The organism is Vibrio albus, from assembly GCF_003144035.1.
In the GTDB taxonomy this organism is placed as follows: Bacteria; Pseudomonadota; Gammaproteobacteria; order Enterobacterales; family Vibrionaceae; genus Vibrio; species Vibrio albus.
The window spans coordinates 1-57,671 of the sequence record NZ_QFWT01000015.1 but is presented as its reverse complement, the minus strand read 5'-3'; the positions used below and the strand labels follow the sequence as shown (position 1 = coordinate 57,671).

The following is a 57,671-nucleotide window of genomic DNA, read 5'->3' as shown; positions in this document are numbered from 1 at the left end:
AGAAAACAAGATAATAAATATTACTCGCAGGCATCCAGATACTCGAGAACCATCTTCCCGGCCTTATCCGGTGCAGTGTCTGCCGGAATAGGCAACTGCCGATGCAGTTTTCCTGTTCCTAACAGACCAGACAGCAAACCTGTCATACCCTGCTTCTGCCGGTCTATTTCAAACCAGATATCCAGCCGCTCTCCATGCCGGAATGTAATGATCTCCAGCTCACGCCAACGACCATGAAATGGCCCGGTAGTCGGAACAAATTCGAACGCCTGTACAAACGGCATCGGAAAGCCATCACACGCCTCACACTCCACCCGGCGGATACGTAATCCTTCTTCTTCCAGAGCACTCAAAACACCATCTGCCAGCGGGTCCGGACGCACCGTCAGAATATCTTTATCGGTCGGGTCCACCGCCATAGAAATATCCAGACCGGTTTCCAGCCACACTTTGGCATCACTGATGGTCACCGGTGTATTCCAGGGAACCTCAATTTCAGCCTGAAAATTCCGCTGCTCTCCGGGCTGAATGGTAAATGCATTCGGCAATGTCCAGCGAGCCAGGGTAAAGGTCCGCTTTACCTTCCTCTTCCTGCCATGGCGGTCACCCTCTTTGTTCTCGAATTCTTCATCGATGTACTGACAGCAAAGCTTCAACTCTATGGTATCAATATCCTGCGCCGTTGCTCCACCATAGACTTCAATCGCCACCGGAACCGTTTCTCCCGGCACCAAAAATTCCTGCTGCAAAATGGAATCAACCCGTGCGGATCCCACTCCGAAACTTGCCAACGTTTTTTTGATAAAAGACATGGTTATCTATCCCCCTGAACACCCTTTAAACCGACATCACCATATTACCAACCAAAAAAAATAAAACTCAAGCTCAGCCTGTAAAACCAGAACGATTGACACTCAGATATACCGGATAAAAAATGCTGTTTTTTTACTCAAACAACTCGATAAAAGGTAACGAGGGTGTTACTATTTAGTCAGATATGTCACACATATCTTATTCCTAATTATTTCTATAGGACTGGCAGTGGCCAAAAGAGAAAGTCTTCCATGCATATGGTGAGCTTTCATAAATAATTAGGCCATTAACTTGGCAATGGATGGTCTGACGAAAGGGTTGAAGATGCACACTTCCCATGTCAGGTTCTCGCGCACCGTAACCAGCGCGTCCCGCCGCCGTTGCAGCGTTGTATCTGCTCCGGTTGCTAGAAAACAGACGCCAGCAATGGCTCTGGTACAGAGAAAAGCTATCGAGAAACAGACTCATCACGAAACAATACAAGCGGCATAACGCAAAGCGCAGTTTTATCACTGCGCTTTTTTTATTTAGAGCTATTGATAACACGACCAATTCAAGATAATACCAGTAATTAAATTATCTAATCATTCCTGCTGGAATTGGTATAAACCCACCCTAATAACTTCAGCTTCCTCCCGGAAAAAAGTACTATAGAAAAATAAGGCTTAAGACAGAAGTTGTTCTTTGATTGAGCCATAACAATACAATGATATATTGGAGAAAGTCATGAAATGTCACCGCGTTAATGAATTAATCGAGCTTCTGCACCCTGAATGGCAGAAAGACCCCGATCTGAATCTCATCGAATTCATCCGTAAACTGGCTGACGAAGCCGGTTATGAAGGCCCTCTGGAAAATCTGACCGACGATGTGCTGATCTATCATCTGAAAATGCGTAACAGCGGTAAAGATGACATGATTCCAGGTCTGGCCAAAGATCAGGAAGACGATTTTAAAACCGCCATTCTTAAAGCTCGCGGTATCATCAAATAACCTTATTCTAATACTCAGGACTGGAAGCATTCAGTCCTGCTGCAGCTCAGGCAACTATGAAAAATATTCCTTCAGAAAACGCCTTTAACTTCGATGCATTAACTCCAGATTTTATGTGGTATGCAATGGAGAGCATTGGTGTCCGTGCTGAGTCAGGCCTGCTGGCCTTAAACAGCTATGAAAACCGGGTTTACCAGTTTACTGACGAAGAAAAACAGCGATATGTGGTCAAATTTTACCGTCCGCAACGCTGGTCCAGAGAACAGATCCAGGAAGAGCACGATTTCACTCTGGAGCTGGTAGAGCAGGATATTCCTGTCGCTCCGCCGCTCAGGATAAACGGACAGACTCTGCATGAATATAAAGGCTATCTGTTTGCCCTGTTTGCCAGCATGGGCGGTCGCCAGTTTGAGGTAGATAACTTTGAACAGTTAGAGTGGACAGGACGCTTTCTCGGCCGTATCCATAAGGTTGGCAGTAAGCACCCGTTTAGTCACCGCCCGGCGATATCTCTGCAGGAATATTTGTACCAGCCGCGTGAAATACTCACCCATTCTGATTTTATCCCGCCTCATATGGAAAATGCTTTTTTCAATGATCTGGATTTTCTGATTCAATCGATAGAACAACAGTGGTCAGAGACTTTCACATCTATCCGGCTCCATGGTGATTGCCATCCTGGAAACATCCTCTGGCGTGACGGCCCGATGTTTGTCGATCTGGATGATGCCCGTTCGGGACCGGCAGTACAGGACCTCTGGATGCTACTGAATGGAGAAAGAGCCGATAAGCTGGCTCAGTTGGATACGATTCTTGAGGGATATGAAGAATTTTGCGATTTTAACCCTGCAGAACTGAAACTTATTGAGCCTTTACGTGGTCTACGTATGGTGCATTATATGGCATGGCTGGCAAAGCGCTGGCAGGATCCGGCGTTTCCACTGGCATTTCCATGGTTCGGAGATCCAAAATACTGGGAAAACCAGGTATTGGGTTTTAAAGAGCAAATGGCTGCTCTGCAGGAACCGGCATTGAGCCTTGCCCCTCAGTGGTAATCCTGGCACACAGTGGTAATATCGAAATACAAGAAAAGCAAAACTGCAATGGCGGCTCAACACCAAAGCAGATAATGGAGTACACATACTATGAAAAAACTATTTGCCCTGATCGCAGCAATGATTGTCAGCGTGTCTGTTCAGGCAACTGAATTTAAACAGGATCAGCACTATCAGGTTCTGGATACTCAGGCGTCTTCTTCCCCTAAAGTCACGGAATTTTTCTCGTTCTACTGCCCGCACTGTTTTAAGTTTGAGCCTCTGATGAACGCTCTGAAAAAAGATCTGCCGGAAGGCGCTACTTTCCAGAAAAGCCATGTGACGTTCATGGGCGGAGACATGGGTGTACCAATGGCAAAAGCTTATGCCACCATGCTGGTTCTGAAACAGGAAGACACACTGGCTCCGGCGATGTTTAAGCAAATTCACGAACTGCGTACTCCACCAAAAGATGAGGCAGAGCTGCGTCAGTGGTTTATTGACCAGGGTGTGGATGGGAAAAAGTTTGATGCTACCTACAACAGTTTTGCCACCGACTCCATGCAAAAACGCTTTGTAAAAGGCTTTGAAGATGCAGAACTGCGTGGTGTACCGGGTGTTGTGGTAAACGATAAGTATGTTGTGAAGGCAGAAGGGCTGAAAACTTATGATGAGTATCTGGAACTTATCGATTACCTGCTAAAAAAATAATAGATAGGGCGTGTTTCGCTTTCATCTCCTAACCTTAAGCCCCTCATTCAGGGGCTTATTTCTTTTCAGTACCGGTTACGACTTGTATATTTCGTCCAGCAGCTTATCTTTTTCTTCCCATACATTCCCCAGCCATTGCTGGAAACGGCGCTTATACGGCTTATCGTTAAAGTAATCTCCGCTTACCTGTTCATCCACCGGCAACACACGGATACGCACCACAATACGCGTCATTCTCCCCATCAGCATCTGCTTAAATGGGTTGTCCATATTATCCGGATAAGCCAGGGTCACATCGATAATATTTTCAAACTGCTCCCCCATCGCTGCTAGTGTATAAGCAATACCACCCGATTTCGGCTGTAGCAGATGCTTAAAGCCGGCTTTACTCTTTGTGCCCTTTTCCGCCGTAAAACGGGTACCTTCCACATAGTTCACTACAGTCGTTGGAGTATGTCTGAATTTTTCACAGGAACGTCGGGTCGTCGCCAGATCCTGCCCCCGTTTTTCAGGATGGCGAATCAGGTATGCACGTGAGTAACGGCGCATAAACGGCATATCCAGAGCCCAACATGCCATACCGACAAAGGGGACATACAATAGCTGCTGTTTCAGGAAAAATTTCGGCATCGGAATCCGGTCTTTAAACACGCAGCATAAAACCACGATATCCGTCCAGCTCAGGTGGTTTGAAATCAACAGGTACCAACCGTCTTTTTTCAGCTGTTCTCCACCTTCAATATCCCACTCAACCCGGTTAGACAACGCTAAAATTCCGGCATTGATTGTTGCCCAACACCACATAAACTTGTTGGCTGCAAAAGTAGCCGCCCGCTTACCCGCCGAAAACGGCATCAATATTTTCATCAGTGCCATCAGACAAATCAGTACTGAGCAGACAGCAGTATTAAGGATGACCAGAAATACGTTGATCACCAGAAGCAGATAGCCAAACATTACAATCAAATCTTATGTCGAAAAAAACAGCGTGTAATTATACAAATCAGACGATCGATTGGAATATCTGAATGGTCTGAGTTGTGGGGCTGTCTGCAGAATGATTACACTATCTGGGCAGTCAGTTGCTTAAGTAGCCGGTCCATAGACCGATAACCCAAAGCCTCTGCGATATGCGAACGCCTGATCTCCGGTACCCCCTCCAGATCGGCAATAGTGCGGGCCACTTTGATAATCCGGTGATAGGCGCGAATGGATAACCCGAGCTGATGCAGTGCCCCTTCCAGAAACTGAGCATCCTGCTTTTCCAGCCGACAAAACCGTTCAATCTCCCGACTGCCGAGCAACGCATTCACTTTTTTGCTCCTGCACAGCATTCTTTCCCTGGCAACCAATACCCTGTCCCGGACAACTGCGGTCGTTTCACCCCGATCACCACCCTCGGATAAGGTGCCTTTAGGCAGAGCCGGGATTTCCAGGCTCATATCGAACCGATCCAACAGTGGCCCGGATAAGCGCCCCAGATAACGCAGTGCTGCCTGAGGGTTAGCACGCGAACGCTGGTCATCATAATGACCGGTTGGGCTTGGGTTCAGAGCACCCACCAGTTGAAAACGAGCCGGAAAACGGGTTTTGCCTGCCGCACGGGAGATGATAATTTCACCCGATTCGAGAGGTTCTCTCAGGGAATCCAACACTTTTCTTTCAAATTCAGGCATTTCATCCAAAAAGAGAAGACCATTATGGGCCAGAGATATCTCGCCGGGACGGGGAATCGATCCCCCTCCCACCAGCGCGGCCATCGAGCTGGAATGGTGAGGGGCGCGAAAAGGACGTCGCTTCCAGTTAAACTGATTCACCTCCTGCTGAGTCAGTGACGCAACGGAGGCCGTCTCTAACGCCTCAGTATCACTCATTTCCGGCAGCAAATCGCACAGGCGCGAAGCCAGCATGGTTTTACCGGTTCCTGGGGGGCCAATAAACAAGAGATTATGATTACCTGCAGCGGCTATCTCCAGCGCTCTTTTACCCTGCTGCTGACCAATAATATCCTGTAAATCCCGTTGTTCTGAAGTCACAGACGGCTGCTCCTGAGTCTGAAACAGCTTTAGAGACTGCTGACCACACAGATAAAGGCAAACTTCCTCCAGACTGGAAGTCGACTTATGGATCTCTTTGCCGACTAACGCGGCCTGATCGCCATTATCGTCCGGTACGATCAGGCAACGCTGCTGACTGTTGGCTGCCAGAGCTGCCGGTAATACTCCCTTCACCGATCGAACCAGCCCCGACAATGCCAGCTCTCCGACAAACTCATATTTATTCAGTTTATCGGCCGGAATCTGTTTCGATGCCGCCAGTATTCCCAGCGCAATCGGCAGATCAAACCTCCCGCCTTCTTTGGGCAGATCCGCCGGGGCGAGGTTAACCGTGATCTTCTGCGGAGGAAACTCAAAACCAGAATTAATGATGGCACTGCGCACCCTGTCGCGAGACTCCTTAACGGTCGTCTCCGGAAGCCCAACCAGAGTGAACCCCGGCATCCCGCGGCTGATATGTACTTCAACATTGACTTCCGGAGCCTCTACTCCGACGCTCGCTCTGCTGTGAATCACTGCCAGTCCCATATTTCTCCCCTGAATGAATTATCTTGTTACAACTCTGTATATCAGCGTTGTTTTTATAACCATTGTGTATAACCCAATAATAAAAAGAATAAATATGAAAAAAGACTGAGTTTTTACTTGTCAGACAACAGAGTTCTGTGATACCACTACGGGTGTGAACAAAGTAACAACATATTAATGACGAAAAATGAACCTAACCGCTCGTATTAACGCACTCATTATTCTTCTTGTCGTGGTCATTATTGGAACCGCGCGGGGGCGAGTGAGCGGACAAAAATAATCGGCAAATTCAAAAAAACCCCCGCACTGAAAAGTCCGGGGGTTTTTTTACAATGAAAATACAATAAATTGGTAATACCTGTAGCCTAACAAACAGAGTCGAGCCGTCTAAGACTCAGTGATAAATTTAATCAGGTATTGTGGGAAATGACAGACACGGGAAGTACAGGAGCACCAATGTGCAAACACAACATCCAGCGCACAAAAGCAGCGCGAACGACAATGGCCGGAGGCACTAAATGAATGGTTCTGATTTAGTGGTTGCCGCCCTGAAGCAACAAGGTATAGACACCGTGTTCGGTTATCCCGGAGGTGCCATTATGCCAATTTACGACGCCATTTATGATGGTGGCATAAACCATGTCCTCTGCCGGAATGAACAGGGAGCGGCAATGGCAGCGATTGGTCTGGCCCGTTCAACCCAACAAGTTGGAGTCTGTCTCGCAACATCCGGCCCGGGTGCCACCAACCTGGTGACTGGTCTGGCTGATGCAATGCAGGACTCGGTTCCTCTGGTCGCGATTACCGGTCAGGTTGCCAGTAACCTTATTGGTACTGATGCTTTCCAGGAAATGGACGTCATCGGTATGTCTCTCTCCTGTACCAAGCACAGTTATCTGGTCAGTCATATTGAAGATTTAGCCCCAACACTTGCAGAAGCCTTTGAAGTTGCTAAGTCCGGTCGTCCAGGCCCAGTCATCGTTGATATAGCTAAAGATGTGCAGATAGCAGAAGCTCCGGTACATACACTGCCTTATTTTGAACCACCAGCCATTCCTGTTGCCGATCCAGAAGCTATTACAACCGCACAGAAGCTGCTGAGTGACAGTGAGAAGCCTGTTCTGTATGTGGGAGGGGGTGTTCAGCTGGCCAAGGCAACCGAAGCCGTACGTCACTTCCTGGAAGCCAACCCGATGCCTTCTGTCAGCACCCTGAAAGGGCTGGGTACCATTGATAAAGATGATCCGAACTATCTGGGTATGGTCGGTATGCACGGTACCAAGGCCGCTAACCTGTCTGTTCAGGGCTCTGATCTGTTGATCGTGGTCGGCGCACGCTTTGATGACCGGGTGACCGGTAAGCTGGATACCTTCGCTCCGGAAGCTAAGGTTATTCATATTGATATTGATGCCGCTGAATTTAATAAACTGCGTACCGCGGATGCTGCACTGCGTGGTGATATCAATGTCATTCTTCCACATCTGGAAGTAACACATGACCTGTCAGCATGGCTGCAGCATACGCATGAACTGAGTCATAAATTCAGATGGCGCTATGACCACCCGGGAGAGCTGATCTTTGCACCTAAACTGCTGAAACAACTGTCCGACATGATGCCAGACAGCAGCATCATCTCCACCGATGTCGGCCAGCATCAGATGTGGTCTGCCCAACATATTCAGCCGCGCCGTCCGGAAAACTTTATCACCTCTGCTGGTCTGGGTACCATGGGCTTCGGTCTTCCGGCCGCTATCGGTGCCAAACTGGCCCGCCCGAATGATCAGTCGATTCTGATCACCGGTGATGGTTCTTTCATGATGAATGTGCAGGAACTGGGTACCATTAAACGCAAACAAGTGCCGGTAAAAATAGTACTGCTTAACAACCAGCGCCTGGGCATGGTGCGTCAGTGGCAGTCACTGTTCTTTGACGGCCGCTACAGTGAAACCATTCTGGACGATAACCCGGATTTTGTTGCTCTGGCTGCTGCTTTCGGTATTCCGGGTAAAACCATTACCACCAAAGAAGAAGTTGAGCCAGCTCTGCAGGAGATGCTGGAAAGCGAAACCGCTTATCTGCTACACGTTGCGATTTCTGAAGAAGAAAATGTATGGCCACTGGTACCACCGGGTGCCGCTAACCACGACATGCTGGAGAACTCCTGATGGACAGATACCTATTAACCATTAAAGCCGATGATAAACCGGTACTGCTTGAACGTGTTCTTCGTGTGGTGCGCCACCGTGGTTTCATTATCAAACAGGTTCTGGCAACCCAGAACCAGGAAAGTAAAGTTGCTAAAGTTGAGATAGTCGTCGACAGTGATCGCCCTATCTCACTACTGACGAATCAGGTTGAAAAACTATGGGACGTAAAAGCGGTAAACACCTCTCGCCTCGCGAAAGATGAGCTTTTAAGTGCTTACAAAATTTAAGGACGAACAACAACATGGCAAAATTTAAATACCGTAGTGCCACAACGACACACGGACGTAATATGGCGGGAGCTCGTGCTCTGTGGCGTGCAACTGGTGTAAAAGAAGAAGATTTCGGCAAACCTATCATTGCTGTCGTCAACTCTTTCACCCAGTTTGTACCAGGTCACGTACACCTGAAAGACATGGGGCAACTGGTCGCGAAAGAAATTGAAGCGGCTGGTGGTATTGCAAAAGAATTCAACACTATCGCGGTTGATGATGGTATCGCCATGGGCCACGGAGGCATGCTGTATTCTCTGCCTTCCCGTGAGCTTATCGCTGACTCGGTTGAATATATGGTGAATGCACACTGTGCTGATGCCATGGTGTGTATTTCCAACTGTGACAAAATCACTCCGGGGATGATGATGGCTGCACTGCGCATCAACATACCGGTGATCTTTGTATCCGGTGGCCCGATGGAAGCCGGTAAAACCAAGCTTTCTGATCAACTGATCAAACTGGATCTGGTGGATGCCATGATGCAGGGTGCCGATCCAACCGTATCTGATGATCAAAGTGAACAGATTGAACGCAGCGCCTGCCCAACCTGTGGTTCCTGCTCTGGTATGTTTACTGCCAACTCAATGAACTGTCTGACTGAAGCGCTTGGCCTGAGCCAGCCAGGTAACGGCTCAATGCTGGCCACCCACGCAGACCGTAAAGAACTGTTCCTGAGCGCAGGTCGCCGCATCGTAGAGCTGACCAAACGCTACTACGAACAAGGTGACGAATCGGCTCTGCCGCGCAGCATTGCCACCAAGTCCGCATTTGAAAATGCGATGGCGCTGGATATTGCGATGGGCGGTTCTACTAATACCGTTCTTCACCTGCTGGCATCCGCTCAGGAAGGGGACGTGGACTTCGATATGAACGATATCGACCGTATGTCCCGCAAAGTTCCGCACCTGTGTAAAGTTGCCCCTTCAACTCAGCAATACCATATGGAAGACGTACACCGCGCGGGTGGTGTTATGGGAATCCTTTCTGAGCTAAACCGTGCCGGCCTTATCAACACGGATACCAAAACTGTGCTGGGTCTGACTATGCAGGAGCAGCTGGCTAAGTTCGATATCATGACTAACCCGTCCGAAGAGCTGGCCAGTTTCTTCAAAGCGGGCCCTGCCGGTATCCGTACCACCGAAGCTTTCTCTCAGGACTGCCGCTGGGACAGCCTGGACAATGACCGTGAAAATGGCTGTATCCGTAATAAAGAGCACGCCTTCAGTCAGGACGGTGGTCTTGCAGTACTAAAAGGCAATATCGCGCTGGACGGCTGTATCGTAAAAACAGCGGGTGTTGACGAAAGTATCTTGAAATTTACCGGCCCTGCCGTCGTATTTGAAAGCCAGGAAGATGCGGTAGAAGGCATTCTGGGCGGTAAAGTGAAAGCGGGTGATGTTGTGATTATCCGTTACGAAGGCCCTAAAGGTGGTCCGGGCATGCAGGAAATGCTGTATCCAACGACTTATCTGAAATCCATGGGTCTGGGTAAAGAATGTGCTCTGCTGACTGACGGCCGCTTCTCCGGTGGTACTTCAGGTCTGTCTATCGGTCACGCCTCTCCTGAAGCCGCTAACGGCGGTATCATTGGTCTGGTAAAACAAGGCGATACTATCGCTATCGACATCCCGGGCCGTACTATCTCTCTGGAAGTAAGCGAAGAGGAGCTGACCTCTCGTCGTGCAGAACAAGACAAGCTGGGCTGGAAACCAGCCGCGCGTCAACGTGAAGTCTCTTTTGCCCTGAAAGCCTATGCAAGCATGGCAACCAGTGCAGATAAAGGCGCGGTACGCGACAAATCCAAGCTAGAGGGTTAATCCCATGGGTGATGATCTCTCAAAGCATAAACTACCTAAAACTGGCGCAGAGTATCTGCGCCATATCCTGCGGGCTCCGGTCTATGAAGTCGCCAGCATCACCGAGTTACAGGATATGCCAAGGCTATCCGAGCGTATCGGCAACCAGGTACAGCTGAAACGTGAAGACCGCCAGCCGGTACACTCCTTCAAGCTACGCGGCGCTTACAACATGGTGGCCAGCCTGACCGAAGAACAAAAAAGAGCTGGTGTCATTGCGGCTTCTGCAGGTAACCATGCCCAGGGTATTGCACTGTCAGGCAAGCATCTTGGTATCAAGGCCATTATTGTGATGCCAAAAACCACCCCGGATATCAAAGTCGATGCGGTACGCAGCTTTGGCGGCGAAGTAGTTTTGCACGGCAGTAACTTTGACGAAGCGAAAGCGGAAGCGGAACGACTGTCTAAAGAGCACGGTTATACCTTTGTGCCTCCGTTTGATCACCCTCTGGTGATTGCCGGACAAGGCACCATCGGCATGGAAATGCTGCAGCAGAACGGCCATCTGGATTACATTTTCGTTCAGGTTGGTGGTGGCGGTCTGGCCGCCGGAGTCGCCGTACTGGTGAAACAACTGATGCCGGATATCAAGGTTATCGCTGTTGAACCTGAAGATTCCTGCTGCCTGAAAGCCGCACTGGATGCGGGCGAACCAGTGGTGCTGGATCAGGTTAGTATGTTTGCTGACGGTGTCGCCGTAAAACGTATCGGTGATGAGACTTTCCGCCTGTGTAACGAGTATCTGGACGGACATATCACAGTGTCCAGTGATGAGATCTGTGCCGCGGTTAAAGATATCTTTGAAGACACCCGTGCGATCGCGGAGCCATCAGGTGCGCTGGCACTGGCCGGTCTTAAGAAGTACGCCGAACAACATGATCTGAAAAACCAGAAACTGGGGACCATTCTTTCCGGTGCTAACACGAACTTCCACGGCCTGCGTTACGTGTCTGAACGTTGTGAGCTGGGTGAAAAACGCGAAGGTTTGTTAGCGGTCACTATCCCGGAAGAGCCAGGTGCATTTTTTAAGTTCTGTCAGGTCATCGGCGGACGGGCAGTCACTGAGTTTAACTACCGGTATAACGATGACAGCCTGGCCAATATCTTTGTCGGTGTCCGTCTTCAGGGTGGACAGGAAGAACTGGACAGTATTATCAGTGATCTGCGCAGCGCCGGTTATCCGGTAATTGATCTGTCTGACGATGAAATGGCTAAGCAACACATCCGCTATATGATTGGTGGTAAGCCATCCAAGCCGCTCAAAGAGCGCCTGTACAGTTTTGAATTTCCGGAATACCCGGGTGCCCTGCTGAAATTCCTCAGTACGCTGGGTACCCACTGGAATATCAGCCTGTTCAACTACCGCAACCACGGTATGGATTATGGCCGGGTACTGTGTGGCTTTGAACTGGATGAATCGGATCTGACCCGCTTCTCCGAACATCTGTTTGAGCTGGACTATCCGTATAAGGACGAAACCGATAACCCGGCGTATAAGTTCTTTTTGTCCTGATGTGCCGACTCATACTGGTAGGGAGTATTGATTGTGAGGGTGTTTGCAGCATGGATGCTGCAGTCAAGCTTACAGGGATGTATTGACAGCGTCCCTCAGAATAAATGCTTCCCTTCCCGTTTTCGGTTGCAAAATAAAGCCGCTCAATGAGCGGCTTTATTATTTCATGCTGACTAGTCTTATTTTTTCTTCTCTGGACGACTCCAGTTAGGAATTCTACGCTCTCTGGCGCGAGTGATGACTAACTCACCTTCGTTAATATTCTTCGTTACCGTTGCTCCTGCGCCAATAGTCGCTCTGTCACCGACAGACACTGGTGCCACCAGCTGAGTATCGGAACCGACAAACACATCATCACCAATGATGGTTTTATGTTTATTCGCACCATCATAGTTACAGGTAATGGTACCCGCACCGATATTAGAGCGCTTACCAATCACAGTATCACCGATATAAGTCAGGTGGTTGGCTTTCGAGCCCTCACCAATGATCCCGTTCTTCACTTCCACAAAGTTACCCACGTGAGCGTCATTCTTCAGCTCAGTGCCCGGACGAAGACGGGTAAATGGTCCTACGGTACACTCTTCACCCACAGTGGCATCTTCAATCACACTGTATGGACGGATAAGGGTATTATCGTCGATTTCACAGTCTTTCAGCACGCAGCCAGCGCCGATCACAACGTTATCACCGATACTGACGCTGCCTTCAATAACAACATTCACATCGATCTCAACATCCGTACCACACTGCAGCTCGCCACGCAGATCGAAACGGCTTGGGTCACGCAGCATCACGCCCTGCTCCAGCAGTTTTTCTGCCTGCATAGACTGATAAGCACGTTCCAGACGTGCCAGCTGAACGCGGTTATTCACCCCTTCCACTTCGATAGGATTTACCGGGTGTACCGCCTCAATGGCCCGGCCTTCATTATGAGCGGCTTCAATAACATCCGTCAGGTAGTACTCTCCCTGAGCGTTTTCATTGTTCAGTCCGGACAGCCAGCGCTTCAGATCACCACCGGTTGCTACCATCACACCCGTGTTGATTTCTTTAATCAGTTTCTGCTCTTCCGTGGCATCTTTCTGCTCAACAATTGCCACCACAGGACCGTTCTTACGTACGATACGGCCATACCCGGTCGGGTTATCCAGCACAACGGTCAGCAAGGCAATACCGCCGGTAGGCTGCGCATCCAGCAGGCTTTCAATCGTTTCAGCGGAAATAAGCGGCACATCGCCGTACAACACCAGCACTTTTTCATTATCAGCAAACTGTGCTGAAGCTTGATCCACCGCATGTCCGGTACCCAATTGGTCGGCCTGCAGTACCCAGCTCACCGGCTCATCACTCAGAACCTGCTGCATTTGCTCGCCACCATGACCATACACCAGATGAATATTCTGAGCCCCCAGCCCGGTGCAAGTATCAATAACGTGTTTTGCCATCGGCTTTCCGGCCAAAGTGTGCAGTACTTTCGGCATATTGGAATACATACGGGTTCCTTTACCCGCAGCGAGGATAACCGCACTGAAATTCATGGAATCAATCCTTGTTGTAATAGTTGGTAGAGAGGAAATTCTAACCCTTTCATATTCAGAAGAGAAATAGCATGGGTTATTTTTATCTTAATTTTTACACCGCAATAATGAGTGACCGAAAAACAGACTCTCTGAAAAAACAAAAGGCGACCAACAGGCCGCCTTTTTATCATCACACTAAATAAGATTAGCGTCGTCTTTGCTTAGTCAGCTCGATAACCCGAAGCTGAGCAATAGCTTTAGCCAGTTCACTGGCCGCTTGTGCAAAGTCCATATCGCCATGCTGATTCTGGATATGCTCCTCAGCTTTGCGTTTGGCTTCTTCTGCCTTAGCTGCGTCCAGATCTTCACCACGGATTGCCGTATCAGCCAGTACCGTAGAGGTACCCGGCTGAATTTCAACAATACCACCAGAAACATAGATAATTTCTTCGTGGCCGTGCTGTTTCACTATACGCACCATACCTGGCTTAATAGCGGTCAGAAGTGGCGCGTGACCATGGTAAATACCAAGCTCACCATCGCTACCGGTCACCTGAAACGTTTCAACACGACCAGAGAAGATCTGCTTCTCGGCGCTTACTACATCAAGGTGAAAGGTAATCTCTGCCATATCGCCTCCTATTTAGCCTTACAGCTTCTTAGCCTTCTCAATAGCATCTTCGATAGTACCGCAGTACATGAAAGCTTGCTCTGGAATGTCATCATACTCACCAGACAGCAGACCTTTGAAGCTACGCAGTGTATCTTTCAGAGGTACATAAATGCCTGGTGCACCGGTGAAGACTTCCGCTACGTGATAAGGCTGAGTCAGGAAACGTTCAATCTTACGAGCACGGGATACAATCAGCTTATCGTCTTCTGACAGCTCATCCATACCCAGGATCGCAATGATGTCTTTCAGCTCTTTATAGCGCTGAAGTGTTTGCTGAACGCCACGCGCAACATCGTAGTGCTCTTGACCAACAACCAGTGGATCAAGCATACGCGATGTTGAATCCAGTGGGTCGATCGCAGGGTACAGACCCATAGCAGCGATGTTACGGCTAAGTACAACGGTTGCATCCAAGTGCGCGAACGTTGTTGCCGGAGACGGGTCAGTCAAGTCATCCGCTGGTACGTATACCGCCTGTACAGATGTGATAGAACCCGTCTTCGTTGACGTGATACGTTCCTGAAGTACACCCATCTCTTCAGCAAGAGTTGGCTGATAACCTACCGCAGAAGGCATACGACCAAGCAGTGCCGATACCTCTGTACCCGCAAGGGTATAACGGTAAATGTTATCGATGAACAGCAGTACGTCACGGCCTTCATCACGGAAACGTTCCGCCATAGTAAGACCAGTCAGTGCTACACGCAGACGGTTGCCCGGTGGCTCGTTCATCTGACCATATACCATTGCTACTTTGGATTCTTCAGGCTTCTCGATGTTTACAACACCCGCTTCCTGCATTTCAAAGTAGAAATCGTTACCTTCACGAGTACGTTCACCGACACCCGCGAATACTGACAGACCAGAGTGTTGCAGTGCGATGTTGTTGATAAGTTCCATCATGTTAACGGTCTTACCTACACCTGCACCACCAAACAGACCGATTTTACCACCCTTAGCGAATGGGCAAACCAAGTCGATTACTTTTACACCGGTTTCCAGAAGTTCAGTCACGTTGGACTGTTCTTCATAACTAGGAGCTTCACGGTGAATCGCATAGTGCTCTTCTGCACCGACTTCACCGCGCTCATCAATCGCATCACCAAGCACGTTCATGATACGACCTAAGGTTTGTGTACCTACCGGTACAGTGATTGGAGCGCCAGTATTTTCTACCGCTAAACCACGACGTAAACCATCAGAGCTACCCATTACGATACAGCGAACTACGCCGCCGCCCAGTTGTTGCTGAACTTCAAGAACCAGACGTTCTTTAGAATCAGTAACATTCAGAGCATCGTATACACCTGGTACTTCGCTCTGTGGGAACTCTACGTCGACTACCGCACCGATGATCTGTACGATCTTACCTGTAGCCATCGTTAATCCTCTAAACTATTTGTTTTACCTATGCTTAAACCGCTGCTGCGCCACCGACGATTTCCGACAGTTCCTGTGTAATCGCCGCCTGACGGGCTTTGTTATACACAAGTTCCAGATCTTCAATCAGGTTCGTCGCATTATCAGTTGCAGCTTTCATCGCAACCATACGAGCCGCTTGCTCACATGCAAGATTCTCAACCACACCCTGATACACCTGAGACTCTACATAACGCAACAGAAGTGCATCCAGCAGAGGTTTTGGTTCAGGCTCATAGATGTAGTCCCATGTATGTTCGCGCTGCATCTCTTTGCTATCCGATTTAGGCAAAGGCAGTAATTGATCAATCGTTGGTTCCTGCACCATGGTATTCACAAACTTATTGAATACCACATATAAACGGTCCAGTTCACCTTCATCATATTTCTTCAGCATCACACCGACAGAACCGATCAGAGCTTCCAGGCTAGGGCTATCCCCCAGACCAGAGACCTGAGCCGCTACTTTTGCGCCGCTGTTATTGAAAAAGCCTGTTGCTTTAGAACCGATCACAGCCAGTTCCACATCAACACCTTTTTCCTGCCATTCCTGCATGTCCGTTATCGCTTTTTTGAACAGGTTAATGTTCAAGCCACCACACAAACCGCGGTCGGTAGAAATAATGATATAACCAACACGTGAAGCATCACGCTCTTCCAGATACGGATGACGATATTCCAGATTCGCATGAGCCACATGACCGATCACTTTACGCATTGTTTCCGCGTATGGACGGGAAGCACACATTGCGTCCTGTGAACGACGCATTTTAGATGCTGCTACCATTTCCATCGCTTTCGTAATCTTCTGAGTGCTTTTCACACTCCCGATCTTATTACGTATCTCTTTTGCGCTGGCCATCGTTACTCTCCATTAGTGGTAATTGCCATTAACCGGTGACTTAACGCCACCAATCAATTACCAAGTCTGGGTTGCTTTGAAATCGTCCATCAGCTTAGTCAGCTGAGCTTCGATATCGTCGTTGTAAGCACCCGTTGCATTTACCTCAGTTGCAAGGTCAGCAAAATGACTGTGAGCATACGATAGTAGAGCCGCTTCGAAGTCCAGAACCTTATTCAGTTCTATATCTTCCAGATAGCCGCGCTCTGCCGCAAAGATAGATAGAGCCTGATCGAACACTGACATAGGAGCATATTGTTTCTGCTTCATCAGTTCAGTTACTTTCTGACCATGGTCTAGCTGTTTCTTCGTTGCTTCATCAAGGTCGGAAGAGAACTGCGCAAATGCAGCCAGCTCACGGTAAGCAGCCAGAGCAGTACGGATACCACCTGATAGCTTCTTGATGATTTTAGTCTGTGCTGAACCACCTACACGAGATACTGAGATACCTGGGTCAACCGCTGGACGTACGCCCGAGTTGAACAGCTCAGTTTGCAGGAAGATCTGACCATCGGTAATCGAGATTACGTTAGTCGGTACGAATGCTGATACGTCACCCGCCTGAGTTTCAATGATAGGCAGAGCAGTCAGAGAACCAGTCTGGCCTTTCACTTCACCATTAGTGACGCGTTCTACATACTCAGCGTTTACACGAGCAGCACGCTCCAGCAGACGGGAGTGAAGGTAGAATACGTCACCAGGGAATGCCTCACGGCCCGGTGGACGTTTCAATAGTAGAGATATTTGACGATACGCTACCGCTTGCTTAGACAGGTCATCATAGATGATCAGTGCGTCTTCGCCGCGATCACGGAAGTATTCACCCATCGCACAACCTGAGTACGGTGCAAGATATTGCAGCGCCGCAGATTCAGAAGCTGATGCAACAACAACGATGGTGTTTTCCAGCGCGCCGTGCTCTTCCAGTTTGCGTACTACGTTAGCAATAGTCGATGCTTTCTGACCGATAGCGACGTAGATAGAGTAAATGCCAGAGTTTTTCTGGTTGATGATAGCATCAATCGCCATCGCGGTTTTACCAGTCTGACGGTCACCGATGATAAGCTCACGCTGACCACGACCAATTGGAATCATCGAGTCGACAGACTTATAACCAGTTTGTACAGGCTGATCAACCGATTGACGGTCGATAACGCCCGGTGCGATAACTTCTACAGGAGAGGTTTTTTTCGCGCCGATTGGACCTTTACCATCAATAGGCTCACCCAGTGTGTTTACCACACGGCCAAGCAGTTCAGGACCAACTGGTACTTCAAGAATACGACCGGTTCCGGTCACTTTCATGCCTTCCTTAAGGTCGGCATATGGGCCCATTACCACCGCACCCACTGAGTCACGCTCAAGGTTCAGTGCCAGTGCATAACGGCCACCCGGTACTTCAATCATTTCACCTTGCATCACATCGGCCAGGCCGTGGATGCGAATAATACCATCGCTTACTGATACGATAGTACCTTCATTACGCGCTTCACTAACAACTTCGAAAGATTCGATACGCTGTTTGATCAGATCGCTAATTTCCGTGGAATTAAGTTGCATGCTCCAATCCCCATTAAGACCTTAATGCATCGCTCAGGCGGTTCAGTTGACCGCGGGCTGAGTTATCGATGATTAGGTCTCCGGCTCGAATAACAACCCCACCTAGTAGGGCCTCATCTACACTGCAGTTCAGCTTCACTTTGCGTTCCAGACGCTGCTCAAGCTTACTTCCTATCTCTGCTAACTGTTCTTCAGTGAGTTCGGTGGCGGAAGTAATTTCCACATCCACTTCTTTCTCATGTTCTTTTCGTAACACGAAGAACTGTTCACAGACATCAGGAAGTGTCGTCAGACGACCATTTTCAGCCATAAGCTTCAACAGGTTCTGACCATGAACATCAACTTGTTCACCGCAAACTGCAACAAAAATTTCCACCAGTTTTTCAGCAGAAACAGAGCTGGTTAACAACTCACTAATTTGTTCGTTTTTAGCCACTTCAGCTGCGAAAGTCAGCATCTGTCCCCATTGGTCCAGTTGCTTATTTTCCACCGCAAAGTCGAATGCTGCTTTAGCATAGGGGCGTGCAATTGTAGTCAAATCAGACATTCAGCGCCCCCACGTTTAAAGTTTTGCAGTAATGTTATCGAGAATATCTTTGTGCGCCTCTTTATCGATAGAACGCTCAAGAATTTTCTCTGCACCAGCAACAGCCAGAATAGCAACCTGTTTACGTAGCTCATCACGAGCACGGTTACGTTCCGCTTCCAGTTCTGCTTCAGCCTGAACAAGGATTTTTTTGCGCTCTTCTTGCGCTTCCTCACGGGCTTCATCCAGAATTAAAGCTTTACGCTTATTCGCTTGCTCAATAACTTCTGCTGCTGTGCGTTTTGCTTCTTTCATTTGATCCGAAGCATTAGCTTTTGCCAAAGCCAGGTCTTTTTCCGCTCTTTCTGCAGCTTGTAAGCCGTCAGCAATTTCTTTCTGGCGGGTTTCAATTGCCTGCATAATTGGTGGCCATACATATTTCATGCAGAACCAGACAAAAATAGCAAAGGCGATAGCCTGACCTAGCAGAGTTGCGTTTATATTCACCGCAGACTCCTCTATGTTTGCTCAACAAAAATAATAAAGAATTCAGTTCAAATAGAACTTACTACCCGGCAACAGCAAACATGACATACAGACCCAGACCTACCGCGATCATGGGGATCGCATCCACCAGACCCATAACGATGAAGAACTGGGTACGGATCAGAGGAATCAGGTCAGGTTGACGAGCCGCACCTTCAAGATATTTACCACCCAGCATGCCGATACCGATAGCAGCACCAATCGCAGCCAGACCCATCATAATAGCAGCTGCAATGTACAGCAGATCCATATTCAAGTGTTCCATTAAAGACTCCAAGTTACTATTAAAGTAAGTATTAGTTTTCGTTTAGTTAATGATCTTCAGACGCTTGTGACAGATAAACTATCGTCAGCACCATAAAGATAAATGCTTGCAAAGTGATTATAAGTATATGGAATATCGCCCAAGGTACCGAAAGTACCCATTGAGACCACCACGGCAACAAGCCTGCAATAAGAATAAAAATCAATTCCCCTGCATACATGTTACCGAACAGACGAAGTCCCAGCGAAACCGGTTTGGATATAAGTGTCACGCCCTCAAGAATCAGGTTGATCGGAATGAACGCCCAATGATTGAATGGCTGTAGAGTAAGCTCTTTTGCAAAGCCTACAGGGCCTTTAATCTTGAAGCTGTAAAACAGAATCAAGCCAAAAACACCTAACGCCATTGAGAGTGTGATGTTTACATCCGCAGTTGGTACAACGCGTAGATAGTGAATCCCCATCAAACCAGCAGCATGCGGAAGGAAGTCAACCGGGATCAAGTCCATTAAGTTCATCAGAAACACCCATACAAAAATGGTCAGTGCTAATGGTGCAATTAATACACTTCTTCCGTGGAAAACATCCTTAACCGTATCCTCTACAAACTCGACGAGGATCTCGACGAAGCATTGCAGTTTTCCCGGAACACCGCTGGTCGCATTTTTAGCCAACCTAGAGAATAACCAGAGAAATCCAGCCCCAAGAAGCACAGAGATAACCATCGAGTCAATGTTAATTGACCAGAAGCCTTCCCCTGAACTCAAAAAGGTAAGGTGATGCCCGATATATTCTTGAGGAGTTATTACGTCTGAACCAGACATTGAACATCCTATTTTTCACGGTTAATAAACACAAATGACGTTACGTATTGCACCACTGCTCCCAGACAAAACATTCCGACGATCATCGCTGGTGGGTAACTGGTTTCCTTAAACAGGTACACCAGAATCCCCGCCGCCATCATCAGCCGGTAGATTGACCCTGCATACGCCCTTGCCACCGCACTGTTCATGTGTGTGGATAAGTTGATATACAGATTGGCAAGCAGGACAGGAAAACAATACGCAAGTCCCCCAAGAAGAGCCGCCAAAGCGCTCTTCCCATCATATGCAAAGCTAACTACGGCCGCTATAGCAGCAAAAAAAACGCATTGCCAGAAAAAAGACAACAAATACCATTTTTTAAACATAGATAACCATTCATTAACTGAGCATAATGATATTTTCAGCTCTGCGGTCTATCTACAGAGCTAAACCCTGAATTTATCGAGAAACAGAATAACCGCTTCTTTCAAAAGAATACATAAACATTATAAAATTTAGTTGAATTTATTAAACATTAGTTTAATCAAATACTCTAAAAACTTCTCAATTTGTGCTGTTTGCCAACATTTCCAGAATATTTTCCAGTGTATTTTCATCATCAACATTGATGGTGATACGAGCTTTCCCACTATTGGCAATATCCAGATTAACCTTAGCTTGTATCCGGTTTTCCAACGCCATAGACAAGTCCATCGCTTGCTGAGTTGGTGATTTTTTATGCACAACTTTATCTTCTGCAGGTTCAAGCAGTTTCTTCACATACTGCTCGGTCTGGCGCACGGTCATTTTTTTATCAGCAACGACCTGAGCTGCCGCAGACTGAGCTTCCTGTTCCAGAACCAACAGAGCACGAGCATGGCCCATTTCCAGTTTCTTCTGCTCAACCAGCTTTTTCACCGGCAAATCAAGCAAATTAAGACGTAACAGGTTAGTCACTGTGGTACGTGACTTGCCTACCGCATCAGCCACCTGCTGATGGGTCAGCTCAAACTCATCTTGTAAACGCTCCAGCGCCTGCGCTTCTTCAATCACATTAAGATCTTCGCGCTGAATATTCTCAATGAGCGCCATCGCGATGGCTGCACGATCCGGAACATTCTTCACCAGACAGGGAACTCGCTTCAGCCCCGCCTGTTTAGCGGCTCTCCAGCGGCGTTCACCGGCAATAATTTCGTATATACCGTCTTCAGACTGACGAACAACAATGGGTTGGATGATCCCCTGAGACTGAATGGAAGCAGATAATTCTTCCAGCGCTTCCGGAGACATCGCTTTACGAGGCTGGTACATACCAGGTTTGAGATCCATGATCCCGATATCAGTCAGCTGACCATCATTGGAAATGGCCTGACTCTGATGAGCGGTATGTTGTTTTTCCCTAGCCAGAGAGCTTGTAGCCAGTAAGGCGTCTAAGCCTTTTCCTAAACCACGTTTAGACATCTAACGTAATTCCTTATTTTTATAAACTATGCCGGTATCTGGACTTCTTCACGGCGGAGCATTTCTCCAGCCAGAGCCAGATATGCCTTAGCACCAGCAGAATGCTTATCATAGTACATCGCTGGGCGGCCATGACTTGGCGCTTCAGCCAAACGTACATTACGAGGAATTACTGTTCGGTAAACTTTGCCACCAAAATGCTTTTTCAGTTGATCCGACACCTCGTTGGACAAACGATTTCGGGGATCAAACATGGTTCGCAGCAAACCTTCAATCTTCAGATTTTCATTGACGACTGCAGCCAATTTGCTGATGGTATCCATCAGCGCCGTTAACCCTTCCAGGGCAAAATACTCACACTGCATAGGAACCAACACGGAATCTGCCGCAGCCATGGCATTGATTGTAAGAAGATTCAGAGCCGGTGGACAATCAATAAAGATGAAATCATAGTTATCACGAACAGTGGACAGCGCATTTTTCAGCCGGATTTCACGGGCAAACACTTCCATTAACTTAATTTCTGCTGCGGTCACATCACCGTTCGCCGCAATCAAGTCATAGCCGCCAGTGGTTGTCCGACACACCACTTCCTCGAACGGCGTATCTTCAACGAGTAACTCGTAGGAAGTCGCATCAATCTGGTATTTATCGACCCCGCTTGCCATCGTGGCATTTCCCTGCGGATCAAGGTCAATAACCAACACTTTTCGTTTCGTTGCAGCCATAGATGCGGCAAGATTAATACAAGTTGTTGTCTTGCCTACGCCACCTTTTTGGTTAGCTATTGCAATAATTCTTCCCACGTCGTTCTCCCTGATTATTTTTTCCCCGACAAGATTACAAGATGTCTCTCGCCATCAAGCTCAGGAACCTGTAAAGGTTTGATGCTGATCACATTACACCAGTCAGGCAGTCGCTCGATTTCATCTTCTGGTAACTGTCCCTTTAATGCTAAGAAACGACCACTGTTCTCTTTTGGTAAGTGATGACACCATTCCAGCATATCCTGAATAGACGCAAATGCCCGACTGAGCACCCCATCAAATCCCTCTTCCGGCACAAAAGCCTCGACACGGCTTTGTACGGTAGTGACATTGGTTATCTTCAGTTCATGCAATACCTGTTTGATAAACCGGATCCGCTTACCCAGGCTATCCAGCAGGAAAAACTGTTTATCCGGATTCATAATCGCCAGAGGAATGCCTGGTAAGCCCGGGCCGGTACCAACATCAATAAATCGCTGACCTTCCAAGTGCGGACTCACCACTATGCTATCAAGGATATGTTTCACTAACATATCCTCCGGATCACGTACGGAGGTGAGATTATACGCTTTATTCCACTTATTGAGCAGTTCAACATATCCAACCAACTGCTTACGTTGATTTTCGTCAACAATCAGGTCGGTCTGTGCGACAAGCGCATCCAGTTTTGTGCGTAATACGCTCATCACTCGTCACCCTTCTTCAGTAATCCCTGTTTTTTCAGGTAAACCAGAATAATCGAAATTGCCGCCGGGGTAATCCCTGAAATCCGTGAGGCTATCCCGATAGACCCCGGTTTGGCGTCTTTCAGTTTCGCCACGACTTCATTGGACAGGCCTTTCACCATATCGTAATCAAAGTCACTTGGGATCTGGGTATTTTCATGCCGCAGTGATTTTTCTATCTCATCCTTCTGACGCTGGATATAGCCTTCGTATTTCACCTGAATTTCAACCTGCTCGGCCGCCTGACGATCTTCCATTGCGGGAGCAAAGTCGGGTAGCGACGTCAGCGACTCGTAACTGACTTCTGGACGACGCAGAAGATCTTCCCCACTGGCTTCGCGCATCATCGGTGTTTTCAACAGCGTATTCAGTTGATCAATATTGTTCGATTTAGGATTCATCCAGATATCCCGAAGACGCTGACGCTCCAGTTCAATATGTTCAACTTTTTCGTTGAATCTTGCCCAGCGGATGTCATCGACCAGCCCCAGTTCACGACCTTTTTCTGTCAGACGCAAGTCCGCGTTGTCCTCACGCAGTAACAGACGGTATTCAGCCCGGGAGGTAAACATGCGATAAGGTTCTCGAGTGCCCATGGTTGATAGATCGTCGATCAGTACCCCCATATAAGCCTCATCACGACGTGGACTCCATCCTTCTTTCCCTTGGGTATAAAGACTGGCATTTAACCCTGCCATCAGCCCCTGGGCCGCCGCTTCTTCATAACCGGTCGTACCGTTGATCTGACCGGCAAAGAACAGACCTGAGATCGATTTCGTTTCGTAGGTTTTCTTCAGATCTCTTGGATCAAAGAAATCATATTCGATGGCATAACCGGGACGTACAATATGGGCGTTTTCAAATCCCTGCATGGAACGGACTATCTGAACCTGGACATCAAACGGCAGACTGGTAGAAATCCCGTTCGGGTAGAGTTCCGTCGTATTCAGCCCTTCCGGTTCAATAAAGATCTGGTGACTGTTTTTGTCCGCAAAACGCATAACCTTATCTTCGATAGAAGGGCAATAGCGTGGTCCAATACCTTCGATAACCCCAGCGTACATAGGGCTTCGATCCAGATTGGCACGGATTACCTCGTGAGTACGCTCATTGGTGTGAGTGATGTAGCAAGGTACCTGACGAGGATGCTGCCCACGTTCACCAAGAAACGAGAAAACAGGCGTTGGATTGTCGCCATGCTGTACCTGTAGCTGGGAAAAATCGACGCTGTTGGCATCGATACGTGGCGGGGTACCTGTTTTTAAACGATCAACCCGAAGCGGAAGTTCTCTAAGTCGATCCGCAAGAGGGATCGATGCAGGATCGCCTGTACGGCCTCCAGAGAAGTTTTCCATCCCTATGTGGATCTTTCCTCCAAGAAAGGTTCCAACGGTCAATACAACGGCTTTGGCGTGGAATTTCAGTCCCATCTGAGTAATAACACCAGTCACTTGATCGTTTTCAACAATCAAGTCCTCCGCTGCTTGCTGAAACAATGACAGGTTAGGGGTGTTTTCCAGTACTCCTCTGACCACAGTTTTATACAAAGCACGATCAGCCTGAGCACGGGTCGCTCTTACTGCTGGCCCCTTAGATGCATTAAGTGTTCTGAACTGAATACCTGCTTTATCGATAGCCTGAGCCATTAACCCGCCTAAGGCATCAACTTCTTTAACCAGATGACCTTTACCAATACCACCAATAGCCGGGTTACACGACATTTGACCCAAAGTGTCAATATTATGAGTAAGTAGTAAGGTTTTCTGACCTGTACGGGCAGAAGCAAGTGCCGCTTCTGTACCTGCATGACCGCCACCGACGACAATGACGTCAAATTTTTCGTGATAAAACATGGATCGACCTTAGGGTTACCAAACAGGAATAAGACAAAAGAGCGACATTTTACCTTGTTTGTATGGGGGGAGAAAATGCTTTCTGCCTTTTTTCGATCTTATCCTGAGCGTTATTATATATATAAGATCTATATATAGATCTTTTATTAGATCTATTATTAAGGAATCCATTATCTGTGGATAAGTGAAAAATGATCTTAAAGATCATGTTGTTTGAGATGATCAATTCTTGTGATCTGACACTGATCTTACCGTGTATGATCTGGGATCAAAATTGATGGTTATTCACAAAGATCTTTTTTAGGTGATCTTATTATTGGGATAACTATAGGTTAATAACGAGAAAGATCTATATTTATCCACAATCACATTTTATATTAGAAACTTTTCTTTAATAAGTTGTTAGTAAGTCTGTTTTTCTTTGTTTTTATTAATTAAAACAAGTAGATATGTAGTTGGTGAACAGGCGAGTAGGTGTTTTCGCCTGTGAGGAGTTATAGCTTGGAGATGTTTTCCAGTAGCCAGGCTTCAGCAGGCTCTTCCGGGATCTGGTTTTCCTGAACATCAATCATCATACAGTCAGAAATTGCTGTTGCGCCGATATCTCTGAGCAATTCAAAGGCGTGTTTACCGGCAGCACAGAAGGTGTCATAGCTTGAATCACCGATAGCGATGACGGCGTATTTCAGCTTATCGGTTCTTGGCGGAGTGTCCTGAAGAGCGTTAATAAATGGTTGTATATTTTCCGGGTAGTCTCCAGCTCCATGGGTTGAAGTGATGATCAGCCAGGTATCTTCTGCCGGAATGTCATTGAAATCTGGTTGGTTATGTACCTGTGTTTCTATTCCTTTTTCCTGCAGCAGATCATTTAAGTGATCGCCGACATACTCGGCACCACCCAGGGTGCTGCCAGTGATGATATGAATCATACTTCTCTCCTAAAAAATAAGGCGGAATATCCGCCTTGTTTGGTTTACTTGCCGATACAGAATGAAGAAAATATTCTGCCCAGAAGGTCATCGGAACTGAACTCCCCGGTAATTTCGTTCAGGTGCTGCTGGGCAAGGCGCAGCTCTTCAGCCAGGATTTCTCCGGCCATAAAGCCTTCCAGCTGTTGCTGACCGGTGTTCACATGTTCTGCGGCACGTTCCAGTGCATCCAGGTGGCGTCTGCGGGCCATAAAGCCACCTTCGCTACCGCCGGAAAAGCCCATACACTCTTTCAGGTGCTGACGCAGTGATTCTACTCCTGAGCCTGTTTTTGCGGACAATCGGATCAGTGTCGGTGAGCTGACGTGGCAGATCCCGCTTTCTTCACCGGTTTGATCGGCTTTATTGCGGATCACGGTTATTCCCATGTTGTCTGGCAGACGATCGACAAAATCGGGCCATATCTCTTTCGGGTCCGTTGCCTTGGTAGTGGTGCTGTCGACCATAAACAGCACCCGGTCAGCCTGTTCTATCTCTTCCCATGCCCGGTCGATACCAATACGTTCGACTTCGTCTGATGCATCACGCAGACCTGCCGTGTCGATAATATGCAGCGGCATACCATCGATATGGATATGCTCTCTGAGGACATCACGGGTGGTTCCGGCAATATCGGTCACGATGGCAGAGTCTTTACCTGACAGGGCATTGAGCAGGCTGGATTTTCCGGCATTCGGGCGTCCAGCTATGACCACTTTCATGCCTTCTCGCATGATAGCTCCCTGATTAGCCTCTTTACGCACGGCATCCAGGTTATCGATGATGGCCTGCAAATCGGCTGCCACTTTACCGTCGGCAAGAAAATCGATTTCTTCTTCCGGAAAGTCGATCGCTGCCTCAACATATATCCGCAAATGGATCAGTGATTCTACCAGCGTATTTACCCGGTTAGAGAATTGCCCTTGCAGAGATTTCAGCGCAGATTTCGCGGCTTCTTCTGAGCTGGCATCTATCAAATCGGCAATCGCCTCAGCCTGTGTCAGATCCAGCTTATCATTCAGGAATGCGCGTTCCGAAAATTCACCGGGACGGGCAGGGCGGAGGCCGTCAATTCGCAGGATACGGTTGATCAGCATATCCATTACGACAGGTCCACCGTGTCCCTGAAGTTCCAGTACGTCTTCCCCGGTAAACGAATTTGGGTTAGGGAAATACAGGGCAATCCCCTGATCCAGCTCAGTACCATCTTCTGTTTTGAATGGCAGATATTCAGCGTAACGGGGACGGAGGGTCTTACCTGTGACCTCCTGAGCCACGAAAGCGGCTTTGGGGCCGGAAACGCGGATAATACCCACACCACCCCTACCAGGTGCAGTGGCTTGAGCTACGATAGTGTCTGTTGTCATGTCTGTTACCAATATAGAGAGGAGGGGCTTGCCTCCTGTCTGAATCATTACTTAGCTAAATTGTAATCAGCCTAAAACAAAAAGGCGACCTTACGGCCGCCTTTCTTCTGCTTTTATATGGCAGTTACTTCTTAGAGTGTAAGCCTTTCTTTTCCAGATTCTTATAAATAAGCGTCTGTTGGATAAGGGTTACCACGTTCGATACCAGCCAGTACAGAACCAGGCCTGACGGGAAGAACAGGAAGAAGAAAGTGAACATAACCGGCATAAAGGTCATTATCTTCTGCTGCATAGGATCCGTTACTGTGGTCGGGCTCATACGTTGGATCATAAACATGCTGACACCCATCAGGATTGGCAGGATGTAGTATGGGTCCTGAGCGGACAGGTCAGTAATCCAGCCGAAGAATGGTGAGTGGCGTAGCTCAACCGATTCCATCAGGGACCAGTACAGTGCGATAAAGATAGGCATCTGCAGGAAGATAGGCAGGCAGCCACCCAGTGGGTTTACCTTCTCTTTCTTATACAGTTCCATCATTTCCTGGCTCATGCGCTGACGGTCATCACCGATACGCTCACGCATCGCTTGCAGCTTAGGCTGCAGCATACGCATTTTTGCCATTGAGGTGTACTGAGCTTTAGTCAGCGGGTACATAGCACCACGGACAATAAAGGTCAGGATCATGATGGCCACACCCCAGTTTACGACAATGCCTTGGATAATTGACAGTAACCAGTGAAGAGGCTTAGCAATGAACCATAGCCAGCCGTAGTCCACTACCAGATCCAGGTTTGGCGCGACTTTTGCCATTTGTGTCTGAAGTTTTGGGCCTGCCCACAGTGTGGCGGTAAATGTACCGGTTTCACCGTTAGCAATGGTTTTATTTGGTATACGGACACCGATATCACCGACATTGCCGATAATACGGGTATACAGGCTTGAGCCTGATGCATTACGCGGAACCCATGCTGTCGCGAAATAGTGCTCCAGCATACCAACCCAACCTTCGCCATCTGGCAGGTTCAAAGCCAGGTTACGTTCCTGCATATCGTCAAAGCTGTACTTTTTATAGCGGGTTTCATGGGTTGAGTAGGCACCGCCGCGGTAAGTCGGCATGGCCAGGCTACCACCAGCATCAACGACATTCTGACGCAGGTGAGCATACATACCCAGAGTGGCACTGCTACCGGACTGGTTATTAACGGAGTAGACAACGTCAATATCGTATTCACCGCGCTTCAGTACGAATGTTTTGGTGTACTGAATGCCATTAGCTGTGTAAGTGAAAGGGATGCGTAGTTCGCTCTGATCATCAGCAAGGGTATAGCTGTCAGCCGCTGCTTGATAAACCGGGCGGCTGTTGCTGCTTAAATCAATCCCCTGAGGACCAACCAGACCACTCTGAGCAATATACATATGTTCTGAACTGTTTTTCAGAAGAGTAAATGGCGTGTCTGAGTTTTCTTCTTTAGCGTACTGGTTAAGTTGCGCCATCACCACATCACCACCGAAAGTGTCAATCGACAGAGTGAGCACATCGGTTTTTACTGTGACAATTTTAGCCGAAGTGTTGTGTTGTGGCGCTGGGTCTAGTTCATCCGTCGCAGACGCTGCCGGCAAAGTACTGCTGGTTTGTGCTTGTTGTTGCTCTGTATTCTGATACTCAGGATTGGTCTCAACCTGCCACTGTTGATACAGCAGGAAAGAAACCAGAGCAAGAGCCAGAAGCAGGATATTACGTTGAGAATCCATCGTTATTTATCTCTGTCCGTTTTTTCTATTGGTGGAACGGGGTCAAATCCCCCTTCATTCAAAGGATGGCATTTTAATAGACGTTTGGCAGATAACCAACACCCTTTTACAAAACCGTGAGCTTTTAACGCTTCTATTGCATATTGAGAACAGGTTGGAGTAAAGCGGCAGCGCGGGCCGATAAGAGGACTTATCACCCATCGGTAAATATTGATGAGCCCGATAGCTAGCCACGTGAAGGGCGAGAGAGGCGACGCCATAATTTATCAAATAGCTTGAATATTTCTTCATTGCTCAAATTCTGCGCGCTTTTCTTGGCAATAACAACAAAATCTTTGTGAGGGAGCTGATGCTGTTTATTGCGGAAGCTTTCTCTGGCAAGTCGTTTAAACCGGTTACGGCCAACAGCGGTTTTTATCTGTTTTTTCGGAACGGCTAAACCTAAACGGGGATGCGAAAGAGAATTGTTTCTGGCAATGATAGTAAAATGAGGGGAGCCAGCACTGTGAGCTTGCTGGAAGACAGTTTGGTAATGCTCGGGAGTTAGCAGACGTAACTCCCGATTGAACGCGTACTTAGTCAAAATAATCGCGAATTATTTTGACAGGCGCTTACGGCCTTTCGCACGACGTGCATTAATTACTTTACGACCGTTCTTTGTCGCCATACGTGCACGGAAACCGTGAGTACGTTTACGCTTTAGAACTGAAGGTTGAAAAGTGCGTTTCATGGTTAATACCTTTACTGATCAGTAGTTTTTAGGTTTTTGTTAAACCCGGCGTGGGCATCCTTCTCTTTAGTCTCTCTATATAAACAGAGGGAGAGAAAAACCGACGCCTCTCAACAAAGAGGCGGAATTGTAATCACAGACTAACGAATAGTCAATAATGGGTCTAACGATAATTCCGGCCGACGGATTATACGGGGTGTGATGTAAATCTCAAGGATCTTTTGTCATCAGGCTAGGATCTAAATTTACCTTGAAAATTATTTAGCCATGATCTTGGCTTTTATGTGTGTTTCTGTGTATATCTTGTGACTTTTTTCTGTCTGTTTTTTGAATTACGTAACACTTTTTTTGCGATATAAACTAAGTGTTTTCTGGAAATACTAGTAAAATTATCAGTAAACGAGTTGACGGGTACCGGACTAGAACTGGATAAACAGCAAGCGGTGCGCCTGATCATATAACGCTTCTCAGTGTGGCTATCTTAAATAAATCAATATGTTATTTAACTTATTCCGGAGGATGAAGGAGGAAAGGCTCATTCTGAATACCGGAGTCCACCAGGAGCTTAGAGTATGAAAATCGACAATATGATGAAACTGGTTTTCATTGTGATCGGCGGCGGTATCATTATTAGTATCGCAACTGTTCTTCAACTGAACGGATTACTGCAGCATGTCGATGAGACAGCTCAGATCCGTTATCAGTCTTATCAGACCGCAGACGAACTCAGGCAGAGTTCTGACGATCTTACCCGCCTTGGCCGTACCTATGTGCTGACCGGCAATAGTGACTACGAAAAAATGTACATGGATATCCTGGCGATCCGTAACGGTGAGCTGGCCCGTCCGGAAAATTACCACAGCATCTACTGGGATCTGGTGCTGAACTATGGGCAGAAGCCCAAACCGGACGGCAAAAGAGTGGCGCTGCATGACATGATGAAAGAGCTGGGCTTTACTCAGGATGAATTCCGCTTGCTGAAGCAGGCACAGCAGAACTCCGATGCCCTGGTGAATATGGAAGTCAAAGCCATGAACGCAGTGAAAGGCCTGTATCCTGACAGCAACGGTAACTACACCGTGCGTGGCGAGCCTGACCGGGAGATGGCGGCTCAGCTGTTGCACAGTAAGGCTTATCACCAAGAAAAAGCCAAGATCATGGCTCCCATCGACAAGTTCTTTAACCATCTGGAGCAGCGCACAGCCAGGCAGTTTGATGCCGCAGCTGAAGACGTACTGACCACGGTGCTGGTAGGCAACGCCTCTTTGATCACTGTTTTTGTGCTTGCCATCGCCGGGTATGTGATTGTCAACCGTAAGGTGGTGAAACCTATCAATAAGATGGTAGGGGTACTGCAGCAGGTGGACTCCGATTCCAACCTGACCCTGCGGGTAGATGATAACGGTCATAATGAACTGGGGATCATCGGGGCCAGCATCAATAGGGTACTGGACAGTTACGGCAATACCATCGGCAAAATCAATCAGGTAAATACCACCATCCATGCAATTTCTGAAACCATTCAGGGGATCAGCCACAAGAATATTTCCATGTCCGGTCAGCAGAGCCAGGAAATGGAAATGGCGGCCACGGCGATGGAAGAGATGACCACGGCGATGTCGAACGTCTCGGAAAGCACCAATGTGGCTGAACAGTATGCCGGCAGCGCTGAGCAGGAAGCGGTCAAAAGTAAACAGATGTTTGACCGGACCCGTGATGAGTTTATGCAGCTGGAAGGCGAATTTACAAATACCTCGGAAATCATTCAGCAACTGGCGGATGAGTCGGCGAATGTCGGCAATGTGCTGGATGTGATTAAGGCGATTGCTGAGCAGACCAACCTGCTGGCACTGAATGCGGCTATAGAAGCGGCCCGGGCCGGAGAGCAGGGACGGGGTTTTGCCGTGGTGGCCGATGAAGTGCGCTCACTGGCGCAGAGAACGCAGGATTCGACCGGAGAAATAGAGGGCATCATTCTGACCCTGCAGGAGAAAGCGCAGCTATCTACCCAGACCATTCAGAAAAGTGCGGAGAAAATGCAGTCCACCCGGAGCAATATGGGGGCCGCTGATGAAGCGCTGAATACCATCCAGGGCTCGGCGGCAGAGATCCACAAGCTGAATACCTCCGTGGCGGCAGCGACAGAAGAACAGCTGCAGGTGAGCGGGGAGATATCCGGTAATATCACCAATATTATGAACCTGTCGACGGATATGAATCAGGCGGTTAATCAGCTTGATCCTATTATTACTGAATTACAGAGGAATGTTGAAGAATTAAACGGGGTGATATCTCATATCCGAACCTGATCGGATGCTTCTTTATTCAGGAGATTTAAGAACCGGCGATTTATAGAGCCGGTTCTCCGCATCTAACCCGTTTCAGGTATGTATAGTCCATTTGATGAATAATGTCTGTATATATAGCGCATATATTGTGGATAAGTTGGTGCCTGTAAATGATCACTTCCTGCTTAATTCATGGGCTATATGGGGTTGTCGTGATCACATATCCTGTTATTTTGTGTATATCATTGGGGAAAAAAACGAAGATCCCCTGATAGTCTGGTGAAATTTTGTGAATAACTTGGATCTTATTCACTGGATCGGTGATCATTTACTGGCGATCTTGCTCTACTGGCGTTAAAATTGTCCACCTTTTCAAAACAAACAGCGTTAATAGTGGGGGCACCGTGTCATCTTCGCTTTGGTTGCAATGTCTGCAACAGCTTCAGGAAGAGCTACCAGCTACAGAATTCAGCATGTGGGTCAGACCGTTACAGGCGGAGCTCAATGACAACACCCTGACGTTATTTGCCCCCAACCGTTTTGTACTGGACTGGGTGCGTGACAAATATCTGAATAGCATCACTCGTCTGTTGCAGGAATTTTGCGGTTCAGATATCCCTAATCTGCGTTTTGAAGTCGGCAGTCGTCCGACACAGCCTGCTGCTCAGGTTCCAAAGAAGACCCCAGCGGATGTGGCGGCGGAATCTTCCGCGCCCGCGCGCCTGCAGGCACAGAGACCGGTCCACAAAACCTGGGATGATGAATCCGAGGTCGTGAATATTAATCACCGTTCCAACGTGAACCCTAAGCATAAGTTCAACAATTTTGTTGAAGGTAAGTCGAACCAGTTGGGGCTGGCTGCGGCTCGTCAGGTCGCGGATAATCCGGGTGCAGCTTATAACCCTCTCTTTCTTTATGGCGGTACCGGTCTGGGTAAAACCCACCTGTTGCATGCGGTTGGCAACGCGATAGTGGATAATAAGCCGAATGCCAAAGTGGTGTATATGCATTCGGAGCGTTTTGTTCAGGATATGGTGAAAGCGTTGCAGAACAATGCCATCGAAGAATTTAAGCGTTATTACCGTAGCGTTGACGCTCTGCTGATCGATGATATTCAGTTTTTTGCTAATAAAGAGCGCTCTCAGGAAGAGTTTTTCCATACCTTTAATGCATTGCTGGAAGGCAACCAACAGATCATCCTGACTTCTGACCGTTACCCGAAAGAAATCAATGGGGTGGAAGACCGTCTTAAGTCTCGCTTTGGCTGGGGGCTGACGGTCGCGATTGAGCCACCGGAACTGGAAACCCGGGTAGCGATTCTGATGAAAAAAGCGGAAGACCACCAGATCCATCTGGCGGATGAAGTCGCATTTTTTATCGCTAAGCGTCTGCGTTCAAACGTACGTGAGCTGGAAGGTGCACTGAACCGTGTGATCGCCAATGCTAACTTTACCGGCCGTCCTATTACCATTGATTTCGTACGTGAGGCACTTCGGGATCTGCTCGCACTGCAGGAAAAGCTGGTCACTATCGATAATATTCAGAAAACGGTGGCTGAATATTATAAAATTAAGGTCGCGGACTTGCTGTCCAAGCGTCGTTCCCGTTCTGTCGCGCGTCCTCGCCAGTTGGCGATGGCTCTGGCGAAAGAGCTGACCAACCATAGTCTGCCAGAAATTGGTGATGCTTTTGGTGGTCGTGACCATACTACAGTGCTGCACGCCTGTCGTAAGATCGATCAACTGCGTGAAGAGAGTCACGATATCAAAGAAGATTATTCTAATTTGATCCGCACCCTTTCTTCTTAATGACTGATTGTGACAAATCACTAAGAGACAACTATGAAATTTACTATTGCGCGCAGTCAATTACTTAAGCCTCTGCAACAGGTGTCCGGTGCTCTGGGCGGGCGTCCGACCTTACCTATACTGGGTAACCTGCTGCTGAAAGTCGACAATAATACCCTGACCATGACGGCCACCGATCTGGAAGTTGAGCTGGTTGCCCGACTTAGTCTGGAAGGGGATTCAGAAGCCGGTAGTATTACCGTTCCTTCGCGTAAGTTTCTCGATATCTGTCGTGGACTGCCCGATGAGGCCGTTATAACGGTGATTCTGGAAGGGGATCGGGTTCAGGTTCGTTCCGGACGCAGTCGCTTTTCACTGGCGACCCTGCCGGCAAATGACTTCCCTAATATCGAAGACTGGCAGAGTGAACTGGAAATTACCGTCACTCAGGCTCAGTTACGGGGTCTGATTGAAAAAACTCAGTTCTCTATGGCCAATCAGGATGTACGTTATTACCTGAATGGTATGCTGTTTGAGATTGACGGCAATACTTTGCGTTCTGTCGCTACCGACGGCCACCGTATGGCGGTGGCACAGATGACTCTTGAAGCGGTGCCGGATTCTCAGCAGGTCATCGTACCGCGTAAAGGTATTCAGGAGCTGGTGCGTTTGCTGGACGCTCCGGAAAATCCCGTGACATTGCAGATTGGTCAGTCGAATCTGCGTGCGGATGTAAACAATTTTATCTTTACGTCTAAGCTGGTAGACGGTCGTTTTCCGGATTACCGCCGGGTACTGCCACAGAATACCAACAAAACGCTGGAAGCCGGGTGTGAAGGTCTGCGTCAGGCTTTTTCCCGGGCAGCCATCTTGTCCAATGAAAAATTCCGTGGCGTGAGGGTGAATCTTGATGGCAGTGAAATGCGTATTACCGCCAATAACCCGGAACAGGAAGAAGCGGAAGAGATGCTGGATGTCAGCTTTGAGGGGGAAGAGCTGGAAATCGGCTTTAACGTCAGTTATGTGCTGGATGTGCTGAATACCCTGAAATGTGACACAGTGCGGGTATCTATGTCGGATGCAAATGCCAGTGCCCTGATTGAAAACGCCGCTGATGACAGTGCCATGTATGTGGTTATGCCGATCCGACTGTAAGATCAGGCGAGACTCATGCCTCTGACACGCTTAATCGTTCAGCAATTTCGCAATATTAAAGCCTGTGATATTGAACTGTCATCAGGCTTTAATTTTCTTATCGGCCCGAATGGCAGCGGAAAAACCAGTGTGCTTGAAGCCATTTATCTGCTGGGACATGGTCGTTCTTTTAAGAGCTCTCTGACTGGACGTATTATCCAGAATGAATGTAATGAGCTGTTCGTTCACGGCCGTTTTTTGAACCCGGATCAATTTGAGCTGCCTGTTGGCATAAATAAACAGCGCGATGGCTCTACAGAGGTTAAAATAGGCGGTCAGTCCGGGCAAAAGATATCTCAGTTGGCACAGGTGCTGCCTCTGCAGTTGATCCATCCGGAAGGCTTTGACCTGTTGACTGATGGGCCGAAACACCGACGGGCATTTATTGACTGGGGGGTATTTCATACCGAACCGCAGTTTTATGATGCCTGGAACCGGCTGAAACGGCTGAATAAACAACGGAATGCTCTGCTGAAAAATGCCCACAGTTACCGGGAACTGAGTTACTGGGACCGGGAACTGGCCGAGCTGGCAGAAAATATCAGTCACTGGCGTGCTCATTATGTTGAGCAGGTTAAAGGGGTAGCAGAAGACATCTGCCGACATTTTCTCCCGGAGTTCGATATTCAGCTTACGTATTATCGTGGCTGGGATAAAACCACCCCATACCGGGACATCCTTGAAAATAATTTCGAGAGAGACCAGCATCTTGGTTACACATTCAGTGGACCTAATAAAGCCGATCTCAGAATCAAAGTGAACGGCACTCCGGTGGAAGATGTGTTGTCTCGTGGTCAGCTTAAGTTAATGGTGTGTGCACTGCGGGTAGCGCAGGGACAACATTTAACTCAGGTGACCGGAAAGCAATGTATCTATCTGATAGATGACTTTGCATCAGAATTAGACAGTCAACGTCGTGAGCGGTTAGCAAGCTGCTTAAAACAGACGGGGGCACAGGTTTTTGTAAGCTCTATTACTGCTAGTCAAGTTGCAGATATGCAAGACAAAAATAGCAGGATGTTTCATGTGGAACATGGCAAAATAGAGCAAGGATAACTAATGAGAGAGTAACTCATGGCGGAAAATTACGATTCATCGAGTATTAAGGTACTGAAAGGTCTGGACGCAGTACGTAAGCGTCCGGGGATGTACATCGGCGACACGGATGATGGTACCGGTCTTCACCATATGGTATTCGAGGTTGTGGATAACTCCATCGATGAAGCGTTGGCTGGCCACTGTAACGACATCATTGTGACTATCCATGAAGATAACTCGGTATCCGTTCAGGATGACGGACGTGGCATTCCGACAGAAATGCACGAAGAAGAGCAGGTCTCGGCAGCGGAAGTTATCATGACCGTACTACACGCAGGTGGTAAGTTCGATGATAACTCATACAAGGTTTCTGGCGGCCTGCACGGCGTGGGTGTGTCGGTAGTAAACGCCCTGTCTGAAAAGGTCACTCTGACTATTCACCGTGGTGGTTCTATTCATACTCAAACCTACCGCCATGGTGAGCCGGAAGAACCGCTAAAGGTGATTGGCGAGACCGATAAAACCGGTACGACCATTCGTTTCTGGCCGAGTGAAGAGACCTTTACCAATATCGAATTCCACTACGAAATTCTGGCGAAACGTCTGCGTGAACTTTCTTTCCTGAACTCTGGGGTATCCATTAATCTGGTGGATGAACGTGAAGCGGATAAGCAGGATCACTTTATGTTTGAAGGGGGCATTCAGGCTTTCGTTGAACACCTGAATGTGAACAAGACCCCGATTCATCAGAAGATCTTCCATTTCGATTTCGAACGTGAAGAAGACGGTATTGCGGTGGAAGTGGCGATGCAATGGAACGACGGTTTCCAGGAAAATATCTACTGCTACACCAATAACATTCCTCAGCGTGATGGTGGTACTCACTTGGCGGGTTTCCGTGCGGCGCTGACCCGTACGCTGAATAATTTTATGGACAAAGAAGGTTTCTCCAAGAAGGCGAAAGCGTCGACGTCTGGTGATGATGCCCGTGAAGGTCTGACGGCAGTGGTATCGGTTAAGGTTCCTGATCCTAAATTTTCCAGCCAGACTAAAGACAAGCTGGTTTCTTCAGAAGTGAAATCTGCTGTTGAATCCGCGATGGGTGAGAAGCTGTCTGAGTTCTTGGTGGAAAACCCGAACGAAGCTAAGATTGTTTGTTCTAAAATTATCGATGCTGCCCGTGCCCGTGAAGCGGCGCGTAAAGCCCGTGAAATGACCCGCCGTAAAGGTGCTCTGGACCTTGCAGGTCTGCCGGGTAAACTGGCGGACTGTCAGGAAAAAGATCCGGCGCTGTCCGAACTGTATATTGTGGAAGGGGACTCTGCTGGCGGTTCAGCCAAGCAGGGACGTAACCGTAAGAATCAGGCTATTCTGCCGCTGAAAGGTAAGATCCTGAACGTTGAGAAAGCCCGCTTTGACAAGATGCTGTCTTCTCAGGAAGTGGCAACGCTGATCACGGCTCTGGGCTGTGGTATCGGCCGGGACGAATACAACCCGGACAAACTGCGTTACCACAACATCATTATCATGACCGATGCCGATGTGGATGGTTCTCACATCCGTACCCTGTTGCTGACCTTCTTCTATCGTCAAATGCCGGAACTTATCGAGCGTGGTTATATTTATATTGCTCAGCCACCGCTATATAAAGTGAAGAAAGGTAAGCAGGAACAGTACATCAAAGATGAAGATGCGATGGAGCAGTATGAAATTTCTCTGGCTCTGGATAATGCCTCTCTGCATGTTAACCCTGAAGCGCCAGCCTTTACCGGCGAAGCCCTGGAAAAACTGGTTCAGCAGTATAATGCCGGTATGAAGCTGGTGGATCGCATGAGCCGTGGTTACCCGAAAGCATTGGTGCATGAATTGATTTATGTGCCTCGCCTAACGGCGGAAATGTGCCATGATGAGGCTGCGGTTGAAGCTTGGGCTAGCCGTCTGGTTGAGCAGCTGAATACGAAGGAAACCGGGGCGAGCCAGTACAGCTTTGAAGTTGAAAAACACGCAGAGTTGAATGTCAGCCTGGCGAAATTTATTGTGCGTACCCATGGTGTTGAACATGACTATGTTCTGGGCGTCGACATGCTGGGCTCTAAAGAATATGGCCGTCTGGCTGACTTGTCAGAAGCTCTTGATGGTCTGCTGGAAGAGGGCGCTTACATCAAACGTGGTGAGCGTACTCAACTGGTTAGCAGTTTTGCTGATGCCCTGAGCTGGCTGGTTAAGGAATCTCGTCGTGGCCTGAGCCGTCAGCGCTACAAAGGTCTGGGTGAGATGAACCCGGATCAGCTGTGGGAAACCACCATGGACCCTGAAACTCGCCGTATGATGCAGGTGACGATTGATGATGCTGTTGGTGCCGATCAGCTGTTCACTACCCTGATGGGTGACCAGGTTGAGCCTCGTCGTCACTTTATCGAAGATAACGCCCTGAAAGTGGCTAACCTGGACGTGTAATCGTCTATTTTTCATCGATTATTTTAAGCACTACCTTCGGGTGGTGCTTTTTTTATTAAGAGAAATGTAGGGAAAAATTTTTTGATTTTCCCCCTTGAAAGCCGAGATTGCAGACCTATATTAATAGTGAAGGGGATGCCAAATGGGCCCCGGAACCGCTTGTCCTGTTTGGTCGCCGTCGCGACAAACATAAAGGAAAGCACACAATGTAAACGCAAATTAGACAGGCATGTCCGGTAAGGAATGTTTGAGCTAATTACCTTAAACGCCCGCGAGAAAGGGTCAGTTTAAGGCTATTGCTTATTTATGAGGATAGCACCATGAGAACTGTAGATTTCACACCACTATATCGTAACGCAATCGGCTTTGATCGTCTGTTTGACATGATGGAAGCAGGATCGGCGAAAAACGCATCCAATGGCTACCCACCATACAACATCGAGCAGAAGGACGAGAATAAGTACCGCATTACTATGGCGGTTGCGGGTTTTGCCGAAGAACAGCTGGATATTACTCAGAAAGAGAATGTACTGATTGTTCGTGGTGAGCATAAATCAGACGAAGACAGAAAGTACGTCTATCAGGGTATTGCTGAGCGCAACTTTGAGCGTAAGTTCCAGTTAGCGGATTACGTCAAAGTGATTGGAGCAACCATGGAAAATGGTCTGCTGCATGTTGATTTAGAGCGCGAAATCCCTGAAGCCATGCAGCCTCGGAAAATCGCGATTAACAGTGGAAACCTGCTTGAGGGAAAGTAGTTAACTGACCCGAAGCAGCCTGACCAGAGAGTCAGATGAGTGAACAAGAGCGCCTGTGTTAGGCGCTCTTTTTGCTTTTATTGAGATAACCTTAACGTTATCTGAATGATATTACTGCAAGGCATCAAGTCGGTATCGATAAGCAGACCCTCTGCGCCATAGATGGCGCGGCGGAGATCCAGGTAAGGATTTATGCGTGTCTGTGTTCGATACCGGCTTGGTGGGTTAGCTTCCTTAAAGGCTTTCCCCAAAATAGATCTGGGTTGGCAATTCGATAATCTTATTTTGAATTTTTTCTCCGGGATGGGTGATTCGGTGCAGCAGCTGCTCTGCAGCGATGGTTCCCATCTCTTCACGTGGCGTGATCACGGTTGCCAGCGTTGGATTGACGACAGATGTAATATCATGGCCATGGAAACCAGCAATGGAGATATCTTCCGGTACTTTCAGTCCCAAACGCTGACATTCGAACAACGCACCGATAGCCAGGTCATCGTTGGTACAGTAGATACCATCCATGTGCGGATACTTTTCTCTGGCAAGGTGGGTCAGTTCTGAGCCGACCGTATAGGAAGAGGCAGTTTTGGTACTGACTACATTAGGCGTGAGTCCCGCTGCATTCATGGCCTGCTCAAAACCGGTAATTTTCTGCTTGGTGCGTTCATCCATCCGCGCGGCCAGATAAACAATATGCTTGCGACCTTTGGCTATCAGTTGTTCAGTCATTTCCCGGCTGGCTTTAATATTATCAAAGCCGACTGCCTGCTGCAGGGGAGGAGAGGCCGAATCCATCATTTCTACTACCGGAATACCGGTCGATTTCAGCATACGTTTCGCCCGTTCCGTGTGGTAGCTTTCCGACAGGATGATACCTTCCACATTGTACGAGAGCATGGTTTCGATGCGTTTTTCTTCGGTGCGTTTACTATAGCCGTAGTGAGCCAGCATCGCCTGATAGCCTTGAGGTTCAATAACGGTTTCAATACCGCGCAGCACTTCCGCAAAGACCTGGTTGGTCAGAGAGGGGAGCAGTACGCCAATGGAATAGCTTTTGGCTTTAGACAGAATATCCGGAGCCCGGTTGGGAATATAGCCGAGTTCTTCCACCGCCTGAGCAATTTTTTCCCCTACCGCTTTAGACACTTTTTCCGGATCACGGAGATAACGGCTGACGGTCATTTTGGTGACTCCAACCTGATCCGCAATGTTTTGTAGTGTAGGACGTTGCTTTTTGACGATCATACTCGGTTTCTTTCCATATATTATCTAACGCATTATTTCTATTCCAAGGCGCTAATAGTATGTCAATTGAATGACAATGTTAAGGATACCACTCCCGGCAACGACTTCCTGCCGGCAATGGTATCATTGACCTCATCCCTTAGTTACTGGCGGCAGCCAGAGCGGCTTTCGTCAGTTCGGTAATACGGTCCCAGTCCTGACTATCTATGGCTTCAGCCGGGATCATCCAGGTTCCGCCAACGGTTTTCACGCAGTCGAGTGCCTGATAGTCAGCCAGGTTATTCACATTCACACCACCAGTCGGACAGAAGCTGACCTGTGGCAGCGGGGCTGAAATCGCTTTGAGGGCACTGGCTCCTCCGCTGGCTTCCGCCGGGAAGAATTTCAGATGGTCATAACCGAGATCCATCGCATTCATGATTTCCGTGGCGGTCGATACCCCCGGAATAAGAGGAACGGACTGCTTAGCTGCGTGTTCCAATAAGCGGGTACTCGCTCCCGGCGAGATGATAAATTTTGCACCGGCTTCGACGGCAGCGTCATACTGATTCGGGGTCAGCACGGTTCCAGCTCCGGTCATGGCATCGGGAAGCGCAGTGGCAATCGCCTGGATCGCCTCCAGTGCAGCGTCAGTACGCAGAGTGATTTCAAACACATTAATACCACCGGCTGACAGAGCCTTAGCCAGCGGTACGGCATCTTCAACCCGTTTGATGACCATCACTGGTACGATGGGGGAAGTCGCAAAAACTTGTTGTGGAGATAGAGTCCAGTTCATCGTTAATCCTAATAATAAGTTCTGTTGTATGTCATTAAAAAATCGTTGCGCCTTCTTCGGCACTGGATATGCTCTGATGGAAGATGCCAAACAGTTCTCGTCCGTAGCCGATATGATCGCTGCTGATATCGACCGGTTCCGCTTCACGGTTTTCAATGTCGGTGACTACTTGAATGGTGCCGGTCAGACCATCAACTTCGATTTCATCCCCATCTTTGAGTTTCGCCAGCAGGCCTCCCCGGCTTGCTTCCGGCGTCATATGAATCACCGCGGGTACTTTACCGGACGCGCCTGAAAGCCGGCCGTCGGTGACGAGTGCGACCTGCAGACCTTGTTTCATCAGGTTCCCCATGATCGGCATCAGTTTGTGCAGTTCAGGCATGCCGTTGGCGGCCGGGCCGTTATGACGGACCACGATAACCGTATCCTCTGTCAGCTCACCCTGTTTATAAGCCGATTCAACATCGTGCTGGGAGTTGAATACCCTGGCCGGTGCTTTGACATAGCGGTGTTCCTCTGCAACGGCACTGACTTTCATCACACCGCGCCCAAGGTTGCCGGACAGGAGCTTCAGCCCGCCCTGTGTGCTGAAACAAGCGTCATCAGCGGCAATGACGTTTGGATCCGCAGTAGGCTGCGCCGGTGTAAACGCTAACTGACCGTCTTCATCCAGATAAGGTGCCGTCAGGTAATCTTCCATCGTGCCGTACACCGGGTTGGCATCCATCCAGATAAGTCCGCGCTGGCTCAGGGTACGCATTAAGGTGGACACGCCACCCGCCTGCTGGAAGGCGTTGATATCGGCAGAGCCGTTCGGGTACATTTTCACCAGCAGAGGGATCACATCAGACAGGGCATCCAGATCATCCCAGGTGACCATCCATCCGGCGGCACGGGCAACAGCCAGCAGGTGAATGGTGTGGTTAGTACTGCCGCCGGAAGCCAGCAGAGCCACCAGCCCGTTGACCACTGATTTTTCATCCATCACGTGCGCCAAAGCTTTATCGCTGTGGTTGCTGGTGCTGACGGAAGCAATATGGGTGGTGATTTTATCAGTCAGTGCCTGACGCAGCGGGTCGGTCGGCGGAATAAACGCCGAGCCCGGCAGCATCAGCCCCATGGCCTCCAGCACCAACTGGTTGGAGTTGGCGGTACCGTAGAACGTACAGGTACCCGGGGAGTGATACGCCCGGCATTCCATATCCAGAAGAGCGGCTTTATCCACCTCACCGGCAACAAATTTCTGCCGGATTGAAACCTTTTCATCGTTACTGATGCCGGTTGCCATCGGTCCGGTCGGGACAAAAGCAGCCGGCATATGGCCAAACGCGAGCGCACCCATCAGCTGGCCGGGAGCGATTTTGTCACACACACTCAGCAGCAGAGTGCCGTCAAAGGTGTTATGACTGAGAGACAGCGCTGTAGATTGAGCGATTAAATCCCGAGAATACAGGGACAGTTCCATGCCCGGATTCCCCTGGGTCACCCCATCACACATGGCTGGTACGCCACCGGCGACCTGTGCGGTGTGACCAGTCTCTGCCAGAGCCGCTTTGATCTGATCCGGATAATCCACATAAGGCTGGTGGGCACTGACCATATCGTTATAAGCGGTGATAATGCCCAGATTGACCTTAGTGAAATCCAGAATGCTCTTTTTCTCTGATGAAGAGCAGGCTGCGACGCCATGTGCCAGGTTACCGCAGGACAAGTGGGCCCGTTGTTTTCCCTGTGCTGCCAGTGTTTCGATGTTGTCCAGGTAGGCTTTACGGCTGGCTTTACTGCGCTCTTGAATACTCTGTGTGACGCTCGCCACGACAGAGTTTATGCTTTTCGACATCTTTACTTACCTCAGGCTAGGTTAGCCAAAATATATTGAATAATTTGTTGTGGAGACTGCTTTATATCAACATGCAGCGCCTCCTGTTCATTTGGCTCAACCAGGGTGTCAAACTGACTTTCCAGCATGGCGGAACCGTTGAAATAGTGACCTTCACGTTTTTGATGCCTTGACCAGATGGTGTCGAAGTCCCCCTTCAGATAAATAAACCGAATATCCGGATTACCTTGTCTCAGCAGGTTTCGGTACTCCGGTTTCAGTGCTGAGCAGGCGATGACCAAGGCGTCATTTTCATTGATCAGTGTATTCAGTGTTTCGAGCCAGGACTGTCGATCGGCATCGGTCAGTGGCTGGCCGTTTTGCATTTTTTGTACATTTTCTGCCGGGTGGAAATCATCACCATCAAAGAATGGGATATTCAGTTTCTGGCTCAGTGCTGCACCAATAGAAGATTTACCGCACCCTGATACTCCCATAACGACATATTTTCTATTCATAATGTATTTCTCTTACCTGCTTATGGAAGGGCTACTGCCACCACAACGCCAGCTCTGGGAAAATAATCACCAGTGCCAGTACGGAAACCTGAAGTGCAATAAAAGGCAGCATGGAGGAAAAGATTTCTCCCAGCGAGATATCTTTCGGTGCGACCGATTTCAGGTAAAACGCGGCCGGACCAAATGGGGGAGACAGGAACGCCACCTGCATGTTCAGACAGAACACCACGCCAAACCAGACCGGATCCATGCCTAGGCCGGTAATGATTGGTACGAAGATAGGCATGGTCAGCAGAGCCACGCCTACCCAGTCCAGGAACATGCCCAGTACGAACAAGATAGCCATCATGATCAGTAGCGTGCTCATGGCATTGCCGCCACTCAGGGCAAGAATCGTCTGCTCAACAAAGTCGATACCGCCCATCAGGTTATACACCCCAACCAGAGCAGAAGCACCGATACCAATCCACATGATCATGCCGCAGGTACGCATGGTCGCGATGGCAGACTCTTTTACCATTTTGGTGTTTAGCTCACCGCGTATCCAGGCGCTCAGCGCAATACCGACAACACCGAGAGCGGAGGCTTCGGTGACCGATGCGACGCCGGTATAGATACTGCCCAGAACAATAGCAACCGACAGCAGCGGGAAGAACAGAGCCTTAAAATAGCTTGGGTGTGTTTTTGCATCTTCTGCCAGTTCTTCTTCTGATGGTAATGGAGCCAGAGACGGGTTCAGTTTGCATCGAATCAGAACATAACCCACATAGAACATAGCCAGAATAAAGGCTGGAAGGAATGCGGCTTTAAACAGTTCACCGATGGAAACCGAAGCAGACAGACCATAAATAATAAGTACGATACTCGGAGGCAGCATGGTACCCAGTGCACCACCGGCACAGGTTGTCCCGATAGCCAGTTTACGGTTATACCCAAGGCGCAGCATCTGTGGCAGAGCCAGAATACCCAGCAGTACGGTTTCGCCGCCGATAACACCGGACATGGAGGCCAGAACCACGGCTACTAACAAGGTTTGTACCGCCACGCCGCCACGCACCTTACGGCCGACACTTTTCATGGCATCAAACAGATCCCGGGCGATACCCGAACGGTCGAGCAGGGCGGCCATCAATACAAACATAGGTACGGCGAGGAAAACGTAGCCGTTTACGAAGCTGAAAATACGGCTGGTTACCAAAGGTAATGCGTCAATTCCAAACCAGCCATAGGTGAATATCAGAGCGACCAGACCGGTAACAAAGGCCAGTTGCATCCCGGTGAGTAGCAGTCCGATCATCAGCACCAGCATCAGAAGGCTGCCATAGGCGATACCTATAGAAGATAAATCAAACATCTTTTTCCTTCCTTAGTGCTTGTATTTCATTGATCAGATGCAGGACAAACTGAATGAACATAATGCAGACAATCAGCAGGATCAGTCCTTTCAGCAGCGCCGGAAACGGTGGATTCCAGGCGGTACCTGACGTTTCCAGGTGTACGTCACCCCAAGGAGTGAACCAGGAATTTGCCACCATTTGGTAGGCACCGTAGATCAGCATGCCGGAGAAAAGCAGACCAGCGATATGATGGAAAAGGTTCAGGTAATGCCGCGCTCGGCGTGAAACCACATCGTAGACCAGTACCACCCTGACATGCTTGTCGGTTGCCAGTGCGTAGGCACCACCAATGACAAACAGTGAGCCGCCAATAAAGGAAGCCGTTTCATGAACCCAAATGGTAGGGGAGTCAAACAGGTAACGACTGATGACTTCGTAAAATGAAATAAGAACGGTAAAAACAAACAGGTAGCTTAATACTTCACTTATCCGGGCAATCAGCCTGTCGAGAAAGTTGTGGGGCATTTCTGCTACTTTGGGTTCTGTTGTGTCTTGAGTTTTCATAACGTGTTACCCGGATAAATATGAGGGGGAGGGAAAGCACCCTCCCCAGTATTGGCTTATAGATGAGTTAGCTTATAGAAGACCTGCACCTTTCAGGTAAGTGGTAATCGAGTTGTAGACCTTCTTCGCATTAGGGGATTGTTCGGCGTATTTTTCCCATTCACCCATCGCGATTTGACGGAACTTTTTACGCTCTTCTGCTGGCCAGTTATGGATAGTAATGTCTGGGTTCGCCTGAGCTTCTTTTACTGCTTTCGCATCAGCGATGCGTAGCTGAGTAGTAATATCCTGAGCAAAATCACGTACAGATACCGTCATGATTTCCTGTAGATCGTCCGGCATCTTGTCCCATTTCTTCTGGCTCATAGAAATATCTATCATTGGCAGGGAGTGGAAACCTGGCTGTACCGGGTGAGGGGCAATATCGTTCATACCGGCTTTTTGGTTAGTAGAGAATACGGTGTAGTCCGCGGCATCGATAACGCCTTTGCTCAGGCCGGTAAATACCTCGGAGCCTGGCAGGTTAACCGGAGCAGCCCCCGCGGCCGCAAAAACCTTTTGAACCAGACCTTCCGGAGCTCGCAGTTTCAGACCTTTCAGGTCATCTACGCCATCCAGCGGTACTTTCGAGACGAAGGACTCAACGCCGGTTGTTGAACCGCCCACGTATTTCACGCCGTATGGAGCGTATAGCTCTGTCATCAGCTCATAACCACCACCGTAGTTAATGTATTCAAGCAATTGTCGGGTATCGGACCAGGCTCCGACCATATTACCAATCAGGCCGAACGCTGGATCTTTACCGGAAAAATAACCGGTAGCGGTAATGTGGCCATCCAGTACACCCATTTTGATGGCACCCAGTGTTTCTGTATGTTTTACCACTGCGCCTACAGGCAGCAGATCAATATGGATACGACCTCCGGACATTTTTTCTACCCGTTCCGTCCACTCTTGCTGTACCTGGAAGTTCTTGTCTCCGGACGGATCACTGGACTGGAATTTAAAATTAAAGTCGGCAGCTAATGCTGAAGTGGACATAAGAACAGCAGCAACCGTAGAGGCGAGGGTTTTTATAGTGAGTTTCATAGGGGGTTGTCCTTTCGTTATCGTAATATTGATCGAAATGTTACCGGGAACATTATTTATGTTATCGGTAACATGTGATTAATTCTAGTAAACGAATCACATTTTGCTAACAAATTGCTGGTTTTGTGATCGGGTGTTCAAAAAAGAGGCAAAGAATGAAAAAGAGGAGAGTAATTAGATTAAAGCCCGATGCAATGTATCGGGCTTTGTTGGTGAGAATGTTATTCCTGATATGCTTTCTGGATTTCTTCCGCGATGATGCGGATACCGTTACGAATACTCTCTTCATCCTGTACATAGTTCATACGGATACACTGGTGGCTGTGTTGCCAGGTGACTTCCTGGCCGAAGAAAAAGTACTCTCCCGGTACAATCAGTACCCCTCGTGCTTTCAGGCGCTGATACAGATCCATGGTCGTGATGGGCAGCTCATCCAGCCACAGCCAGAGGAATATCGCGCCTTCCGGTTTGTGGATGCGGAATCTTGGGTCGTCGATCGCTTCCTGAAGTTGTTGCACAGCAAAATATGCTTTCTGCTGATAGTAAGGTTTGATTACGCTATCGCTCAGACGCAGCAGGTCACCCGATTCGATCATATGGGTGCCGATCGCCGGGCCGATACCACTCGGAGCCAGGTTGATAATACCGTTCAGGTTGCTCATTGCTTCGGTGATTTCTTCACTGGCAATGACGATACCGCAGCGCACTCCCGGCAGGCCAAGCTTAGAGAGACTCATACACAAAATGGTATTGTCATTCCAGAATGGTTTCACGTCTTCAAAAATGATATTCGGGAATGGTGTGCCGTAGGCATTATCAATGATCAGTGGCAGGTTATTGTGTCGCGCCAGTCGATCCAGTTTTTCGATTTCTTCATCGGTCAGAACGTTGCCGGTCGGGTTGGTTGGACGGGACACGCAGATCGCGGCGACCGAATCATCAATGTTAATCTGTTCAAAATCGACATGGTATTTGAACAGGCGATTGCCCAGCAGCTCGATTTCCGGTTGATACGAGATAAAAATATCGTCATTGACGCCGGCGTCGCTGTAGCCGATATATTCCGGAGCCAGCGGCAGCAGGATTTTCTTATGGGAGCCGTCCGGCTGTTCCCCAGCCAACAGGTTAAACAGATTGAAAAACGCACTCTGGCTGCCGTTGGTCAGGCTGATGTTCTTCTCGCTGATATCCCAGTCATAAGTATCACGCAGTAATTGCGCCAGCGCTTTGACGAAGGCATCTTTACCCTGCGGACCATCATAGTTGGTCATGGCTTCTACCAATTTTCCGTTGGCCAGCATATCGCTGCCGGCCTGATGAAAGTAGTCGAGCATGGCCGGGATCGCTGCCGGATTACCACCACCGAGCATGATGGCTCCCGGAGTGCGTAGACCATCATTCAGGTCATCCATTAGCTGTGTGATCCCAGAGTGCTGGGTAAACTTTTCACCAAATTTAGAAAATTGCATAGTTCATCACCTAGTCATTGTTTTATTTCATTATATGTTTATTTTTGCCAGAACGAAAAAGCCCCGTTCAGATGAACGGGGCTTTGGTTCAAAAGGAATTACCCCGTTATTTCTGCAGGAGCGAGATATCCGCGATTTGCAGGAACAGGTTACGCAGGTTGTTCAGCAGCGTCAGACGATTTTTCTTCAGCGCTTCATCGTCGGCCATGACCATTACCGAGTCAAAGAAGGTATCAACCGGTTCACGTAGTCCGGCCAGGTTGCTGAGTGCATCCTGATAGTTACCGGTTGCGAATACTGGTTCCAGTGCTTCGGTCATTACTGCAACATCCTGGGCCAGAGCTTTTTCCGCGTCTTCCTGAAGCAGCGCCAGATCGATGTCATCGGCCAGTTCGCCGTCGAACTTAGCCAGAATGTTACCTACACGCTTGTTCGCTGCAGCCAGAGATTCGGCGGCATCCAGACCACGGAAGTGAGATACTGCTTTCACTCGCTGGTCGAAGTCGGATGGTTTGGTCGGATGGCGAGCCAGTACCGCCTGAATGATATCGACGCTGAAGCCTTCGTCCTGATACCAGGCACGGAAGCGACCCAGCATAAATTCGATAACGTCAGATTCAACGTTAGCATTGGTTAGCTTATCGCTGTACTGCGCTTTCGCTTCGGCAACCAGATCAACCAGATCCAGGTTATAGCCGTTTTCAACGATAATACGCAGAACACCCAGAGACGCACGACGCAGAGCAAACGGGTCACTGCCTTTCGGAGCCTGGCCGATACCGAAGATACCGACAATGGTATCCAGTTTGTCAGCCATGGCTACAGCAGAAGAGATCGCACTGCTTGGCAGGTCATCACCGGCAAAACGCGGCATATACTGCTCGTTCAGTGCCACAGCAACGGCTTCGTCTTCACCATCGTGACGCGCGTAGTGCATACCCATCACGCCCTGAGTTTCAGTGAACTCAAAGACCATTGAGGTCATCAGGTCACATTTAGCCAGCAGTGCTGCACGGGTGGCTTTTTCTACGTCCGCACCGATCTGCTTGGCAATATAGCCAGCCAGAACAGCGATACGGTCAGTTTTATCTTTGATTGTCCCCAGTTGTTTCTGGAATACAGCGGTTTCCAGTTCCTGCAGGCGGTCAATCAAAGGACGTTTGCGGTCAGTATCGAAGAAGAACTCCGCATCAGCCAGACGCGGGCGGACCACTTTCTCGTTACCTTCGATAACATGGCGAGGTTCTTTTGATTCGATGTTAGAGACAAAGATAAATTTCGGCAGCAGGTTTTTGTTCTCGTCATAAACCGGGAAGTATTTTTGGTCACCTTTCATGGTGTAAACCAGTGCCTCGGAAGGTACTGCCAGGAATTTTTCTTCGAAAGATGCCGTCAGAACTACCGGCCATTCCACCAGAGAGGCGACTTCTTCAACCAGATCATCTTCCAGATCAGCAACACCGCCTACTGCAGCAGCGGCTTTCTGTGCATCTTCGATGATAATCGCTTTACGCGCTTCGTAATCGGCCATTACCTTGCCGCGTTCCAGCAGGATTTGCGGGTATTGGTCGGCGTTATCGATGGTGAATTCTGCTTCACCCATAAAGCGGTGACCACGGATAGTGCGGTCGGAAGCGACACCCAGAATTTCACCGTTTATCAGTTCATCACCCATCAACATGGTCAGGGTTTTTACCGGACGGATAAACTGCGTGTCTTTATCGCCCCAGCGCATTGGCTTGGCGATAGGCAGGTTAGCCAGCGCCTTAGCAGCCAGTTCGGTTACCAGCTCCTTGGTCTGCTTGCCTTTGACTTCCTGTTTAAACAGCAGCCATTCGCCTTTGTCTGTTTTCAGGCGCTCAGCCTGGTCAACGGTGATGCCGTTACCGCGTGCCCAGCCTTCAGCTGCTTTGGTTGGGTTACCGTCAGCATCAAAAGCAACAGAAACCGCAGGGCCGCGTTTCTCGACAACTTTGTCTGCCTGGCCTTCAGTCAGTTCAGCAACCTTCAGAGCCAGACGACGGGGAGCTGCATACCATTTTACTCCTGCATGAGTGAGGTCTGCACCTTTCAGCTCTGCTTCAAAGTTGGCTGCGAACGCTTCTGCAAGGGTGCGAAGTTGCGTTGGTGGCAGCTCTTCCGTACCCAGTTCAATTAGAAAATTCTGTGCCATGGTTACTTCTCCTCATCCTTTTTGCACATTGGGAAGCCTAAGGCTTCTCGTGATGCGTAATACGCTTCTGCTACAGCTTTAGTCAGATCGCGGATACGCAGGATGTAACGCTGACGTTCGGTCACAGAGATGGCTTTACGAGCATCCAGCAGGTTAAAGGCGTGTGCGGCTTTAAGAATACGCTCGTAAGCTGGCAGCGGAAGAGGTTTTTCCAGTGCCAGCAGGTCCTTACATTCTTTCTCACACTGGTCGAAGAAGGTAAACAGGAAATCGACATCAGCGTGTTCGAAGTTGTAGGTAGACTGTTCTACCTCGTTCTGATGGAAGATATCGCCATACGTGGTTTTACCCAGCGGGCCGTCAGACCATACCAGGTCATATACTGAGTCAACACCCTGAATGTACATCGCAAGACGTTCGATACCGTAAGTGATTTCACCGGTAACCGGCTTACATTCTAGGCCACCGACCTGTTGGAAGTAAGTAAACTGAGTGACTTCCATACCGTTTAGCCAGACTTCCCAGCCAAGACCCCAGGCTCCCAGAGTCGGGTTTTCCCAGTTGTCTTCTACAAAACGGATATCGTGTACAGTTGGGTCGATGCCCAATGCTTTTAGTGAGCCCAGGTATAGCTCCTGAATATTATCCGGAGATGGCTTAATGATGACCTGGAACTGATAGTAATGTTGTAGACGGTTAGGGTTTTCACCATAACGGCCATCAGTTGGGCGGCGTGACGGCTGAACGTACGCGGTCGCAATTGGCTCAGGGCCAAGCGCGCGTAAGCACGTCATCGGGTGAGAAGTACCTGCACCCACTTCCATATCTAATGGCTGCACGATGGTGCATCCTTGTTGTGCCCAATAATCCTGCAGCGCGAGGATCATACCTTGAAAGGTTTTGATATCGTATTTTTGCATAGTCAGGTTCGCGCGATTCTTCTGTTTTAGTCGAAAAAATAACGATCAAGTATACCGGGATATTGGCGCTGCGAGTAGAGGGAAATAGTGCTTATTTACTCACCGTAACTGGTTTTTCATCATTTTTACTCCTTTTATGGGGCAATAACGAAAGGTTCTCTAAGGGTGAACGGAATTGTTCTATTCTTAGAGTAAGGGTTGATTGGAGGAGGTGCTTATGTTGACACGGTACATGGGTGTAAGCCCGCAGAATCAAAGCTATATGTTTACGTTTGGCTTAGTCTTAACTCTGCTGGGAATGGTGCTCACGGATATGTGGTTACCCATGGTGGTTGGGGCCATTATCATGACGGGACTGGCCGTAGAATCCTGGATTCGGGTACAGCATATTATTCCGATGCATAAAGAGATGCGGGAGATGCGGCATCAGCTAGAACAAATCCAGAAGCAGCTTTATTCCCGTCAGATAGATAGTTCGGAGGTGTAGCGAATTACTCGAGTCCTTTGCGGATCAGGTACTGGTAAGGCAGCTGGTCCGTCTGAGCCTGCAATAGTTGATGATCCATAAAGCGGCAAAAGCTTGGAATATCGCGGGTGGTGGACGGGTCATCAGCTTTGATCAGCAATACTTCACCATCTTGCATTTTTCGAATGGTTTTTCTGACCATCATTACTGGCTCCGGGCAGCGTAGCCCTTCGGCCTCCAGAATGTGGTTAGCGGATGATACTTCAACTGTCATGGTGTGACCCTCAATACTACTCAAGAGGAAATCATACTGATGATGAGAAAATATGCAATAATCCAGAGCACGATAACGCTTGCAGTATGAGGACTGAAGTGGAGCTGGAAGACATATATCGCCGGGATTTAAATCTGCTGGTGGCTTTACGGGTATTAATTGAAGAAGGCAGTGTGAGCCGTGCAGCTGCCCGGTTGAATCTAAGTCAGTCAGCGATGAGCCGGGTATTAGGCCGGTTGAGACATTTATTGGATGACCCCTTGTTTAATCGTCAGGGACAAAGACTGCTACCAACAGAGAAAGCTTTGGATATAAATCGAGCTCTGGGCGAGCCGCTGGAGTCCTTGCGGCAGTTGTTATCAGAAAAAGAATTTACACCGGAGAACTGCGAACAGACGTTTACGATTGCGACGACGGATTACGCTATGCAGACTATTTTGCCTTTTGCGTTGCCACGTATTTATCAGGAAGCCCCTAATGTTTGTCTTAATTTTCTCCCGCTTCAGCATGATCAGTTGTTAAACCAGTTGGCGGTTCAGGGGGCGGATCTGGCTATCTGTCGTCCGACTGCATCGGTAGCACCGCTCCAGCAGGAAGTACTTGGCCGGGTGGGAGTGTTTTGTATGCTATCGGCCACTCATCCTCTGGCGGATAAGGAAATGACGCTGGACGATTATCTGGCCTATCCACATGCCATGATCGCTATTAGTGATGGCGTTAAGGCGCTATTGGATCAGGCATTAACCGGGCAGCCGGAACGAAAAATGGTTATCCGGGCCTATCATCTGGAAGCTGCGCTGGCGGTGATTGATACCTTGCCTTTGATTCTGACGGTTCCGGCAGATTTGGCCTATCTGGTGGCGGATAAATATGGGCTTATCATTAAACCTTTACCGTTTAATTTTACCCCGTTTGATTATTCGATGATATGGCATCCGCGATGCGAGCATTCTCCGGCTCAGGAATGGCTGCGGAATCTGCTGAAAGAGGAGTGTGGCAAATTGATTGCGAAACGGGTGGAAGACCTCGGATTGGAAGGGTCTTAGCTGTAGGATTCTGGATGGTGTTTGTAGGGCAGGTGTTCACAGCATGGATGCTGTGTCCAAGCCTACAGGGATGTATTCACGACGTCCTGCACTACAAATTCATCCAGAATATAGCGATAGCTCTTTTTTTATGTCTTCATCAAACCTTACAGTTTAATCATAACCCGGCCGGTTACCTGACCATTAGTAATATCTTCTGCATATTTCGGTGTATCTTCCAGTGAGATTTCGGTGCATGCCTGCTCGAAGTAACTTTCTGGTAATAGCTCAGCCAGTTTTTCCCAGGCAGCAATGCGCTTTTCTGTTGGGCAGGCCACGGAATCAACACCCTGAAGACGGACATTACGCAAAATAAACGGCATCACCGTGGTTGGCAGGTCAAAACCGCCTGCCAGACCACAGGCTGCAACCGTGCTTCCGTAATCCATTTGAGTCAGTAGTTTCGCCAGAACTTTACTGCCGGCGGTATCAACCGCACCCGCCCAAATCTGCTTTTCAAGTGGGCGAGCAGGCTCTTCAAATTCTTTACGGTCAATAATGCGGTTGGCACCCAGTTTTTCCAGCAGAGCGCCATTTTGTTCTACACGGCCGGTCACTGCTGCGACTTTATAACCCAGTGTTGCAAGCAAGGTCACTGCAACGGAACCCACGCCACCACTGGCACCAGTAACCAGAACTTCACCATCTTCAGGTTTTACGCCGCCATCCAGCAGAGCCTGAACACACAACATAGCGGTAAACCCTGCAGTACCAATCATCATGGCTTGTTTAGCATTCAGCCCTTTTGGTTGCGGAACCAGCCAGTCGGCTTTCAGGCGGGCTTTTTCTGCCATACCGCCCCAGTGGTTTTCACCCACGCCCCAACCTGTCAGTACGACTTCATCACCTTCCTGATAACGCTCGTCAGAAGAGCTGATCACTTTACCTGCGAAATCAATGCCCGGAACCATAGGGAAGTTACGTACAATTTTGCCTTTCCCGGTAATAGCAAGGCCATCTTTATAGTTCAGAGATGAATAGTCGACAGCGACCAGAACATCGCCGTCCGGTAGTTGGTTTTCATCGATGTGTTCAATGGAGGAAAGGGTTTTCTTTTCTTCCTGATTCAGTACCAAGGCTTTAAACATGAGTGTCTCCACAGCAAGCGGTAAGATTAATATGTTGTACGGATTATATGGCTAAGAGTAGCGGTAATTAATCTATGACTAAAGTGAAATATTATCATTTTATCTATGCTTACAATGCATAAATAGAAGTTACATTTATTCCCGTGTTAGACTCAGTTTTTTTCTGATAATAGAAACCCATGAGCGATCAACCCTATTTGATTCCGGCAGCTCCGGCACAGTTTATTGAAGAAATAAAGAAGAGCACCTTTATTACTTATCTGGCCCATACTCCGGATGTAGCATCGGCCAAAGCTTTTGTTGAGCAGATAAAGGAAAAACACGCTGATGCACGGCATAATTGCTGGGCATTTGTGGCCGGGAGACCAGAAGACTCTATGCAATGGGGATTCAGTGATGACGGTGAACCGTCCGGAACTGCTGGCAAACCCATACTGGCTCAGTTAAGTGGTTCCGGGGTAGGAGAAATTACAGCGGTGGTAACCCGTTATTCCGGCGGTATAAAACTTGGAACCGGCGGGCTGGTCAAAGCGTATGGCGGCGGGGTGCAGCAGGCACTGAAAACTTTGCAAACGCTGGAGAAAAAAATCACAGTGATACTGAACCTGCAGTTAGACTACGCTTTTATGCCGCTTGCACAGTCTATTGTTTCCCAGTTTGATGGTATACAGGGAGACACGGATTTTGGGCAGCAAGTGGTTATGCAGGTTGAGGTGGAAAAATGTCATGTGGCTGATTTTACTCAGGCTATCATTAATAAAAGTAGCGCTAAGATCATCATAAGCGAAGAGAAATAACCACGAGGAAGAAAGAAGCCCAGCTTCATACACGAGCATGCAATTTCGTTCCATAATCCGCATTGTCGGACTGTTACTGGCCCTGTTTAGTCTCTCTATGTTAGCTCCTGCTTTTGTGGCTCTGATATACAGGGATGGCGCTGGTGTTTCTTTTGTCAGTACGTTTTTCGTGTTGCTGATGCTTGGTGGTGCGTTCTGGTTTCCGAACCGGCATCATAAACGCGATTTGAAAGCGAGAGACGGCTTTCTTATCGTCGTACTTTTCTGGACTGTGATCGGTAGTGCCGGGGCTCTGCCTTTTCTGATATCGGATAACCCCGCGGTTTCTGTCACGGACGCCTTCTTTGAATCTTTTTCAGCATTAACCACAACCGGAGCGACGGTCATTGTTGGTCTGGATGCACTGCCCAAAGCGATTCTGTTTTATCGTCAGTTTTTGCAGTGGTTCGGAGGTATGGGGATTATTGTACTGGCGGTAGCGATTCTTCCGGTTTTAGGTATCGGGGGAATGCAGTTGTATCGGGCTGAAATTCCGGGGCCGGTTAAAGACAGCAAAATGACGCCGCGTATTGCCGAAACGGCAAAGGTGCTCTGGTATATCTATCTAGGGCTGACAATGGCATGCGCTGGCGCATTCTGGGTAGCCGGAATGAGCCTGTTTGATGCTATCTGTCACAGCTTTTCTACTATTGCGATAGGCGGTTTTTCTACCCATGATGCCAGTATGGGCTATTTTAACAGTCCGGTGATTAACCTGATTACTGTGGTCTTTCTGCTTATTTCCGGGTGCAACTTTTCTCTGCACTTTGCGGCTTTTGGTTCAGGAGGACTGCATCCTAAGTACTATCTGAAGGACCACGAGTTAAGAGCTTTCTTTGTGATTCAGGCGATCCTCTTTGTTGTCTGTTTTCTGTTGCTGCTTCAGCATCAATCATACGATTCAATTTACGACGCCTTTGACCAGGCGTTGTTCCAGACCGTATCGATATCTACCACGGCAGGCTTTACCACGACAGGCTTCTCAGAGTGGCCTCTGTTTCTTCCAGTGTTACTTCTGTTTTCTTCCTTTATCGGTGGCTGTGCCGGCTCGACCGGAGGTGGAATGAAAGTCATACGGGTTCTGTTGTTGACCCTTCAGGGGGGGAGAGAAATCAAAAGGCTGATTCACCCACGGGCTGTATTTACCATAAAATTGGGAGATAAAGCATTATCACAAAGAGTGGTTGATGCTGTTTGGGGCTTTTTCTCAGCCTATGCATTGGTCTTTGTTCTCTGTATGCTTGCGCTGATCGCGACAGGAATGGATGAGCTTAGCGCATTCTCCGCGATAGCATCTACATTGAATAATCTTGGTCCGGGCTTAGGGGATGTTGCGCTTCACTACGGCGATATTAATGATAAAGCCAAGTGGGTATTAGTGGTCTCAATGCTGTTTGGGCGATTGGAAATATTTACTCTGCTTATTTTGTTTACGCCGACGTTCTGGCGTAGCTAGGAGAAAAAGTGAAAAAAGTATTGTGTCTCTATTCAACGACTGATGGTCAGACAATCAAAATTTTTAAACATATACAGAAGCAGCTAGTCGGTTATCAAAGTGAGCTGATGGATCTGCATAAGGTCAGTCAGGTTGATTTTCAGCAGTATGATAGGGTAATTATTGGTGCTTCTATCCGGTATGGCCGTTTAAACCACAAGTTGTATCAGTTTATTGAGCAAAACCTTGCTGAGTTACAAAATAATAAAGTGGCATTTTTCTGTGTAAACCTGACGGCCAGAAAAGAAGCTCAGAAGAAAGATACGCCGGAAGGCAGTGTCTATATCAAAACCTTTTTGAAGAAGTCTCCCTGGACACCAGAATTGATTGGTGTATTTGCCGGAGCATTGCGTTATCCAAGGTACAAGCTTCTTGACCGCCTGTGTATCCAGCTGATTATGAAAATCACCGGGGGAGAAACAGATACCAGTAAAGAAGTCGAATATACCAACTGGAAAAAAGTCTCATTGTTCGCCATATCCGTGGTGGATATGTAAACAAAACCTGGGTTTTTAACCTTTTTTGCTGAATTTTTATCCGAACAGAAAGAAATTATAAAAAAACAGCGAAAAAGGCTTGCCAATGTGATTGGGATCTCTATAATGCCGCCTCACTGACACGGCAGAGCCCACAAGGCTTCAGCCAAGAGTCAGTCAGGACGAAAGCTTCTGAGAAATAAAATTGAAAAAGTGTTTGACACTGACAATTATCTCGCTAAAATGCACGTCCGCTTTGAGGAAAGCTTCAAAGCAAAGCTCTTTAACAATTTAAACCTATCAATCTGTGTGGGCGCTCGTTGATGAAAATCAAATGAGATACTTCGGTATCAAATTAGGTTTCAATGAACTGAGTGACCAATCGAGATTAAGTTTACTTAGTCTTGGCACAGTCAATTCATTATCGTTCTGTTGGAACGATAATAGCTTTAAAATTACTGTTGTAGTTTTGAAGTCAGTATTCATTGAGCCGACCAAAATCTTAAATTGAAGAGTTTGATCATGGCTCAGATTGAACGCTGGCGGCAGGCCTAACACATGCAAGTCGGGCGGAAACGATATCAACAATCCTTCGGGTGCGTTGATAGGCGTCGAGCGGCGGACGGGTGAGTAATGCTTAGGAAGTTGCCCTAATGAGGGGGATAACCATTGGAAACGATGGCTAATACCGCAT

The 57,671-nt window shown here is 48.4% G+C and carries 54 protein-coding genes and 1 rRNA gene; 20 read left to right on the top strand and 35 right to left on the bottom strand.

What is annotated here, in order from left to right; genetic code table 11:
- Positions 1-20 precede the first annotated feature (20 nt).
- Positions 21-812: a sporulation protein gene (locus DI392_RS18945; RefSeq protein WP_109321261.1), complete on the bottom strand. Its 792-nt coding sequence runs from the start codon at positions 810-812 to the stop codon at positions 21-23.
- A gap of 292 nt (positions 813-1,104) precedes the next feature.
- On the opposite strand from DI392_RS18945, the gene DI392_RS18940 reads away from it, so the two are divergent.
- The 4 genes from DI392_RS18940 to DI392_RS18925 all read left to right on the top strand — a co-directional run bounded on the left by DI392_RS18940 (position 1,105) and on the right by DI392_RS18925 (position 3,551).
- Positions 1,105-1,305, top strand: a complete 201-nt coding sequence (locus DI392_RS18940) for a hypothetical protein (protein ID WP_146194551.1) — start codon at positions 1,105-1,107, stop codon at positions 1,303-1,305.
- Between the two features lie 234 nt (positions 1,306-1,539).
- On the top strand, positions 1,540-1,806 hold the full coding sequence (locus DI392_RS18935) for a YihD family protein (RefSeq protein WP_109321259.1): 267 nt from the start codon (positions 1,540-1,542) through the stop codon (positions 1,804-1,806).
- 56 nt (positions 1,807-1,862) lie between these two features.
- Positions 1,863-2,861: a serine/threonine protein kinase gene (locus DI392_RS18930; RefSeq protein WP_109321258.1), complete on the top strand. Its 999-nt coding sequence runs from the start codon at positions 1,863-1,865 to the stop codon at positions 2,859-2,861.
- Between the two features lie 90 nt (positions 2,862-2,951).
- Entirely contained in the window at positions 2,952-3,551 is a 600-nt protein-coding gene (locus tag DI392_RS18925; RefSeq protein ID WP_109321257.1) for a thiol:disulfide interchange protein DsbA/DsbL, read from the top strand.
- Positions 3,552-3,626: 75 nt separating this feature from the next.
- Here the strand turns inward: DI392_RS18925 and DI392_RS18920 are convergent, their stop codons facing one another.
- On the bottom strand, positions 3,627-4,508 hold the full coding sequence (locus DI392_RS18920) for an acyltransferase (RefSeq protein WP_109321256.1): 882 nt from the start codon (positions 4,506-4,508) through the stop codon (positions 3,627-3,629).
- 104 nt (positions 4,509-4,612) lie between these two features.
- On the bottom strand, positions 4,613-6,136 hold the full coding sequence (locus DI392_RS18915; RefSeq protein ID WP_109321255.1) for a YifB family Mg chelatase-like AAA ATPase: 1,524 nt from the start codon (positions 6,134-6,136) through the stop codon (positions 4,613-4,615).
- A 518-nt stretch (positions 6,137-6,654) separates the two neighbouring features.
- Here DI392_RS18915 and ilvG point away from each other — a divergent pair.
- The 4 genes from ilvG to ilvA are packed head-to-tail and all read left to right on the top strand — an operon-like array spanning position 6,655 to position 11,984.
- Positions 6,655-8,301, top strand: coding sequence for an acetolactate synthase 2 catalytic subunit (gene ilvG / locus DI392_RS18910; protein ID WP_109321254.1), 1,647 nt, complete (start codon positions 6,655-6,657; stop codon positions 8,299-8,301).
- The gene (ilvM, locus tag DI392_RS18905) at positions 8,301-8,570 is read left to right on the top strand and encodes an acetolactate synthase 2 small subunit (RefSeq protein ID WP_109321253.1); all 270 of its coding nucleotides are present in this window, start codon (positions 8,301-8,303) and stop codon (positions 8,568-8,570) included. The genes ilvG and ilvM overlap by 1 nt, the downstream gene beginning before the upstream one ends.
- 14 nt (positions 8,571-8,584) lie before the next feature.
- Positions 8,585-10,432 carry a dihydroxy-acid dehydratase gene (gene ilvD, locus DI392_RS18900; RefSeq protein ID WP_109321252.1) on the top strand — a complete coding sequence of 616 codons (1,848 nt, stop codon included), beginning with the start codon at positions 8,585-8,587 and terminating at the stop codon, positions 10,430-10,432.
- A 4-nt stretch (positions 10,433-10,436) separates the two neighbouring features.
- On the top strand, positions 10,437-11,984 hold the full coding sequence (ilvA, locus tag DI392_RS18895) for a threonine ammonia-lyase, biosynthetic (RefSeq protein WP_109321251.1): 1,548 nt from the start codon (positions 10,437-10,439) through the stop codon (positions 11,982-11,984).
- A gap of 179 nt (positions 11,985-12,163) precedes the next feature.
- Here the strand turns inward: ilvA and glmU are convergent, their stop codons facing one another.
- The 20 genes from glmU to rpmH all read right to left on the bottom strand — a co-directional run bounded on the left by glmU (position 12,164) and on the right by rpmH (position 29,826).
- Positions 12,164-13,525 carry a bifunctional UDP-N-acetylglucosamine diphosphorylase/glucosamine-1-phosphate N-acetyltransferase GlmU gene (glmU, locus tag DI392_RS18890; RefSeq protein ID WP_109321250.1) on the bottom strand — a complete coding sequence of 454 codons (1,362 nt, stop codon included), beginning with the start codon at positions 13,523-13,525 and terminating at the stop codon, positions 12,164-12,166.
- 187 nt (positions 13,526-13,712) lie between these two features.
- Positions 13,713-14,138, bottom strand: a complete 426-nt coding sequence (locus DI392_RS18885; protein WP_109321249.1) for a F0F1 ATP synthase subunit epsilon — start codon at positions 14,136-14,138, stop codon at positions 13,713-13,715.
- Positions 14,139-14,156: 18 nt separating this feature from the next.
- Entirely contained in the window at positions 14,157-15,560 is a 1,404-nt protein-coding gene (gene atpD, locus DI392_RS18880) for a F0F1 ATP synthase subunit beta (protein WP_109321248.1), read from the bottom strand.
- A 34-nt stretch (positions 15,561-15,594) separates the two neighbouring features.
- The gene (atpG, locus tag DI392_RS18875; protein WP_109321247.1) at positions 15,595-16,461 is read right to left on the bottom strand and encodes a F0F1 ATP synthase subunit gamma; all 867 of its coding nucleotides are present in this window, start codon (positions 16,459-16,461) and stop codon (positions 15,595-15,597) included.
- A gap of 57 nt (positions 16,462-16,518) precedes the next feature.
- Positions 16,519-18,060, bottom strand: coding sequence for a F0F1 ATP synthase subunit alpha (gene atpA, locus DI392_RS18870; protein WP_109321246.1), 1,542 nt, complete (start codon positions 18,058-18,060; stop codon positions 16,519-16,521).
- Between the two features lie 13 nt (positions 18,061-18,073).
- Positions 18,074-18,607 carry a F0F1 ATP synthase subunit delta gene (gene atpH, locus DI392_RS18865; protein WP_109321245.1) on the bottom strand — a complete coding sequence of 178 codons (534 nt, stop codon included), beginning with the start codon at positions 18,605-18,607 and terminating at the stop codon, positions 18,074-18,076.
- 15 nt (positions 18,608-18,622) lie between these two features.
- Positions 18,623-19,093 (bottom strand): F0F1 ATP synthase subunit B, encoded by a 471-nt coding sequence (atpF, locus tag DI392_RS18860; protein WP_109321244.1) that lies wholly within the window; start codon positions 19,091-19,093, stop codon positions 18,623-18,625.
- A gap of 61 nt (positions 19,094-19,154) precedes the next feature.
- Positions 19,155-19,397: a F0F1 ATP synthase subunit C gene (atpE, locus tag DI392_RS18855; protein ID WP_109321243.1), complete on the bottom strand. Its 243-nt coding sequence runs from the start codon at positions 19,395-19,397 to the stop codon at positions 19,155-19,157.
- Positions 19,398-19,443: 46 nt separating this feature from the next.
- A complete protein-coding gene (gene atpB / locus DI392_RS18850; RefSeq protein WP_109321242.1) occupies positions 19,444-20,220 on the bottom strand; it encodes a F0F1 ATP synthase subunit A in 777 nt (258 codons plus the stop codon).
- 8 nt (positions 20,221-20,228) lie between these two features.
- Positions 20,229-20,588: an ATP synthase subunit I gene (locus DI392_RS18845; protein ID WP_109321241.1), complete on the bottom strand. Its 360-nt coding sequence runs from the start codon at positions 20,586-20,588 to the stop codon at positions 20,229-20,231.
- Positions 20,589-20,766: 178 nt separating this feature from the next.
- The gene (locus tag DI392_RS18840; RefSeq protein WP_109321240.1) at positions 20,767-21,663 is read right to left on the bottom strand and encodes a ParB/RepB/Spo0J family partition protein; all 897 of its coding nucleotides are present in this window, start codon (positions 21,661-21,663) and stop codon (positions 20,767-20,769) included.
- 26 nt (positions 21,664-21,689) lie between these two features.
- On the bottom strand, positions 21,690-22,469 hold the full coding sequence (locus DI392_RS18835) for a ParA family protein (protein WP_109321239.1): 780 nt from the start codon (positions 22,467-22,469) through the stop codon (positions 21,690-21,692).
- Positions 22,470-22,483: 14 nt separating this feature from the next.
- The gene (rsmG, locus tag DI392_RS18830) at positions 22,484-23,116 is read right to left on the bottom strand and encodes a 16S rRNA (guanine(527)-N(7))-methyltransferase RsmG (RefSeq protein WP_109321238.1); all 633 of its coding nucleotides are present in this window, start codon (positions 23,114-23,116) and stop codon (positions 22,484-22,486) included.
- The gene (gene mnmG / locus DI392_RS18825) at positions 23,116-25,008 is read right to left on the bottom strand and encodes a tRNA uridine-5-carboxymethylaminomethyl(34) synthesis enzyme MnmG (RefSeq protein WP_109321237.1); all 1,893 of its coding nucleotides are present in this window, start codon (positions 25,006-25,008) and stop codon (positions 23,116-23,118) included. The genes rsmG and mnmG overlap by 1 nt, the downstream gene beginning before the upstream one ends.
- Before the next feature lie 494 nt (positions 25,009-25,502).
- Positions 25,503-25,937 carry an FMN-binding protein MioC gene (mioC, locus tag DI392_RS18820; RefSeq protein ID WP_109321236.1) on the bottom strand — a complete coding sequence of 145 codons (435 nt, stop codon included), beginning with the start codon at positions 25,935-25,937 and terminating at the stop codon, positions 25,503-25,505.
- A gap of 44 nt (positions 25,938-25,981) precedes the next feature.
- Positions 25,982-27,343, bottom strand: coding sequence for a tRNA uridine-5-carboxymethylaminomethyl(34) synthesis GTPase MnmE (gene mnmE / locus DI392_RS18815; protein ID WP_109321235.1), 1,362 nt, complete (start codon positions 27,341-27,343; stop codon positions 25,982-25,984).
- 124 nt (positions 27,344-27,467) lie between these two features.
- Positions 27,468-29,096: a membrane protein insertase YidC gene (yidC, locus tag DI392_RS18810; RefSeq protein WP_109321234.1), complete on the bottom strand. Its 1,629-nt coding sequence runs from the start codon at positions 29,094-29,096 to the stop codon at positions 27,468-27,470.
- A gap of 2 nt (positions 29,097-29,098) precedes the next feature.
- Positions 29,099-29,356 (bottom strand): membrane protein insertion efficiency factor YidD, encoded by a 258-nt coding sequence (gene yidD, locus DI392_RS18805; protein WP_109321233.1) that lies wholly within the window; start codon positions 29,354-29,356, stop codon positions 29,099-29,101.
- Entirely contained in the window at positions 29,323-29,646 is a 324-nt protein-coding gene (rnpA, locus tag DI392_RS18800; protein WP_245884154.1) for a ribonuclease P protein component, read from the bottom strand. Before rnpA ends, yidD begins: the two co-directional genes overlap by 34 nt.
- Before the next feature lie 45 nt (positions 29,647-29,691).
- A complete protein-coding gene (gene rpmH, locus DI392_RS18795) occupies positions 29,692-29,826 on the bottom strand; it encodes a 50S ribosomal protein L34 (protein WP_093278272.1) in 135 nt (44 codons plus the stop codon).
- A 572-nt stretch (positions 29,827-30,398) separates the two neighbouring features.
- Between rpmH and DI392_RS18790 the strand changes: the two genes are divergently transcribed.
- From DI392_RS18790 to DI392_RS18765, 6 genes are all read left to right on the top strand, one after another.
- Positions 30,399-32,135 (top strand): methyl-accepting chemotaxis protein, encoded by a 1,737-nt coding sequence (locus tag DI392_RS18790; RefSeq protein WP_109321231.1) that lies wholly within the window; start codon positions 30,399-30,401, stop codon positions 32,133-32,135.
- Between the two features lie 383 nt (positions 32,136-32,518).
- A complete protein-coding gene (dnaA, locus tag DI392_RS18785; RefSeq protein ID WP_109321230.1) occupies positions 32,519-33,922 on the top strand; it encodes a chromosomal replication initiator protein DnaA in 1,404 nt (467 codons plus the stop codon).
- A gap of 33 nt (positions 33,923-33,955) precedes the next feature.
- Positions 33,956-35,056, top strand: coding sequence for a DNA polymerase III subunit beta (dnaN, locus tag DI392_RS18780; RefSeq protein WP_109321229.1), 1,101 nt, complete (start codon positions 33,956-33,958; stop codon positions 35,054-35,056).
- A gap of 15 nt (positions 35,057-35,071) precedes the next feature.
- Complete coding sequence (gene recF / locus DI392_RS18775) at positions 35,072-36,151, top strand: DNA replication/repair protein RecF (protein WP_109321228.1); 1,080 nt, start codon at positions 35,072-35,074, stop codon at positions 36,149-36,151.
- An 18-nt stretch (positions 36,152-36,169) separates the two neighbouring features.
- Positions 36,170-38,590, top strand: coding sequence for a DNA topoisomerase (ATP-hydrolyzing) subunit B (gyrB, locus tag DI392_RS18770; protein ID WP_109321227.1), 2,421 nt, complete (start codon positions 36,170-36,172; stop codon positions 38,588-38,590).
- Positions 38,591-38,910: 320 nt separating this feature from the next.
- Positions 38,911-39,348, top strand: coding sequence for an Hsp20 family protein (locus DI392_RS18765; RefSeq protein ID WP_109321226.1), 438 nt, complete (start codon positions 38,911-38,913; stop codon positions 39,346-39,348).
- A gap of 234 nt (positions 39,349-39,582) precedes the next feature.
- Here the strand turns inward: DI392_RS18765 and gntR are convergent, their stop codons facing one another.
- The 10 genes from gntR to glyQ form a co-directional block, all read right to left on the bottom strand.
- Entirely contained in the window at positions 39,583-40,590 is a 1,008-nt protein-coding gene (gene gntR / locus DI392_RS18760) for a gluconate operon transcriptional repressor GntR (protein WP_109321225.1), read from the bottom strand.
- 139 nt (positions 40,591-40,729) lie between these two features.
- Positions 40,730-41,368, bottom strand: a complete 639-nt coding sequence (locus DI392_RS18755; protein ID WP_109321224.1) for a bifunctional 4-hydroxy-2-oxoglutarate aldolase/2-dehydro-3-deoxy-phosphogluconate aldolase — start codon at positions 41,366-41,368, stop codon at positions 40,730-40,732.
- 34 nt (positions 41,369-41,402) lie between these two features.
- Positions 41,403-43,208 (bottom strand): phosphogluconate dehydratase, encoded by a 1,806-nt coding sequence (gene edd, locus DI392_RS18750; protein ID WP_181388467.1) that lies wholly within the window; start codon positions 43,206-43,208, stop codon positions 41,403-41,405.
- A gap of 11 nt (positions 43,209-43,219) precedes the next feature.
- The gene (locus DI392_RS18745; RefSeq protein WP_425445705.1) at positions 43,220-43,705 is read right to left on the bottom strand and encodes a gluconokinase; all 486 of its coding nucleotides are present in this window, start codon (positions 43,703-43,705) and stop codon (positions 43,220-43,222) included.
- 31 nt (positions 43,706-43,736) lie between these two features.
- Positions 43,737-45,059 (bottom strand): TRAP transporter large permease, encoded by a 1,323-nt coding sequence (locus tag DI392_RS18740; protein WP_109321222.1) that lies wholly within the window; start codon positions 45,057-45,059, stop codon positions 43,737-43,739.
- Positions 45,052-45,606 carry a TRAP transporter small permease subunit gene (locus DI392_RS18735; RefSeq protein WP_109321221.1) on the bottom strand — a complete coding sequence of 185 codons (555 nt, stop codon included), beginning with the start codon at positions 45,604-45,606 and terminating at the stop codon, positions 45,052-45,054. Before DI392_RS18735 ends, DI392_RS18740 begins: the two co-directional genes overlap by 8 nt.
- 72 nt (positions 45,607-45,678) lie before the next feature.
- Positions 45,679-46,695: a TRAP transporter substrate-binding protein gene (locus tag DI392_RS18730; RefSeq protein WP_109321220.1), complete on the bottom strand. Its 1,017-nt coding sequence runs from the start codon at positions 46,693-46,695 to the stop codon at positions 45,679-45,681.
- A gap of 221 nt (positions 46,696-46,916) precedes the next feature.
- Positions 46,917-48,164 (bottom strand): valine--pyruvate transaminase, encoded by a 1,248-nt coding sequence (locus DI392_RS18725; protein ID WP_109321219.1) that lies wholly within the window; start codon positions 48,162-48,164, stop codon positions 46,917-46,919.
- Between the two features lie 106 nt (positions 48,165-48,270).
- Entirely contained in the window at positions 48,271-50,337 is a 2,067-nt protein-coding gene (glyS, locus tag DI392_RS18720; protein WP_109321218.1) for a glycine--tRNA ligase subunit beta, read from the bottom strand.
- Between the two features lie 2 nt (positions 50,338-50,339).
- Complete coding sequence (gene glyQ, locus DI392_RS18715) at positions 50,340-51,257, bottom strand: glycine--tRNA ligase subunit alpha (RefSeq protein ID WP_109321217.1); 918 nt, start codon at positions 51,255-51,257, stop codon at positions 50,340-50,342.
- Between the two features lie 211 nt (positions 51,258-51,468).
- Here glyQ and DI392_RS18710 point away from each other — a divergent pair, with 211 nt between their 5' ends.
- Positions 51,469-51,744 (top strand): hypothetical protein, encoded by a 276-nt coding sequence (locus DI392_RS18710; protein ID WP_181388466.1) that lies wholly within the window; start codon positions 51,469-51,471, stop codon positions 51,742-51,744.
- A 4-nt stretch (positions 51,745-51,748) separates the two neighbouring features.
- Here DI392_RS18710 and tusA read toward each other — a convergent pair whose 3' ends face one another.
- Positions 51,749-51,997 carry a sulfurtransferase TusA gene (gene tusA, locus DI392_RS18705; protein WP_109321215.1) on the bottom strand — a complete coding sequence of 83 codons (249 nt, stop codon included), beginning with the start codon at positions 51,995-51,997 and terminating at the stop codon, positions 51,749-51,751.
- 98 nt (positions 51,998-52,095) lie between these two features.
- Here tusA and DI392_RS18700 point away from each other — a divergent pair, with 98 nt between their 5' ends.
- On the top strand, positions 52,096-53,043 hold the full coding sequence (locus DI392_RS18700; RefSeq protein WP_245884152.1) for a LysR family transcriptional regulator: 948 nt from the start codon (positions 52,096-52,098) through the stop codon (positions 53,041-53,043).
- Positions 53,044-53,189: 146 nt separating this feature from the next.
- On the opposite strand, the gene acuI is transcribed toward DI392_RS18700, so the two are convergent.
- Positions 53,190-54,170, bottom strand: coding sequence for an acrylyl-CoA reductase (NADPH) (acuI, locus tag DI392_RS18695; protein ID WP_109321213.1), 981 nt, complete (start codon positions 54,168-54,170; stop codon positions 53,190-53,192).
- A gap of 179 nt (positions 54,171-54,349) precedes the next feature.
- Here acuI and DI392_RS18690 point away from each other — a divergent pair, with 179 nt between their 5' ends.
- From DI392_RS18690 to DI392_RS18670, 4 genes are all read left to right on the top strand, one after another.
- A complete protein-coding gene (locus DI392_RS18690; protein WP_109321212.1) occupies positions 54,350-54,967 on the top strand; it encodes a YigZ family protein in 618 nt (205 codons plus the stop codon).
- A 37-nt stretch (positions 54,968-55,004) separates the two neighbouring features.
- Positions 55,005-56,462 (top strand): TrkH family potassium uptake protein, encoded by a 1,458-nt coding sequence (locus DI392_RS18685; protein ID WP_109321211.1) that lies wholly within the window; start codon positions 55,005-55,007, stop codon positions 56,460-56,462.
- Positions 56,463-56,470: 8 nt separating this feature from the next.
- Positions 56,471-56,998: a menaquinone-dependent protoporphyrinogen IX dehydrogenase gene (gene hemG / locus DI392_RS18680; RefSeq protein ID WP_109321210.1), complete on the top strand. Its 528-nt coding sequence runs from the start codon at positions 56,471-56,473 to the stop codon at positions 56,996-56,998.
- 483 nt (positions 56,999-57,481) lie between these two features.
- A 16S ribosomal RNA gene (locus DI392_RS18670) occupies positions 57,482-57,671 on the top strand; the annotation flags it as partial.

Excerpts from the sequence above, each read along its gene's own strand:
- DI392_RS18690 (WP_109321212.1), top strand. The coding sequence starts at position 54,350 with ATGAGCGATCAACCCTATTTGATTCCGGCAGCTCCGGCACAGTTTATT.
- DI392_RS18920 (WP_109321256.1), bottom strand. The coding sequence starts at position 4,508 with ATGTTTGGCTATCTGCTTCTGGTGATCAACGTATTTCTGGTCATCCTT.
- DI392_RS18735 (WP_109321221.1), bottom strand. The coding sequence starts at position 45,606 with ATGAAAACTCAAGACACAACAGAACCCAAAGTAGCAGAAATGCCCCAC.
- atpD (WP_109321248.1), bottom strand. The coding sequence starts at position 15,560 with ATGGCTACAGGTAAGATCGTACAGATCATCGGTGCGGTAGTCGACGTA.
- rsmG (WP_109321238.1), bottom strand. The coding sequence starts at position 23,116 with ATGAGCGTATTACGCACAAAACTGGATGCGCTTGTCGCACAGACCGAC.
- mioC (WP_109321236.1), bottom strand. The coding sequence starts at position 25,937 with ATGATTCATATCATCACTGGCAGCACCCTGGGTGGTGCCGAGTATGTC.
- DI392_RS18685 (WP_109321211.1), top strand. The coding sequence starts at position 55,005 with ATGCAATTTCGTTCCATAATCCGCATTGTCGGACTGTTACTGGCCCTG.
- gyrB (WP_109321227.1), top strand. The coding sequence starts at position 36,170 with ATGGCGGAAAATTACGATTCATCGAGTATTAAGGTACTGAAAGGTCTG.
- glyQ (WP_109321217.1), bottom strand. The coding sequence starts at position 51,257 with ATGCAAAAATACGATATCAAAACCTTTCAAGGTATGATCCTCGCGCTG.
- atpH (WP_109321245.1), bottom strand. The coding sequence starts at position 18,607 with ATGTCTGATTTGACTACAATTGCACGCCCCTATGCTAAAGCAGCATTC.
- atpA (WP_109321246.1), bottom strand. The coding sequence starts at position 18,060 with ATGCAACTTAATTCCACGGAAATTAGCGATCTGATCAAACAGCGTATC.
- atpB (WP_109321242.1), bottom strand. The coding sequence starts at position 20,220 with ATGTCTGGTTCAGACGTAATAACTCCTCAAGAATATATCGGGCATCAC.
- DI392_RS18790 (WP_109321231.1), top strand. The coding sequence starts at position 30,399 with ATGAAAATCGACAATATGATGAAACTGGTTTTCATTGTGATCGGCGGC.
- mnmE (WP_109321235.1), bottom strand. The coding sequence starts at position 27,343 with ATGACAACAGACACTATCGTAGCTCAAGCCACTGCACCTGGTAGGGGT.
- DI392_RS18730 (WP_109321220.1), bottom strand. The coding sequence starts at position 46,695 with ATGAAACTCACTATAAAAACCCTCGCCTCTACGGTTGCTGCTGTTCTT.
- tusA (WP_109321215.1), bottom strand. The coding sequence starts at position 51,997 with ATGACAGTTGAAGTATCATCCGCTAACCACATTCTGGAGGCCGAAGGG.
- edd (WP_181388467.1), bottom strand. The coding sequence starts at position 43,208 with ATGTCGAAAAGCATAAACTCTGTCGTGGCGAGCGTCACACAGAGTATT.
- ilvD (WP_109321252.1), top strand. The coding sequence starts at position 8,585 with ATGGCAAAATTTAAATACCGTAGTGCCACAACGACACACGGACGTAAT.
- yidC (WP_109321234.1), bottom strand. The coding sequence starts at position 29,096 with ATGGATTCTCAACGTAATATCCTGCTTCTGGCTCTTGCTCTGGTTTCT.
- mnmG (WP_109321237.1), bottom strand. The coding sequence starts at position 25,008 with ATGTTTTATCACGAAAAATTTGACGTCATTGTCGTCGGTGGCGGTCAT.
- gntR (WP_109321225.1), bottom strand. The coding sequence starts at position 40,590 with ATGATCGTCAAAAAGCAACGTCCTACACTACAAAACATTGCGGATCAG.
- DI392_RS18925 (WP_109321257.1), top strand. The coding sequence starts at position 2,952 with ATGAAAAAACTATTTGCCCTGATCGCAGCAATGATTGTCAGCGTGTCT.
- DI392_RS18935 (WP_109321259.1), top strand. The coding sequence starts at position 1,540 with ATGAAATGTCACCGCGTTAATGAATTAATCGAGCTTCTGCACCCTGAA.
- ilvM (WP_109321253.1), top strand. The coding sequence starts at position 8,301 with ATGGACAGATACCTATTAACCATTAAAGCCGATGATAAACCGGTACTG.
- DI392_RS18915 (WP_109321255.1), bottom strand. The coding sequence starts at position 6,136 with ATGGGACTGGCAGTGATTCACAGCAGAGCGAGCGTCGGAGTAGAGGCT.
- atpG (WP_109321247.1), bottom strand. The coding sequence starts at position 16,461 with ATGGCCAGCGCAAAAGAGATACGTAATAAGATCGGGAGTGTGAAAAGC.
- DI392_RS18945 (WP_109321261.1), bottom strand. The coding sequence starts at position 812 with ATGTCTTTTATCAAAAAAACGTTGGCAAGTTTCGGAGTGGGATCCGCA.
- yidD (WP_109321233.1), bottom strand. The coding sequence starts at position 29,356 with ATGGCGTCGCCTCTCTCGCCCTTCACGTGGCTAGCTATCGGGCTCATC.
- DI392_RS18745 (WP_425445705.1), bottom strand. The coding sequence starts at position 43,705 with ATGAATAGAAAATATGTCGTTATGGGAGTATCAGGGTGCGGTAAATCT.
- DI392_RS18930 (WP_109321258.1), top strand. The coding sequence starts at position 1,863 with ATGAAAAATATTCCTTCAGAAAACGCCTTTAACTTCGATGCATTAACT.
- DI392_RS18765 (WP_109321226.1), top strand. The coding sequence starts at position 38,911 with ATGAGAACTGTAGATTTCACACCACTATATCGTAACGCAATCGGCTTT.
- ilvA (WP_109321251.1), top strand. The coding sequence starts at position 10,437 with ATGGGTGATGATCTCTCAAAGCATAAACTACCTAAAACTGGCGCAGAG.
- DI392_RS18740 (WP_109321222.1), bottom strand. The coding sequence starts at position 45,059 with ATGTTTGATTTATCTTCTATAGGTATCGCCTATGGCAGCCTTCTGATG.
- glyS (WP_109321218.1), bottom strand. The coding sequence starts at position 50,337 with ATGGCACAGAATTTTCTAATTGAACTGGGTACGGAAGAGCTGCCACCA.
- atpE (WP_109321243.1), bottom strand. The coding sequence starts at position 19,397 with ATGGAACACTTGAATATGGATCTGCTGTACATTGCAGCTGCTATTATG.
- recF (WP_109321228.1), top strand. The coding sequence starts at position 35,072 with ATGCCTCTGACACGCTTAATCGTTCAGCAATTTCGCAATATTAAAGCC.
- rpmH (WP_093278272.1), bottom strand. The coding sequence starts at position 29,826 with ATGAAACGCACTTTTCAACCTTCAGTTCTAAAGCGTAAACGTACTCAC.
- DI392_RS18725 (WP_109321219.1), bottom strand. The coding sequence starts at position 48,164 with ATGCAATTTTCTAAATTTGGTGAAAAGTTTACCCAGCACTCTGGGATC.
- DI392_RS18755 (WP_109321224.1), bottom strand. The coding sequence starts at position 41,368 with ATGAACTGGACTCTATCTCCACAACAAGTTTTTGCGACTTCCCCCATC.
- ilvG (WP_109321254.1), top strand. The coding sequence starts at position 6,655 with ATGAATGGTTCTGATTTAGTGGTTGCCGCCCTGAAGCAACAAGGTATA.
- DI392_RS18840 (WP_109321240.1), bottom strand. The coding sequence starts at position 21,663 with ATGTCTAAACGTGGTTTAGGAAAAGGCTTAGACGCCTTACTGGCTACA.
- dnaN (WP_109321229.1), top strand. The coding sequence starts at position 33,956 with ATGAAATTTACTATTGCGCGCAGTCAATTACTTAAGCCTCTGCAACAG.
- DI392_RS18845 (WP_109321241.1), bottom strand. The coding sequence starts at position 20,588 with ATGTTTAAAAAATGGTATTTGTTGTCTTTTTTCTGGCAATGCGTTTTT.
- DI392_RS18885 (WP_109321249.1), bottom strand. The coding sequence starts at position 14,138 with ATGGCAGAGATTACCTTTCACCTTGATGTAGTAAGCGCCGAGAAGCAG.
- glmU (WP_109321250.1), bottom strand. The coding sequence starts at position 13,525 with ATGAATTTCAGTGCGGTTATCCTCGCTGCGGGTAAAGGAACCCGTATG.
- acuI (WP_109321213.1), bottom strand. The coding sequence starts at position 54,170 with ATGTTTAAAGCCTTGGTACTGAATCAGGAAGAAAAGAAAACCCTTTCC.